This is a genomic window from Streptomyces sp. NPDC127098 (assembly GCF_042722465.1).
GTDB classification, from domain to species: Bacteria; Actinomycetota; Actinomycetes; order Streptomycetales; family Streptomycetaceae; genus Streptomyces; species Streptomyces millisiae.
The window spans coordinates 101801-142909 of the sequence record NZ_JBHXFJ010000010.1 but is presented as its reverse complement, the minus strand read 5'-3'; the positions used below and the strand labels follow the sequence as shown (position 1 = coordinate 142909).

The window sequence follows — 41109 nt, the reverse complement described above, 5'->3', positions numbered from 1 at the left end:
TCGTTTTGGGGGGGTTACCCCGCCGCTTTTGCCGGCTGGGCCGGCGCCGGGGTTATTTCTTAAACCGGTGCCGCGGTTGTGTCTTGCGCGGTTGGGGGGGGCCGTTCGGCGGGGGGCTGGCCGGCCGGCCCCCCCCCCGCGTCTTTACCGTGTGCCCGGAATTCCGTGGCCGCCACGGAATTCCGCGAGAAGGGGAAAAGAATCCGATGACTTCAACCAATGACACGGCGGCCCCCGTGGCTCGGCCGGCGGACGCCGCGCCGACCCGCCGCAAGGGCCTGGTACTCCTGGTCACCTGCGCGGTGTTCTTCCTCGACGCGTTGGACAACTCCACCGTGGGTGTCGCCCTGCCCAGCATTCGCGACGACCTCTCGATGGGAACCGCCTCCTTACAGTGGCTGGTGTCCGGCTACACCCTCGCCTACGGCGGTTTCCTGCTGGTCGGCGGTCGCGCCGCCGACATCCTCGGCCGGCGCCGGGTGCTGCTCGTCGGCCTCACGGTCTTCGTCGGGGCCAGCCTGCTGGGCGGCATGATGACCGAGCCGGGGCCGCTGATCGCCTCCCGGTTCATCAAGGGCGTCGCCGCCGCCTTCACCGCACCGGCCGCGTTCTCCATCATCACCACGCGGTTCGCCGAGGGCCGGGAGCGCAACCGCGCCCTGTCGATCTACGGCGCCACCGGCGGCCTCGGCTGGTGCACGGGCCTGGTGGCCTCCGGGCTGCTCACCGACGTCGACTGGCGCCTGGTCTTCTTCGTGCCCGGCGCGGTGGGCCTGCTCGTGCTGGCGCTGGTGCCGCTCGCCGTCGAACCGGACGAGCCCGCGCCGGCCGGCGCCGGGCGCCGCTCCTACGACCCCGGCGGGGCGCTGGTGGTGACCGCCGCCCTGCTGCTGTTCGTGACGGCCGTGGTGCGGGCCCCCGACACCGGCTGGTCGGCGCCGAGCACCCTGCTCGCCCTCGCCCTCGCGCCGCTGCTGGTCTGCGTGTTCGTGGCCATCGAGCGCCGCCACCACGCCCCGATGCTCGCGCTCGACATCTTCTCCTCCCGCACCCGCAGCGCCTCCTACCTCATCGCCCTCACGCACGCCGCGGCCGCGCTCGGCTGGCAGTTCGCCGTCGTGCTGTACCTCCAGGAGGTGCTCGACTACGGCCCCGCCCGCATCGCGATGGCGATCCTCCCGCTCGGTGTGACCGTCTTCCTCGTCGCCCGGTTCGTCACCAGCCGGCTGGTCGACGCCTACGGCATCCGCTTCGTGTGCGCGCTCGGTCTCGTCGTCCAGGCCGTCTCCGTCGGCCTGTTCGCCGTGCTGGGCGAGGAGGACCGCTACCTCACGCTGGTCCTGCCCTGCCTGCTTGCGCACGGCTTCGCCTGCGGCACCGTGCTGTCGGCCGCCAACATCGGCGGGGTCAGCGCGGTGGCCGACGAGCGGCAGGGCGTCGCGGCGGGCCTCAGCTCCTCCTCGTACGCCGTCGGCGCCGGCCTCGGCACGGCGGTGCTCGCCGGCGTGATCGCCGCCACCACCGGCGACGCGGACGCCACGCCGCTGGCCGCCTTCCGGAACGCCTTCCTGGGCGCCTCCGCGCTGGCCGTCGTGGGCCTGGGGATCGCCCTCCTCGGACTGCCGCGGCGCGACCGGACCTCCTGACCACGGGTCCCGGCGCCCCGCCCGGCAGCACGAGGCCCCGTTCTCCCCACCCGGCCGTGGGGAGAACGGGGCCTTCGTACGAGCCGGGATCAGGCGGCGCCCCGCTCGGCCGCGCCGCCGCCGAGGAGACGCTCGAGCGCCCGCTCCGGCAGCCACGCCCAGCCGGGCCGGTGCCGGGTCTCGTACGCCACCTCGTAGACCGCCTTGTCCAGCAGGTAGGCGTGCAACAGCCGCCGGTCGCCGGCGTCCTGCGGCCCCGCCTCGGCCAGGTAGCCGTCGAGGAACGCCTGCTGGTGCAGGCTCGCCCAGCGCGCGGCGCGCACCCAGCGCCGGTCGTCCGCTGCCCGCCCCTCGTGCGCGCCGGTGAGCGGGTGGTGGGCGGCGTAGTCGAAGGAGCGCAGCATGCCGGCCAGGTCCCGCAACGGGGAGTCCGGGCGGTCCCGTTCGGCCGGCTCGGCCAGCGGCTCGCCCTCGAAGTCCACCAGCAGCCAGCCGGTGGCGGTGTGCAGGGTCTGCCCCAGGTGCAGGTCGCCGTGGACCCGCTGGGCCGTCCGCCGTGGCGAGCCGTCCAGGGCGGCGACCGAGCCCAACTCCGCCCGCAGCCGCGGCGCGTACGCCGTCAGCCGGGGCGCCAGCGCGAGCGCCAGGTCGAGACGGCGCGCCAGCCGCTGGGCGAGGCGCTGGTAGTCGACCCGGCGCAGCGCGACCCGCCCCCCGGTGGCCGCGAGGTCGCGGTGCACCACCGCGACCGCCCGGCCCAGGGTGCGGGCCGCCACCCGCAGGTCGGCCTGCGCCTGCCGCCCGGGCGGCGCCGGCTCGCCGAGGAAGCTCCCGGCGGCGGCCAGCGCCAGCGTCCAACCGTCCACGGCCCGCGGCAGGTACGTCTGCACGGTCGCGTAGGTGGTGCCGGTCGCCGCGTCCTCGACGGCGCCGAGCAGCGGCGGTACGTGCGGGCAGCCGGCGGCCGCGAGCCCCCGGTGCACGGTGAGGTCCCGGTTGGGGCCCGGGACCAGCCGGCGGAAGACCTTCAGCAGGTACCGGTCGCCCACCACCACCGAGCTGTTGCTCTGCTCCACGCCCAGCGGTCGCACCGGCAGCCCGCCGGCCGCCGGGGCGGCCGGCCGCGGCACGGCGGTGTTCGGCGCCGGCTGCGGCACGAGGCGCAGCCCGGGGCTCTCGGCCCCGGCCAGCACGCCCGCGACCAGGCCGCCGACCAGCCGGGGGTCGGCCAGGGCGTCGTACACCACGGTGTCGCCCGCCCTGGCGACGACGGCCGCCGGCTCGGGCACCGCGCCCGCCGGGCCGACGCCGAGCAGCAGCTGGTACCGCTCGTCCCCGGCCCCGGCCCGCACCACGGCCAGCACGAGGGCGGCGGGCCCGGCCGGGCCGACGGCGACCTCCCGGGCGTCGAGCACGGCCAGCCCGTCGGCGCTCTCGCCCGCGAACCACCGCTGCCCGGCCAGCCAGCCGGCCAGCGACGCGGTGACCGCGGGCGCGCCCAGGACCTCGACCGGCGCCGTCACGACGACGCCTTCGGCGTCTCGACGGCGAACCAGCGAACGCCAAGGCCCGGCAGTTCGAGGTCGAACGTCCCGTCCGGCACCGTGTGGTCGGGGCCGCCGGTCAGGTCGCGCAGCCGGGCGCCGGCCGCGTCCGGGAAGGACAGCGTGCACGACCTGGCCTCGGCGGCCAGGTTGACGACGCACAGCACCCGGTCGCGCGGGCCCTCCGGCGGCGCGTGGTCCCGGACGAAGGCCAGCACGGCCTCGTCCGAGGCGGCCAGCGGCTGGTACGTGCCCTCGCCGAACGCCGGGTGGGCGCGGCGCAGGTGCAGCATCCGCCGGGTCCAGTGCAGCAGCGAGTCGGCGTCGGCCAGCTGCGCCGCCACGTTCACCCGCTCCGGGGCGTGCTCGGGCGTGCTGACGACCGGCAGGTACAGCTGGTCGGGATCGGCCGTGGAGAAGCCGGCGTTGCGCTCACCCGACCACTGCATGGGGGTGCGGACCGCGTCCCGGTCGGCGAGCCAGATGTCGTCTCCCATGCCGATCTCGTCGCCGTAGTAGAGGATCGGCGAGCCCGGCAGCGAGAGCAACAGCGCGGTGGCCAGCCGGAGTCGGTCCTGGTCGTTGTCGAGCAGCGGCGCCAGCCGGCGACGGATGCCCACGTTGGCACGCATCCGGGGGTGCGGCGCGTACTCGGCGTACATGTAGGCGCGTTCCTCGTCGGTGACCATCTCCAGGCTCAACTCGTCGTGGTTGCGCAGGAAGATGCCCCACTGGCAGTCGTCGGGGATGTGCGGCGTGCTGGCCAGGATCTCGGTGACCGGCGCCGCCTTCTCCTGCCGCAGCGCCATGAAGAGCCGCGGCATCAGCGGGAAGTGGAACGCCATGTGGCACTCGTCGCCGGTCAGCCCGGTCTCCCCGAAGTACGCCACGGCGTCCTGCGGCCACTGGTTGGCCTCGGCGAGCAGCACCCGGCCCGGGTACTCGTCGTCCACCACCTTGCGCACCGACTTCAGGAAGTCGTGCGTCTCGGGCAGGTTCTCGCAGTCGGTGCCCTCCCGCGCGAACAGGTAGGGGACGGCGTCCAGGCGGAACCCGTCGATGCCGAGGTCGAGCCAGAACCGCAGCGCGTCCGTCATGGCGTCGAGCACCCGGGGGTTCTCGTAGTTGAGGTCCGGCTGGTGGGAGAAGAACCGGTGCCAGTAGTACTGGCCGCGCACCGGGTCGTAGGCCCAGTTGGAGCTCTCGGTGTCGACGAAGATGATCCGCGCGTCGGGGTACCCCGAGTCGTCGTCGGCCCACATGTAGAAGTCGCCGTACGGGCCGTCGGGATCGTGCCGGGACTCCTGGAACCACGGGTGCGCGTCCGAGGTGTGGTTCATGACCATGTCGACGATCACCCGGATGCCGCGCTGGTGTGCCGCGTCCAGCAGTTCGACGAAGTCGTCGATGGTGCCGAACTCCGGCAGCACGGCCCGGTAGTCGCTGATGTCGTAGCCGCCGTCGCGCAGCGGCGAGGCGTAGAAGGGCGGCAGCCACAGGCAGTCCACGCCCAGCCAGCGCAGGTGGTCGAGGCGGGCGGTCAGACCCCGCAGGTCGCCCACGCCGTCGCCGTCGCTGTCCGCGAAGGCGCGGACCAGCACCTCGTAGAAGACGGCCCGCTTGTACCAGCCGGGTTCGACGGGCGCCGGCCTGGCGGGCGCGAAGTCGGCCGCCACCGGTTCGGGAACGGCCCGGGCCGTGGTCGGCTCACGCATGGCGGGCCCGCACCAGGACGAGGGCCACCGACTCGCGGGGGTCCAGCTTGACGCGGGTGGCCCGGTTCCACAGCGCGGCCTCCCCGCCGATCTCGTCGCGCAGCAGCAGCGGCTCGTCGGGGGCCTCCCCGAAGGCCGCCGGCACGTCGCGCACCACGCCCTCCTCGACCCCCGACGGGTTGAGGGTGACCACGCACAGCAGTGACTCGCCGGTCGCCGGGTCGGTCTTCAGGTAGGCGAGCAGCGCGTCGTTGTCGACGTCCAGGAAGCGGATGTTCCGCAGCTGCCGCAGCGCCGGGTGGGCCCGGCGCAGCCGGTTCAGCTCGGTGAGCCACGGCGTCAGCGAGTTGCCCGAGGCGTCCGCGGCCTCGTAGTCGCGGGGCCGCAACTCGTACTTCTCCGAGGCCAGGTACTCCTCGCTGCCCTGGTGCAGCGCCCGGTGCTCGAACAGCTCGTAGCCCGAGTACACGCCCCAGGTCGGCGAGAGCGTGGCGGCCAGCGCGGCGCGCAGCGCGAACGCGGGTGGACCGCCGTGCTGGAGGCTGGCGTGCAGGATGTCCGGGGTGTTGACGAACAGGTTGGGCCGCAGGAAGTCGGCGTCCCCGGCCAGTTCGAGCGCGTAGTCCGTCAACTCGCCCTTGGCGGTGCGCCAGGTGAAGTACGTGTAGGACTGGGTGAACCCCGCCTTGGCCAGCCCCTTGAGCAGCGGCGGGCGGGTGAACGCCTCGGCCAGGAACAGCACGTCGGGGTCGGTCCGCTTGATCTCCCAGATGAGCCACTCCCACAGCCAGAGCGGCTTGGTGTGCGGGTTGTCGACGCGGAAGATCCGCACCCCCCGGTCCACCCAGAACCGGGTCACGCGCAGGATCTCGGCGCGCAGCCCCGCCGGGTCGTTGTCGAAGTTCAGCGGGTAGATGTCCTCGTACCGCTTGGGCGGGTTCTCGGCGTAGGCGATGCCGCCGTCCGGCTGGCGGGTGAACCACTCCGGGTGCTCGCGGGTCCACGGGTGGTCGGGCGAGCACTGGAGCGCCAGGTCGAGCGCCACCTCCATGCCGAGATCCCGGGCCGCGGCCACGAACGCCTCGAAGTCGGCCACGGTGCCGAGCGCCGGGTGGACCGCGTCGTGCCCGCCGGCGGGCGAGCCGATCGCCCAGGGCGAGCCCACGTCGTCGGGGGCCGCGGTGAGCGCGTTGTCGGGGCCCTTGCGGTTCGTGTGGCCGATGGGGTGGACGGGCGGCAGGTACACCACGTCGAAGCCCATCGCCGCGATGCGCGGCAGGTGGGCGGCCGCGGTGGCGAAGGTGCCGTGCACGGGCCGGCCGCGGTCGTCGACGCCGCCCGTGGAGCGCGGGAACATCTCGTACCAGGAGCCGAACAGGGCCCGTTCGCGGTCCACCCAGATCCGGTGCGCCGGGCCCTGGGTCAGCAGTTCCCGCTTCGGGTGCGCGGCGGCCAGCGCGTCGATGTCCCCGGCGGTGGCCGGGGCCAGGCGGTCGGCGAGCGGCAGCGTGGCGTCGCGCAACAGCCGCGCCGCGCGCGCCGGGCGCGGGTCGCCGCTGGCCTCGGCCAGCTCCGTCAGCAGCCGGGCACCGGTCTCCAGGTCGTTGGCGAGCAGCGGCAGCGGCACCCGGGCGGCCACCTTGGCGTCGACGGCGCGCCGCCAGGTCGCCCACGGGTCGCTCCAGGCGCGCACCCGGTAGGTCCACATGCCCTCGTGGGTGGGGACGATCCGCGCCGCCCAGCGGTCGAGCCCAGCGTCGACGAGCGTCAGCGGGACCGTGCCGGCCCCGGCGGTGCCGACGAGCGGTTCGAAGACCACCTCGGCCGCGAGTGTCTCGTGGCCCTCGCGCCAGATGGTGGCGCCTATCGGAATATGCTCCCCGACCACCCCCTTCGCGGGATACCGGCCCCCGTCGACAACCGGAGCCAGGTCGGTTATGACCAGGCGTGGAGTCATTATCTGCCCCTTTCTCAAGGCTTCTTGCTCATGGTGCGAAGAGGCGTGTGAATCGACGCGGCAAACTCCGGGGAAATGTTGTACTCCGTCAACTTGGACGAGTGGTCGGAGCGGTTCCGGCAATCCTTGAGACCCGGGTATTCCACGGGATGTACTTCAACCGTGCTCAGTACGGCGGGGCCCCGATTCCGGAGCTCGCCAGGATCTCAGTCCAGTTGAGGAGCAAACGATGTCCAAGCGGATACTCGTCGTCCTGTCCGAATACGGTTACTGGGGCGAGGAACTCGTCGGCCCGGTCGAGGCGTTCGACAGGCAGGGCTACCAGATCACGTTCATGACGCCGACCGGCAAGCGGGCGCACGCGCTGCCGCCGAGCGTCGACCCCGAGTACATCGACCCGCCGCTCGGCCGCTCGGTCACCACCCGCGACATGGCCCGCCGCGCCGCCGAGCTCGACGAGTCCGACCGGCTCGACAACCCGGTCAGCCTCCAGTCCCTCATCCCCGAGCGCCCCTACTACAGCGCGCTCAACCACCTGCGGGAGCTGGAGGAGTACCACAGCCGCCTCGACCGGGCCACCGGCGACCTGGTGTCCGGCTTCGACGCGCTGGTCATCGTCGGCGGCAGCGGCCCCATCGTGGACCTGGCCAACAACGAGCGGCTGCACGAGCTGGTGCTGGCGTTCGTCAGGGCCGACAAGCCGATCCTCGCCGAGTGCTACGGCGTCGCCGTGCTCGCCTTCGCCCGCGACTGGGAGGACCGCGCCAGCATCCTGTGGGGCAAGCACGTCACGGGCCACCCCAAGGAGTACGACTACAAGGACGGCACCGGCTTCCTCGGCGTCGACTTCAACATGGGCCCGCCGCCGTACCCGCTGGAGTACATCCTGCGCGACGCCACAGGCCCCGAGGGGGCCTTCCACGGCAACGTCGGCAAGGAGACCTCGGTCATCGTCGACTACCCCTTCGTGACCGCCCGTTCCACCCCGGACTCCGTCCCCTCCGGCGAACTGCTGGTCGAGGTGCTGGAGAACGGCCTGCGCCGGCACGGCTGGTAACCCCCGAGCCCGCCCGAGAGGAGATCCCGCATGCGTGCCAGGCCAGGAAAGGCCGCCATCTTCGAGCAGTTCGCGGCCGATGGCATCACCTACATGTTCGGCAACCCGGGAACGGTCGAGCAGGGCTTCCTCGACGAGTCGAGGAACTTCCGGCTGACCTACGTCCCGACGCTCCACGAGAGCGCCGCCGTGGGCATCGCCGACGGCTACGCCCGCGCCACCCGGCGGCCCGCCCTGGTCCAGCTGCACAGCGGCGTCGGCCTCGGCAACGGCATCGGCATGCTCTACCAGGCCAAGCGCGGCGGCTCGCCGCTGGTGGTGGTGGCCGGCGAGGCCGGGGTGCGCTACGACGCGATGGACGCCCAGATGGCCGCCGACCTGGTGGCGATGGCCGAACCCGTCGTCAAGTACGCCACCCGCGTCATCGACCCGGCCTCCACCCTGCGGGTGCTGCGCCGCGCCGTGAAGATGGCGATGACCCCGCCGCGCGGCCCGGTGCTCGTGGTGCTGCCGGCCGACGTGCTCGACGAGTTGACCACCGAGCCCGCCGTGCCGACCAGCATCCCCGACACCCGGGTCGCCCCGAGTGCCGAGGCGCTGCGCGAGGCCGGGCGGCTGCTGTCGACCGCCCGGCGGCCGCTGATCCTGATGGGCGACGGCGTCGCCGCCAGTGACGCCCAGCCCGAGCTGACGGCGGTCGCCGAGCGGCTCGGCGCGCCGGTGTGGGGGGTGAACTCGTCGGAGGTCAACTTCGACACCACCCACCCGCTCTACGGTGGCCAGCTCGGCCACATGTTCGGCAAGGACAGCGCTCGGGTGGTCGGCGACGCCGACGGGGTGCTGATCGTCGGCACCTATGTCTTCCCTGAGGTCTTCCCGCACCTGGACAGCCCCTTCAGCGCCGACGCCAGGATCGTCCACATCGACCTGGACGCCTACGAGATCGCGAAGAACTTCCCGGTCGACCTCGGCGTCGTCGCCGACCCCAAGGTCGCGCTCGCCGGACTGGCCGAGACGCTCGGCCCGCGGACCCGCGCGGCCGGCCGCCCGGTCGCGGCCCAGGCCACGACGACGCCGGCGGCCGACGAGTCGCCGATGGAGCGCTTCGCCCGCGTCCTGGCCGAGCGCGGCCCCGCCGACCTCGTCGTCTTCGACGAGGCGCTGACCGCGGGAGGGCCGCTGGCCAGGCACCTGCCGCCGCGCCGTCCTGGCCACTTCTTCCAGACCCGGGGCGGCTCACTCGGCGTCGGCATCCCGGGCGCCATCGGCGCCAAGCTGGCCCGCCCCGAGCTGCCGGTCATCGGCTTCACCGGGGACGGCGGCAGCATGTACACCTTCCAGGCGCTCTGGACGGCGGCCCGGGAGAACATCGGCGCCAAGTTCGTGATCTGCAACAACGGCCGCTACCGGCTGCTCGACCTCAACATCGAGCAGTACTGGCGGGAGCAGGGCATCGCCCCGCACGCCTACCCGGAGGCGTTCGACCTCACCAGGCCGGAGATCGACTTCACCGCCCTCGCCGCGGCGCTCGGCGTCCCCGGCCGGCGGGTGGCCAAGGCCGACGAGGTGGAGGCCGCCATCGAGGCCATGTGGGCCCACGAGGGCCCCTACCTGATCGACCTGGCCGTCGACTGACCGCCGCGGGCCCCGCCCGCACACCTCACCGGGAACCCGTACCGGGAACCCGTACCGGGAACCCGTACCGAGAACCCGTACCGAGAACCCGTACCGAGAAAGGAACCGTCCGTGACCCTGCCCGCCCCCACCCGCATCGTCACCCCCATCACCGAGCCCGCGAGACGACGCCGGCTGACCGCCGCCCGCGCCGAGGCGCTGGTGCGGCGCTGGCACCGGGCGCTCACCGACCGCCGCCCACTGGGCGAGTTGACGGAACACCTGGCCAACGGGCTGCGCCTCGACCTCCCCTCGGGTGTCGTCCGCGGCGTCGAGGGCTTCCGCCGCTGGTACGAGGCCGGCGACCTGCTGCCGCTCGCCGGCCGCGGCGTCGCGCTGACCGGGGTCGACGTGCGGCTCCTGTCGCCGCTGCACGCCGAGGTGACGGCGACCACCATCACGGGCCCCGGCGCCGTCCCGACCCGGCACGAGTGGTGGGTGGTGCGGCAGCCGGAGGGGCCGCGGATCCGCACCATCAGCGTCCGGCAGCCGGCCGCCGCGCCGGCGACCGCCGCGCGCACGGCGCTGCTGAGCGCCTGACCCACCCGGGGCCGGCCCGACCCCCGCCCAGCCGGGGGCCGGGCCGGCCCCGGGGACCGAGACCACGCCCGTCCCACTTCCTGACCAGGGGATACCAACGATGACCACACAGCCGTCACCCACCCGTGGCCGCCTCGCCGGCAAGCGCGTCGGAATCCTGATGGAGAACGACTTCGTGGAGGAGGAGATCTCGTACTACCGGCGGCGCTTCGCCGAGGAGGGCGCCGAGGTCACCCTGCTGACCCGCCTGTGGGGCCGGCCCTCCCTCACCTTCACCGGCGCCGAACAGCGCGCGCCGCTGACCGTGACCGAGGACCTGGAGGCCCTCGACTACACCCAACTCGCCCGCCTCTCCGCCCTGATCGTGCCCTCGGGCCAGGTCTCCGACCGGCTCCGCTACAGCGAGGACGTCGAACGGCTCGCGCCTGCCGTCGAGTTGATGTGCCGCGCCTTCCGGCTGCCGAACCTGGTGAAGGGTTTCTCCTGCCACGGCCTGGCCCTGGTCTCCGCCACCCCCGAGCTGGTCCGCGGGCGCGAGGTCACCTGCCACAACAACCTGGTGGGCGACATCCGCAACATGGGCGCGATGTACACCAACCAGGACGTGGTGGTCGACGGCGACCTGGTGACCAGCCGCACCGTCGACCAGTGCCACCTGCTGGCCCGCTCCGTCATCGACCTGCTCGACCCGGTGCCGGAACCGGCCGTCGCCGGGGCCGTCTCGTGACCGGCGCCGGCCCCGGCCAGGCCCTCCACTCCTCGCACTCCGACACCACGAGCGGCTACGTGGTGCGCCGGGAGGGCGGCCGGGTCATCCTGCGCACCCTCGACGACCGACTGGTGACCGTCCACCTGACGGCCACCACCTCGGGGGAGCGGCTGCGCAACCTCGGCGAGCCCTACGCCGACGTCACGCCCCGGCTCTACGACGAACTGACCCCGGGCACCCTGGTCTTCGCCTACGGCCCGGTCTACCAGGAGGACGAAGGACCTTACCTCCAGGCCGGACACCTGGTGTTCGCCGGCGGCGCGGCCAGCCGGTGGCCCCACGAGCGGGCCGGCTGGTGGACCGACCAACTACGGGAGCTCGCCGCGTTCTACCGGCGCGCGCAGTTCGGCGAGCGGGACGTCGACTTCGGCGACTACCGCACCGACCTGCGCAACAGCGGCCAGAAGGCGACCCGGCAGGTGCAGGAGACGGACACCATCTCCCGCATGGTCTACGGCATGGCCAGCACCTTCCTGCTGACCGGCGACGAACGCGCGCTGACCGTGGCCGAGCGCGGCTCCCGCTACCTCCACGACCATATGCGCTTCGTCGACCAGGACGCCGACGTCGTGTACTGGTACCACGGCATCGACGTCACCGGCGACCGCGAACACAAGCTGTTCGCCTCCGAGTTCGGCGACGACTACCGGGCCATCCCGGCCTACGAGCAGATCTACGCGCTGGTCGGCCTGGTGCAGACGTACCGGGTGACCGGCGACCCCACGATCCTCGCCGACATCGAGGGCACCGTCCGCCTCTTCGAGCGGTTCTTCCACGACCCGAAGCTCGGCGGCTACTACTCGCACATCGACCCGGTCACCCTGAGCCCGCACGACGAGTCGCTCGGCCCCAACCGGTCCCGGAAGAACTGGAACTCGGTGGGCGACCACGCCCCCGCCTACCTCTTCAACCTGTACCTGGCCACGGGCGCCGAGCGGTACCGCAGGATGCTCGAGCACACCTTCGACATGATCGTGACGCACCTGCCCGACCGCTCCCCGGACGGCAGCCCGTTCGTCAGGGAACGGTTCCACGCCGACTGGACCCCCGACCACGCCTGGGGCTGGCAGCAGAACCGCGCGGTCGTCGGCCACAACCTGAAGATCGCCTGGAACCTGATGCGGATGCAGGGCACCCTGCCGAAGCGCGAGTACCGGGCGTTGGCCGAGTCGTTGGGGAAGACGATGCCGTCCGTCGGCCTCGACCGGCGCCGCGGCGGCTGGTACGACCTGGTCGAGCGTATCCCGGAGCGCGGCCGGCACGCCTTCGTCTGGCACGACCGCAAGTCCTGGTGGCAGCAGGAGCAGGCCATCCTGGCCTACCTCATCCTGGCGGGCCACACCGGGGACGACGACTTCCTGCGCCACGCCAGGGAGTCGGCCGCCTTCTACAACGCGTTCTTCCTCGACCACGACGAGGGCGGCGTGTTCTTCACGGTGCTGGCCCAGGGCATCCCGTACCTGATGGGCAACGAGCGGCTCAAGGGCAGCCACGCCATGAGCATGTACCACAAGGCCGAACTCTGTTACCTCGCCGAGGTCTACACCCGGCTGCTGGTCCACCGCGAACCGCTCGACCTCCACTTCAGGCCGGGTCCCGACGCGCGCTACCCGGACCGGCTGCTGCGTGTCTCGCCCGACGTCTTCCCGCCCGGCGCGGTCGTCCTGGACAGCGTCACCGTCGACGGACGGCCCTACGCCGACTTCGACCCGACCGAACTCACCGTCCGGCTGCCGGACTCCGCCTCGCCGCTGGCGGTGCGGGCCACCGTCCGGCCGGCGGACCGTCGCGACCGATAGGAGATCCCGATGTCGTTCACCGCCTCGCTCGGCTCGGCCGGCAGCTCCACCGTCCTGCACCTCGCGGGCCGGCTCACCGACGCCGACGTGCGCACCCTGCGGACGCTCGTCGACCAGGCCGTGGGCGGCGCGCCCCGGCGGCTGCTGGTCGACGCCAACGACCTGGAGGCGCTCGTCCCGGCGGGCGTGCGCTGCCTGGCGTTCGCCCAGCAACACCTCGCCCCCGGCACCGAGATGGTGATCGCCGGCGCGTCCGAGGACCTGCGCCAGGCCCTGGCCCACGCCGGCCTCACCGACTCCATGACCGTCGTGACGGCCACGGCGGCGGCCTGAGCGCTCCGCGCCGTCATGGCCGTTCGCGCGGTTCCCCGCGCCCCTTCAGGGGCGTTGCCGAATCGCGGCGGACTGCGACCGACCTGCTCAGGCCCGGCCACGGGCCGGGCGCCTGGCCAGCCAGGCGCCCGGCCCGTGCGCCGTCGTGACGCGGCGGGCGCCGACGAAGCCGAACCGGCCGAGCCGCTCGGCCTCCCGCTCCGACGCGGCGATGGCCAGCACGGCCGCGGCGTCCCGGTCGGCGGCCGCGAGGCCCGGCGCGAGCAGCCCTGTGGTCCGCCGCTCGTCCCAGTCGGGACCGAGCACCCCGGCGGTGGTGAGCGTCCAGTGCCGCTCCTCGGGCCGCACGGCCGCCAACGTCGCCCTGGCACGCTCGCCGGCGGCGACCAGGTCGATCGGGTCCCGCAGTTCCCTGGTCAGCACCTCCGTCAGGCGCCGGCTCACCGGCTCCGCGTCCGGCGGCAGCCAGATCGCCGCCGCCGCGACCCGGGTGTCGCCGAGGCCGCCCTCGGCCACCCACAACTGCCCCTCCTCCAGCAGGTGGTGGGCCAGCAGCAGCCGTAGCGCGCGCCGCGCCTGGTCGTCGTCCCCCGGCGGGGGGCCCGGCACGAGCAGCCGCACCACCGCGGGCACGTCCACCAGCCGCCCTGGCCGCACGCCCGCCGTCGCGGCGCTGACCGCCATCGGCATGGTCATCGCCGTCAGACCCGGCTCGTACGCCGGTCGCCGGCGTCCACGTCGGACCCGGTGGCCACGCCGCCCGCGCCGTCCGCCGGCCGCCGGTCGAGCTTCGCGCCCTCGACGTCGACGTCGGGGATCACCCGCTCCAGCGGCTTCGGCAGCCACCAGGCGGCCTTCCCCAGCAGCGCGAGCACCGCCGGCACGACGGCCATCCGCACCACGAAGGCGTCGAACAGCACCGCCACGGCCAGGCCGAAGCCGATCATCTTCACCATCGACTCCGACGAGCCGATGAAGCCCGCGAAGACGCTGATCATGATCACCGCGGCGGCCGCGACCACCCGGGCCCCGTGCCGGAAGCCAGTCACCACGGCCTCGTTGGGCGTCTCGCCGTGCACGTACGCCTCGCGCATCCGGGTCACCAGGAAGACCTCGTAGTCCATGGCGAGTCCGAACACCACGCCCACCATGAAGATCGGCATCAGGCTCATGATCGGGCCGGTCTCCTCGACGCCGAACAGGCCGCCGAGCCAGCCCCACTGGAAGACCGCGACCACCGCGCCGAGCGCCGCGACCACCGACAGCAGGAAGCCGAGCGCCGCCTTCAACGGCACCAGCACCGACCGGAACACGGCCACCAGCAGCACCACCGCGAGGCCGACCACCAGCGCCAGGTACGGCAGCAGCGCGTCGTCCAGCTTCTGCGACACGTCGATGGCCATCGCGGTCTGGCCGGTGACCAGCACCTCGTCGCCGTTGGCCGCGCGGATCGCGTTGACCAGCTCCTCGGTCTCGGCGCTGTTCGGCTTGGACTCCGGGATCACGTTGATCATGGCGGTGTCGCCCGCCTCGTTGAACGTGGCCGGGGTGACGAGCGCGACGTCGTCGAGCCCGCCGACCGTGTCCACCACGCGCTGTGCCTCGGCCTGCGGGTCGGCGCTGCCCCGGGCGTCCACGGTGACGACCAGCGGGCCGTTGAAGCCGGGTCCGAAGCCCTCGGACATCAGGTCGTAGGCCCGGCGCTGGGTGGTGCTCGTCGGCTGCGAGCCGTCGTCCGGCAGGCCGAGCTCCAGGCTGGTGGCCGGCAGCGCGACCGCGCCGAGGCCCAGGACGCCGACCAGCAGCACGGTGACCGGCCGGCGCAGCACGAACCTGGCCCAGCGGGTCCCCAGGTTGTCCTTCCGCTCGGCCGGGTCCGGCTCGGCGCCGCGCGCCTTCCTGGCCAGCACCCGGTCGCCGGCGAAGCCGAGCAGCGCCGGGATCAGGGTGAGCGCGACGAGCACGGCCAGGGCGACGGCGCCGGCGGCGGCCAGGCCCATGGAGGTGAGGATCGGGATGTTGACGACGGCGAGGCCGGCCAGGGCGATGACCACCGTCAGACCGGCGAACACCACCGCGGAGCCCGCCGTGCCGACCGCCCGCCCCACGGCCGTCAACCGGTCCCGGCCCTCGGCGAGTTCGGCGCGGTAGCGGGAGACGATGAACAGCGCGTAGTCGATGCCGACCGCGAGCCCGATCATCATGGCCAGGATCGGGGTCGTGCTGTTCAGCTCCAGGGGCCCGCTCAGCGCGGTGATGAGGGCGACGCTGATGCCGACGCCGACGAGCGCGGTCAGCAGCGGCAGTCCGGCGGCCACCAGCGAGCCGAAGGTGATCACCAGCACCACGGCGGCGACCGCGACGCCGATGACCTCGGTGGCGCCGGTGTGCGGTATCTGGGTCAGCGCGTCGCCGCCGATCTCGACCGTGAGACCCGCGTCGCGGCCGAGCTCAGCCGCGCTCTCCAGGGCGTCGCGGTCGGCGTCGGCCAGCTCGGTCGACTTCACGTCGTAGCCGACCTGGGCGTACGCGATGGAGCCGTCCTCGCTGACGGCCTGGGCCTGGAAGGGGTCGACGACGTTGGTCACGTGGTCGGAGCCGGCGGCCAGCTCGCCGACCACCCGCTCCACGGCCGCCCGGTCGGTGGCGTCGGTGATGTCGCCGTCCTGGGCCTGGAAGACCACGCGGGCCGTGGCGCCGTCGGCGCTGGCCCCCGGGAAGCGCTCGTCGAGCAGGTCGAACGCCCGCTGCGCCTCGGTGCCGGGGATGGTGATGGAGGTGGACGCCGACGACGAGGCGGTGGCCGCGCCGACGCCGGCGACGGCCAGCAGCGCGACCCAGATCAGGGCGATCAACCGCCGCCGCTGGAAGGAGAACTGGCCGAGTCGTTGGAGAAAGGTAGCCATGAGCTGCGTTTCCCTGGGGGTGTCGTTGTTGCTTTAAAGGCTGATAAATGGGCTGGGGAAGGGCGTGGGGGACCGCCCCGGCGGCCGACGGCCGCCCGGTCTCGCCCCGTGCTTTCGGTGGTGGTTAGGCTCTGAGCCCGAGTGCGGGCAGGATCACGGTCCTTGCGTACTCCACGAGGAAGTCGGTGTCCGGCTGCTTGTCCTCGAACAGCGGGCGGCCGATGAGCGCCCCGAGCACCATGTAGAGCAGGTGCTCGGCGTCCGGCCCGTTCGGCGGCAGTTCGCCGCGCTCCCGGGCCTCGTCCAAGAGCTTTCTGGTGGCGGTCAGCTCCGGCAGGAGCAGCATCTCGCGGAAGGCCGTCTGGAGTTCGGGGTTCTGGTGCATGGCCGGCCCGAGCGCCCGCATCAGCGCCGCCTCCTCGCTGAGGCGGCGGCCGGCTACCCGCATCTGCTCGACCAGCGTCTCGGCCAGGGTGTCGGCCCTGACCTCCGTCACGCTGGGTGGCTTGAGCTGCTTGAGCATGCTCACCACCAGCTCGGCCTTGGTGTTCCACCGGCGGTAGAGGGTGGCCTTGCTGGCGCGGGCGACGGTGGCGACCTCGTCCATGGTGAGCACGTCGTAGCCGTGCTCACGCAGCAGCCCCTCCACCACCTGGTAGATCTCCCGCTCCCTGGCCTCCGACAGCCGACTCCGCCGGCCGGTGGGTGCCGCCTCGCTGGTCTCCGTGGGCATCGCTACTCCTGTACGAAACTGTTCCGTACTCATAGTAGGTCGCGGCTTAGCGAAACGAAAACGTACCGCTTGTGGTACCCGTCACATCTTCCGCTGGCGCATGATGGAGGCATGCCCGAGGGAGACACCGTCTGGCAGGCCGCGCACCGGCTCGACGCGGCACTCGCCGGCCACCAGCTGACCCGCACCGACCTGCGCGTCCCCCGACTGGCCACCGTCGACCTCACCGGCCGCGCCGTCCTCGACGTCACCCCGCGCGGCAAGCACCTGCTCACCCGCGTCGAGGGCGGCCTGACCCTCCACTCCCACCTCCGGATGGACGGCGCCTGGCACGTCCACGCCCCCGGCGAGCGCTGGCGCGGCGGCCCCGCCCACCAGATCCGCGCCATCCTCGGCACCGCCGACCACACCGCCGTCGGCTACCGCCTGCCAGTCCTCGACCTCGTCCGCACCGCCGAGGAACCGCGCCTCGTCGGCCACCTCGGGCCCGACCTCCTCGGCCCCGACTGGGACCCGGCCGAGGCCCGCCGCCGCCTCCTCGCCGACCCCACCCGCCCCCTCGGCGCCGCCCTGCTCGACCAGCGCAACCTCGCCGGCATCGGCAACGTCTACCTGGCCGAGCTCTGCCACCTCGCCCGGGCCACCCCCTGGCTCCCCGTCGGCGAGCTGCCCGACCTCGACGCCCTGCTCGCCACGGCTCACCGCCTCCTCACCGCCAACCGCGCCACCCCGAACCGCACCACCACCCGGCGCGGCCGCCCCCGCCTCCACGTCTACGCCCGCGCCGGCCAACCGTGCCTCACCTGCGGCACCCCGGTCCGCGTCACCTCCGACACCTACGGACACCCGGGCCGCGAGCGCCCCACCTACTGGTGCCCCACCTGCCAACCCGGCCCGGGCCCGCGGGAGTCCACGACCCGTTGAGCCCCCGCGGGGCCTTGCCGAGGCCGGCCCTGACCGCTGACACGGACCGCTGCGTCATGGTGAACCGGCTGAGCCAGCGGCCCGCCGTGTCACGTAGTTCCGGGTGCGCGCCGGCCTTGAGGCCGGCGGCTCAGTTTCCCGCGTCGTCGCCACCTTCACTACGGACGGGCGGCGGGGCCGCCGGCGGGGGAGACGCGGTGATGGAGAGACCGGAGAAGTCCCGCCCCTGGACGATCGGTCCGTACAGGGTGCCGCCGCTGATCTCGTTGCGGACTTCTCCGTCCCCGGTCCGTACTCGCAGTGCCTCCTGCCGCCAGGTTTCAAGACGTGTACAGAAGTCCGGGTCGAGAGTGGCCCGCACGGCGAGTGTCGTGCTGAGCGACTGAGCACGTTCGGGATCGGACGGCGACTGTGCCAGCCTGGTCACCTCCGTATCCCCGGAACTCACCGGGGGCGGCTCGTCCGTCCCACCGCTCCCGTCGCGCCGGAACGGCCGTCGTACCAGGGCGATCAGCCCTTCCCATGCCTGCCTGCCGGCCTCCCCTCCGGCACCTGCGGCCAGTGCGGCGAGTAAGGCCGTCGAGATCGGTTCCATCCCTAACTCCCTGATCCAGGACCGTCAGTGGCTGCGCGTCCTCGACAGCATTCCCTTACCGGAGTTGCCGCAAGGTTTTCGCAACGCTTGTGTCCGGTAGCCCGGGCAGCCCCCCACCAAGCGGCCGTCACCGTCTCGCGGCTAGGACGTGCGCGTACGGCCGCCATGCCCGGGCCACGGTGACCCGGAGATCCCATGGGGGGAGATCATGTTGCACACAATAGGCTTACCAGGGCCGGCTCGTGTCAACGACGAGCAGTGGTTGACCATTCGTGACTGCAAGCGAGTACTCGTCGTCGCATCGACGCTCACGTATGCTCAGCGGCTGCTTGACGTCTTTCGGCTGCTGGAGTCGGACTGGCGGATCCAGGTGGTCTTCACCGTCGCGCCGCATCCCTTCGGCGAGGGTGTCGCGCGCTTCCTGCAGGACCTGGGCTGCCCCGTGCTGCCGTGGGAGGAGGCCGTCAGGTCCGAGTTCGATCTCTCGTTGGCATCGGGTTGGGAGGACATAGAGCGGGTTCCCAAGCCCCTGGTGCTGCTCTCACACGGTGCGGGACACATCAAGCTGGCACGTGTCTGGACGCGCACGGCGGCGGCGGAGCGGCCACCTGGCATGTTCAGTCGGGACAACATCGCCCGTGACGGCAGGGTGGTGCCGTCCGTCATCGGTCTCGCGCACCACGGTGAGCGGGAGACACTGGCCCGCAGCTGCCCCGAGGCGCTGCCGATGACGACCGTGGTGGGGGACCCGGCCTACGACCGGCTCCTGGCCTCGCTGCCGCACCGGGAGGCATACCGGGCCGCCTTGGGGGTGGAGGACGGGCAGCAGTTGCTGGTGGTCACCAGTACCTGGGGGCGCTCAGCATCCTTCGGGCGACTCGACAACCTGCTGCACCGCTTGGTCGGTGAGCTGCCCAGACCACAGTTTCGGACGGCCGTCCTCACCCACCCGAACGTCTGGGCCGGCCATGGTTGGTGGCAGGTGAGGGCCTGGCTCGCCAGGTATCGCCGCCGCGGCGTGGCGCTCGTGCCGCCAGAGGCAGACTGGAGACCGCTGCTGGCGGCGGCGGACTGGATCATCGGGGATCACGGCTCCGTGACCTCCTACGCCACGCTCACCTCGGCGCCGATCGTGCTGGCCCGCTACCCCCACAGCAGAGTGCACCGCGCGTCGCCCGCCGCCGCACTCGCGACGACCGCGCCGGCGCTGACGTCGGTCTCCCCACTGGGGGACCAGCTCCGTTACGCGAGGGCCGAGTATCGCCGCGAGGAGTTCGAGGCCGTTGCCATGCGGATCACCTCCAAGCCCGGGGAGTTCAATGCGAACATGCGTCGCCTCATGTACCGGCTGATGGGCATCGGCGAGCCGGCGTTCCGACCGTTGACCGAGCCGGTGCCATTGCCGCCGTCGCTCGACTGCTGGACCGGTGACGCGCCGGGGGTGGCAGAGTGACGGCGCCGCGCGCGACCACACACCACATGGCCGCCGTGGACGAGCACCTGCGGGCCAAGTTCGATCAGCGGGCCGTGCCGTCGCGTTGGAGCGAGTGCGCGGACGCGTTGTATGTGCCGGGCACCCGGTCGGTCGCCGACGCGCTGGCAGTGGTGGACCACGTGCTGAAGCGCTGTCCCGGATGCCTCGTGGTGGTCGCTCGGGTGAGCGACCGGTGCTGCCTGGCGGGCGCACGGGACGGCACCCGGATCAGGATGACCCGGGCCGCCACGTCGATGCCGTCCGTCGGCGCGCGCGAGTGCGCCGCCGTCGCCTCGCTCCTGCACGGCCAACTCGTGCTCAGGGCACCGTGGCGGAGACTGGGCGCCATCGAGCTGCGGCAGGGGAGCCGCCCGCCGCTGCGCCTGCGCGTGGTGGTACTTGTCTGAGAGCCCGGTCGACTCGCCTGGAAAGGAACACACAGGCCGTCGTGGCCGCCGACGCGGTCCCACGGCGGCTCGTGCCTTGCCAGCTGGACGGCACACTATCCGGATCCGGACTCTCCCAGACGCCGATTGAGCCGTCGATGATCAACGGGGCTGACCGACGAGAAGATGGACAGCGCGCGATGGTGGTGCTCGCGCGCTGTCCGTGTGTCACCCGCTAGCTGCGCCAGATCACCCAGCATCTCCAGGGTCCTCGCGCTCCACAGGTCGCTGCCCAGTTCCTCGAACTGCGCCAGAGCCTGGTGCAGTTCGTTGGCTCCGGCGTCGTGCGCGCCAGTATGTGCAAGGGCCAGCCCGAGCAGGGCCCTGGCCCGCGCCCCGTCATACGTGTCCTGCTCCGCTTGGAGCCCGTCATGGGCCCCGGCGAGATGCTCGACCGCCTGGTCATGGTGTCCCTGCTCCAACGCGAGTTCTCCCAGCCGGAGCAGCGAGAGAGCAGCGCCTCGCCGGTAGCCGATGCTCTGCCGCAGGGCGAGTGCGTGGCGGAAGCAGTCTTCGGCTTCCCCGAGCCGGCCGGCGCCGCGGTGGGAGCTGCCGAGGCCGTTCCATGCCTGTGCTTCGTCACGGGGGTTGGCGTCGGCACGAGCGAGTTCGAGAGCCTCCTCGAACCAGCCGGCGGCCTCGTCGTACCGGCCGGCACTGCGCAGGCCGATGCCGCCGGAGGTGAGCATGCGCGCCTCCCCCGCGCGGCTGCCGGCGCGTCGCGCGGCGGCGAGGCCGGCTGCGTGGCACTTGATCCATTCGTCGTACAACCGCAGCCGCTGGAACATCGGCCACATGGCGTCCACGAGCTGCCAGGTGGTGGCGTCCCAGCCGGCGTCGGCCGCGGTGTGGACGGCGGTCAGCAGCGTTTCGCGGTGAGCAGAGACCCAGGCCGATGCGCCGTGCGCGTCATGGAAGGGCGCAGGCTCGTCGGGTGGGAACTCGTATGTTCGGTCCAAGGTTCGGTGGCTGGGGGCGAGCAACTCCTCGGCCGTTGTCGCGACGGCCAGACACCAGTCCACCAGTCGACGGTGGGTTTCAGACCGATCCGCCGCCGTGCCCTCGGCGTGGTCACGTTCAGCAGCGTGTGAGCGCACGAGGTCGTGGAAGCGGAAACGGTCGGCGCCGACCTCCTCCAGCAGATTGGCCTCGACCAGGTCGCCGAGCAGCCTGTCCGCCTCGGCTCCGTCCACCGCGCACACGGCGGCGACGAGTCCGGCGTCGAAGACGTCCACCGACAACGAGCCCAGGCGCCGGTACAGGGAGGCGACGTCGGGTGCGAGCGTGACGTACGACTCGTCGAGCACGTTTTCCATCGTTCTCGTGTCCTCCACACGCAGGGTGTCCCAAGAGCCGCTGCCCGCAGTCAGTGTGGCGACCACGGTGGCCACGCGCTGCCTCGGTCGGGCGGACAGCCGCGCTGACACCAGACAGATGGCGAGAGGAAGCCGGGCGCACAGGGTGACGAGATCGGCGACCGCCGCATGCTCCCGTTTCGCCCGTTCATGGCCGAGGCCACGGGACAGCAACTCCACGGCCGACCGCTGATCAAGCTGGCCGAGTTGGTGGAACTCGGCGCCATCGACAACCAGGCCGCTGAGCCGTTGACGACTCGTGACCACCACGAGACCACCAGCGTCGCTCGGTAGCATCGCCCTCACCTGGGCCGCGGACAATGCATTGTCCAACATCACACAGAACCTGAGGCCCACGGTCATCGAGCGCCACATCGCCGCCCGTTCGGCAAGGCTTGCGGGCAACTCCCGCAGTCCCACCGACCGCAGGAGGCGCCCGAGCACCTCGCGCACATCCGGCTTTTCTCCTTCCCCGAAGCCGCGCAGATCGACGTAGAGCTGGCCGTCGGGAAACTCCCCGGCGTGGTCACGCAACCATCGGGAGACCAACGTCGTCTTGCCGACTCCGGCAGGACCCGTCACCACGATTATCTGGGGTGCTGTCGTTTCCCGCCCCTCGCGAAGGGCGTCCAGAGCGCGAAGATCTTGCTCGCGGCCGATGAAATGCGCAGGTACGGGCAGAAGTTGTCGCGGTACCACGCGGCGGGCCTCGGGCCCCGACGACTGGTGGAGGTGCAGGCCTCCCGAAATATCGCGCGCCTGCACAATCGGGCCCGTGAGCAGTGGATTTCCGTCGATCACGTTCCTGTGCGCAGCTGGATCCGGCTCCATGACACATCCCCCCGGCGCGACTCGCGTTTGTCATGGATCACAAGTCTGACCGAAGTTCTGCTTTTCGAACAAGACCGCAATGTCGCTCAGCTCCTACTGGCGCCTTGACCAGCCCTATGCAACCCTCTTCCTTGACAAGAGCACGTGGGAGCAATACCGGCCTGGAGGGGGAGCTGGTGGAGTTCCGCATCCTTGGCGTCATCGAGTTGTCGAATGGCCAGCACTCCCGTGTTCTGGGGCCCACCAAGGAGGGCACGCTGTTGGCCTCCCTGGCCGTGGCTGTCGGGCGGCCTGTGCCCGTCGACGTGCTGACGAACCGGCTCTGGGACGATCGCCCGCCCGAACGAGCCATGGACAATCTGCGCACCTACGTCTCCCGACTTCGCCGGATCATGGCGGCCGTCGCCGGGCAGCAGGTCGGGAGCACGGTGAAGAGGGCAGGCGCGGGAGCCTACGTCCTCGACGCAGATCCGCAGTCCGTCGACCTCCACCGGCACGCCACCCTCGCGGCCCAGGCGCGCTCGCTCGCCGACAGTGGCGAGGACGGGCAAGCCCTGAACCTGGTCGATCAGGCTGATCAGTTGTGGCTGGGCGAGCCGCTCACGGGGGTCGCCGGCCAATGGGCCGAGGACGTTCGGCTGTCCTTCGCACGCCGGCGTCTCGCTCTCTCCCTCATTCGTGCCGGGGCCGCCCTGCGGCGTGGTCACTTCCCCGACATCGTCGGTGACCTGGAAGCGCTCGCCGTCGAGCACCCGAACGACGAGGCCCTTGCCGAACACCTCATGCTGGCCCTCTACGGGTGCGGACGCCCAATCGAGGCGCTGGACATATACCGCAGGATCAGAGAACACCTCTACGAGTTCGGCTCCGATCCGGGTCCCCGATTACGTCGCCTCCAGCAGGCCATCCTGCGGCAGGCCCCGATCGACGGGCTCCTGCCCGGCGGTGCTATGACCGACGATCGGCGCTTCGCTATGCCGGTCCCCAACAATCTGCCGCGCCGCACACAACTGGTCGGCCGCGAAGCACAGATGGAACGCATCAGGTCGGCCGTGGTGCAGGCTCAGAGTACGGCGGGCCGCGTAATCGGGTTGGAAGCGATCGACGGAATGGGTGGGGTTGGCAAGACCGTCCTGGCCACGGAGGCCGCCCACGAACTCCGGGACCTCTTTCCTGACGGGCAGTTCGTCGTGGAGCTGCGCACCCATTCCGGGGATCAGAAGCCGGTGACGTCTGCCTTGGCACTCGACATGCTGCTGCGCAGTTTCGGCGTTCCGCCCGAGAAGATTCCCCGGGATCTGGACGGGGCCGCGGCCCTGTGGCGCTCGGTCCTCGCTCAACGCCGTGCTCTGGTGATTCTCGATGATGTGGCCGACCCGGCCCAGATTCTTCCTCTGCTGCCCGGTGAATCCTCCTCCCTGGTGATCGCGACGAGTCGCCGACGGCTGAGCCGCCTTCCAGGGCTCCGTCGAGTGCCGCTCGACGTGCTCTCGGAGGAGCACGCGGTGGCGCTCTTCAGGAGTCGGGTCGAGGGCACGGAGCGCACGGCGGTCACCTCTGACGTGGCAACGATCGTGCGGCTCTGCGGCTATCTTCCGCTCGCCATAGAGATCGTCGCGAGCCGGCTGAATTCTCATCCCCTATGGACTGCCGCAGACCTTGCCCGAAGGCTCTCAGATGGGGGAAGACTGGTCGAGATTCGAGACGGCAACCACGACATCACGCAATTGTTCGCATTCTCCTACCGGGAACTGACAGCGCGCCAGCAGTTCGCGTTCCGCCAGCTCGGTGCCTACTCCGGGACGGAGTTCGGACCACATGCCGCAGCGGCGCTCCTCGGCCTGCCCCTCAACGAGGCCGAACACCTCATCGAGGACCTACTCGACCAGAACCTCATCCAGGAGCCCAGACGGCATCGATACCGCATGCACGATCTGGTTCGGGAGTACGCTCGCACCCTGGCCGCCGCTCCGGAGCATGCAGGCGAGAACGCCAAGGCCACAGACCGCCTCCTGGACTTCTATCTTCACGTGGTTGACCAGGCCGACCGCCTCCTCTTCCCCCACCGCCCGCGCATCGAGGTGGGAGTCGTCTACCGACCGACCGATCCACCTTACTGGCCCGACCGTGCCGCTGCGCAGGACTGGTTGCTCGAGGAACGATCGGAACTGCTTGCGATGGTCGAAGCCGCCTGGGTTCTCGGCCGTTGCGACCGTGCAGCACTCCTCACACACGCAGTGGGCGGCGCCTTGGACGCGTGGCGTGACACCTCCGCCGCTGAGCGGCTTCACCACGCAGGGGTCTCCCACTGGCGATCCACAGGTCACCTGGACGCTGAGGCTCGTAGCCTCATCGACCTGAGTCAGGCGCATTACCGTGCCGCGCACTACCAGCAGGCCATCACGGCCGCCGAGCAAGCTCTCGCCCTGGCCCGCCGTCTCGGTGACGACGGGGTCATCGCCGAGGCACTGCACCAGCTGGCCCTTCCCCACCGGAACCAGGGGCAGCCCAGGAAGGCACTGGCTCTGCAACACGAGGCGCTTGATATCCGCTCGCGTGAAGGTGACCTACTCCAGCAAGCACGGTCTCACAACAACCTCGCCATCACACTTCTCCATCTGGGAGAATACGAGGCGGCCGGCGCATCGTTCCATGCTGCCCTTGCAGAATTCCAGGGCAGCGGGGATGAGAGCGGTGCAGCGCATGTCCGCAACAATCTTGGGGATCTCTACAGAGACACCGGGGATCAACGTCGGGCGCGAGAATCCTACGAAAGCGCCCTGGCGTTCGCGACTGTTCACGGCACTCCCGTGGACAGTGCGACCATGCAGATGAATGTTGCTGACTCCCGGAGGATTTTCGGCGAGTTGGAGGAGGCTCTCCTCCTCTATCGGCAGGTACTTCCCGTATTCCGTAGCATCGGTGAAAAGCGCTGGGAGTCGACGGCTCTGACCGGCATCGGCGCGACACTGCGGGATATGGGTCAGTACGATGGGGCTCTCGCGCACCATAACAGGGCTCTGGAGCTTGCCCGGGAAATAGGCTCTGCAACGGAGGAGGCCCAGGCGCTCATCGAGCTCGGACTCACCGAGCAGCGGCTCGGCCATCTTGCGGTGGCGACTATCCATGTGCAGTCGGGTCTCCTCATCGCACGACGGATCGGCGCAGCGCGAGAGACGGAGAATGCTCAACGGATTCTGGAACTGATCGGCGTGATAGGTTCTCCAGCGGGCGGATCGCCGGACGAGGGAAATTGACCAGAAAGGCGATGATCGCGACGTGCGGGACGTAATGCCTGAAATGGGAGATATTCTCGATGGGTTTGCGTACCTGCCTCTGTGCGATAGGATGATCATGGCGCCCAAGCGGCCGTAGCGGCCCATTAGGGCGTGAAACTCTCGCACATGGAAAAGGAACAACCGTTGGTGGGATTCAAGGCTCGGTGCGCCATCGCGACATCCGTGTTCTTCGCCGCTTTCTTCAGTTTCTCTGGTGTCGCCAGTGCGGCGGCATCGGGGGCTGAGTCGGCGTTTCATGTCTCGCACATGGCGCCCAAAGTTGCCACCTGGGCGTGCATAGACAGCTAATTTCCGCACCCTGGTGACGACTCACCGGCTCATCTGGTGAGTCGTCACGCATCCCGCAGGGCGACGTCGTCCATAGCCGGGTCCAAACCATCCGCAATCCCCTGCACCATGACCGACACCGCGGTCATGGTGCACGTCTGCGAGAATCCCACCGTCCTCGCCGCCGCCGACCCCACCACTCCTTACCGATGTCCCCGTCGAGGAGGAGACCGTCCTCGACCTCCTCCTCGACGACCTCGGCCGAGGCGCCCGGCCCGGCCACCCGCCGATCACCCGCCTCCGCCGGCGGCTGATCCGCGTCCCCGTGCCGGCCAGCGGGGGCGAGGGGCTCCGCCCCACCCGGCACTGTTCCGTTCCGCCGTCTCATCCCGAGCTCCGGCCGGGCGCGGCATAAGCACGTGGCATGGGAAATTAACCCAAAATGGCCAACCTGGGGACCGGGCATTGTAGCGCGTGAAGGCCCCTTCGTAAGCTGAATCGCGGTACACGCGTATGCGGGCGTGTGCCTCGGACACGTGCACGGAGGCAGTCATGGCGCGTCCCTGGGAGGCCGACCCGTCCGCGTTATTCGCGCGGCGGCTCGGCAGGTCGGCCAAGGAACTCGGCAACACCGACGGCAAGACCGGCTGCCCGGACATCTGGCAGCTGGACAACGGCGACATCGCCGTGATCGGGCGCGACCTCACCGCCGACTACCGCTCCCGCCTCCCCGAGGGCGTGGGGTTGGCGCCGGACGAACGCCTCGTCATCCTCCCCGGCAACATGCTGAGCGCGGCGAAAGCGGACATCCCCGATGATTGACCTCCATCCCCCTCGCCTCGACCGAGCCCAGGGGGTGCGGCTCGACCAGCCCGCCTACTCTGCGGACTTCTGGCAGCGCTACACCCGACTCGACCGGCGCGACTCCTGGAAGCTGGAGCGCGGCCAGCACTTCGTCGAACAGGACAGCCCCAGCAGAGCGGCCCTGGGCCGAGGCGACTGGGCCGAGGCGCTGCGCCTCCTCGAAGGCCGGCGGGCCGGCCTCCGCGAGGAAGCGGAGCAGGACCGGCGGCTCGGCACCGTCTTCCACCGGGTGCGGGTGGTCGAGAAGCCGTTCACGCCGTACATCCAGTGGGAGTTGCACTCCCTCCTGCTGAACGCCGAGGACGGCGGCGAGGACATCAGGATCGTCGAGGCGGGCGAGCTCCACGCCCTGGAAGTCGACCGTCCGCTGCCCGAGTTGGTCGTGCTCGGCGGGGAGACGCTCTACGAGGTCGTCTACACCGACGACGGCGTGCTCGACGGCTGCGTCCGCTTCACCGACCCCCAACTCGTCGACGACTGGCAGGACCTCACCCGCGCCCTCTTCGAACGCGGCGAGGACCTGTCCTCCTACTTCGCGCGAGAAGTGGCCCCGCTTCCCCCGCCCCGGCTGACCACCGACGAGGAGTAACGATCGACGAGCGCGACGCCGCCGGCCACCCCAGACCCCGCCAACTGCCGGGCGACATCCGAGGCTTCGTCAACCGGACCGAGGAACTGGAACGGCTCGACGCCGTTCTGCCCGGCACCGAGGGCGCCCCCCTCGTCGTATCGCTCTGCGTCATCGCGGGCACGGCGGGCGCCGGCAAGACGTCGCTGGCCCTGCGCTGGGCGCACCAGGTGCAACACCGCTTTCCCGACGGCCAGTTGTACATCAACCTACGTGGCTACGACCCGGACGACCCGGTCACCGTCCACGAGGCCCTGCACCGCTTCCTCACCGCCCTCGGCGTCCCGGCCGAAGCCATCCCCTCCCAGCCGGACGCGGCGGCCGCGCTCTACCGCTCCCTCCTCGCCGACCGGCGCATGCTGATCGTGCTGGACAACGCCGCCACCGCCGCCCAGGTCCGCCCCCTGCTCCCCGGCAGCGCCGGCTGCCTGACCGTCGTCACCAGCCGCAGCCGCCTGTCCGGTCTTGCCATAAAGGACGGTGCGCACCGCCTCACCCTCGGCACCCTCCCGGAGCCCGAGGCCGTCGCCCTGCTCCGCGCCGTCACCGCCGGATACCGGCCCGAGGACGACGCCACCAAACTGGCCGACCTCGCCAGGCTCTGCGCCCGCCTCCCGCTGGCCCTGCGCATCGCCGCCGAGCGAGCCGTCACCCACCCCCACCTGAGCCTGGACGACCTGATCGCCGAGCTGCGCGACGAGTCCGCCCTCTGGGACGCCCTCAGCGTGGTCGACGAGGACGAGGCGGCGGCCGTGCGCACGGTCTTCGCCTGGTCCTACCGCGCCCTGCGGCCCGAGGCCGCGCGGCTCTTCCGCCTGCTCGGCCTCCACCCGGGACCCGAGTTCAGCCTGCACGCCGCGGCCGCACTCGCCGGCGCCCCGGCCAGCCGCGCGCGGCAACTCCTCGACATCCTGGTCGGCGCCCACCTGCTCGACCAACCGGCCCCCGACCGGTACGAGTTCCACGACCTGCTCCGCGCCTACGCCGCCGACCAGGCCCGCCGCGAGGAGCCGGCGGCCGAGCGCACGGCCGCGCTGCGCCGGGTCCTCGACTGGTACCTGCACACCGCCGACGCCGCCCAGAGCCGGCTCGACCCCGCCGAGAACCACCAACCCCTCGACCGGCCCGCCGAGTCGGTCACCCCCCTCGCCTTCCCCGACTACGACACCGCCGCCCTCTGGGCGGAGCGCGAGCACGGCAACCTCGTGGCCTGCGTAAAGGCCGCCGCGAGCGCCGGGCTCGACCGCCACGCCTGGCTCCTGCCCGCCGTCCTGTGGAACGCCAAGGCGCCCTCGTCACCCACCGCCGACCTGCTCACGGCCTGCCGCGTCGGCCTCGCGGCCGCCAGGCGCGAGGGTGAGCGGGCCGGCGAGGCGACCCTGCTCGAGGACCTGGGCATGTGCCACGCCCGGTTCAACCAACTCGCCGAAAGCGAGCACTGCCACCGCTCCGCCCTCGCCATCCGGCGTGCCCTCGGCGACCGGTCGGGCGAGGGCAACTCCCTCAACCTCCTCGGCCTCGTGCAGCTGAGCCGCCGCCATCTGTCGGCCGCCCGCGACCACTTCCGGCAGGCGGCCGCCATCTTCCGGAGCATCGGGGCCGGCGCCTACGAAGCCATCGCGCTGGCCAACCTCGCCCTGACGCACTACCGGGCAGGCCGGCTCGCCGAGGCCGAGGAGGCAGGACACCCGGCCCTGGCCTTCGAGCGCGCCGCCGGCAACCGGCTCAACGAGGGCAACATCCTGTGGACCCGCAGCGACATCCACCGCGAGAGCGGCCGGACCGAGGAGGCGCTGCGCCTGGCCCAGGAGGCCGTCGACATCGCCCTCACCCTGCGGAACCAGTTCGCGGAGGCCGCCTGGCTCCTCGCCCTCGGCGACGCCCAACTGGCCCTCGGCCAGCAGGGCGACGCCCTGGCCTCCTACCAGCGCTCGGCCTCCCTCAACCGCCGGCTGCGCAACCGCAGCCGCGAGGCCCTGGCCTGGCTCGGCGCCGGCCGGACCTACCAGGCACTCGGCCGACACGACGAGGCCGCCGACTTCCACCGCCAAGCCGCCGCTACCTTCGGTGAGTTGGCCGACCCCTGGCACCAGGCCCTGGCCCTCGAAGCCCTCGCCGAAGCCCTCGACACCGAACACCCCGACCAGGCCGCCGCGCACCGGGCCGAGGCGCTACGCCTCACCACCGCCTACGACGACCCCCGCGCCACCGGGTTCCGCGAGCGCGTCGAGCGACGGCTGCCCGGGCGGTAGCCGAGCGAGTCCGATATCTTACGTTCCGCCACACAGGCGTTGGGTACGGACGGGGGACAGGCTCGTGGGCTGGCACGAAGAGTGGGCGGAGGCCCAGGCACTCGCGCGCGCCGAGATCGCCGCGCAGCGGACGTCAGGCGAGGGCCCGGCCGCCGCACCGGATCTGAGCGTTCCCGTCGACCAACTGCTCGCCTCCGCCGTCGCCTCCGAGAGCGCGCACGAGGACCTGCGGCCCGTCCTGGACCGCGCCATCGCCGACATCGCCGCCGCCACCGAATCCCTACGGCAGTGGACACTCGGGGAGCAGCTGGGTCAGAGCGGAGCCGGCTGGGGAGCAGCCCTCAGCGACATGGCCGACCGCCTGCCCGAACACGCCACCGGACTGCGCGCCATCACCTCCGCGATGGTCGGCCTCGACCAGGAGCTTCGCGCCACCTTCCGCGGCTGGGGCACCGTCTGATGCCGGCGATGTACCGCGAACTGCTGACGCAGGACTTCTACCCGCTCGGCACAGCGGTCTCCGCCTGGCGCCGGCTGGCCGAAGCCTGCCAGGAGGCGCACGACGGCTCACTCGCCCGCGTCTCCCGGCCGCTGATCGACGCGGGATGGGCCGGCCAGTCGGCCGACACGGGCCTGCACGCCATGGCCGTCACCCAGTCGATCCTCACCACCGCCGGCCGGAACGCCCTGCTGCTCGCCGCCGTCCTGGACGAGGCACGCGCCAGGATGCGGGCGGCGCAACAACGCCTCAGGAACGTCGTCGCCGACGCTGAAGACGCCGGCCACCGCGTCAGCGAGGACGGCACCGTCCTCGCCCGCCCACACGACCCGAGCCCCGAGGATCTGGCAGAGCCCGACCGACGCCTCCGCGAGTCCATCGAGGTGGCCGGCTACCAGGCGCGGATCGAAGAAGCCGTCCAGGAAGCCCGGGACGCCAGCAGCCAGGCGGGGCGCGCGCTACGCGAACTCGACCCGTTCACCCTCGACAAGCAGTACGGCGCCCAGACCGCCGACCAGGCGGCGGCACGGCTCGCCGAGACCCACGGCATCGGAATCCCGGCCGACGACATCCCGACCGACCGGCCCCCGGCGGAGGCGGCACGTTGGTGGTCCGGCCTCACCGACCTCGAACGCGACCTACTGCTGGCCTCCTACCCCACGCAACTCGGCGCCCTCGACGGCCTCCCCGCCGAAACCCGCGACCAGGCCAACCGCGCCGCGCTGGACGCCCAGCTCAACGACTACCGGGCGAGGGAGGACGAGCTCGGCTATCACGACCGTTTCATCTACGACGGCTTGGCCCGACTCCAGGAGACACTGGACAGCCGCGCGAACGCGCCGGCCGAGCAACGGCTCTACCTGCTCGGCTTCGGCACCCAGGACGACGGCCGCGCCATCGTGGCCCAGGGCAACCCCGACACGGCCGCGCACACGGCGGTGCTGGTGCCGGGGACGACGACGGATATGGGAAGCATGGCGGGGCAGATCAATCGGATCGGTGTGATGCAGGACGAGGCGCTGAACCAACAACGTGGTGACGTCTCCGTGATTTCCTGGCTCGGTTACGACGCCCCGGAAATCTCCGACAGCGTGCTGACCCGGGAACGTGCCAACGAAGCAGCGCCGAATCTCCGTGACTTCACCGCTGGCCTCAGGGCCGCCCACGACGGCTCGGATAACCATCTCACCGTGGTGGGGCACAGCTACGGCTCCACCGTCGTCGGCGCCGCCGATGCTGGAGGTGACGGTCTGGGAGCCGACGACGTCATCGTCCTGGGCAGCCCCGGCATGACCGTGTCGCACGTCGAGGAACTGCACATCCCCCCGGACAGACTCTGGGTCGGCGCCGCTTCTGACGACCGTGTCGCTCACAACCTTTCCGGCCTCACCCTCGGCCGCTCCCCCCAGCACTTCTGGTTCGGCGACGTGCGGGAGATGCCCGTCGACACCTCCGGGCACAGCGCCTACTGGACCCAGGACAGCGCCTCGTTGGAGAACATGGGGCGCATCATCACCGGAGAAGCACCCAGGGACGGAGCGACTGGACAGTGAAGACCGCTACGGCGAGGCATGGCGTCAGACGACACGCCACAGCTCTGGCCGCCTTGACGATGTTGCTCTTGGGGGGATGCATGTCTGCCAGCGGCTCCAGCGACGATGGAATCAACGATCCGCTGCCCCGGATGTCTCGGGAAGAGGCTGAGGAGTGGACCGCGCACTGGGCGGAGTCGATGGCGAGAAGCGGGGAGGCCGAGCTCGATCTCGAAACAGTGCGCTCCAACTTTCTGGACTGCGTGGGTGACAACGACGAGGTGGCGGACGACGGCCGGTTCACGCACAGCTATTCCGTCCAGGCCAGGATCGAGCCGGAGCGCGATGCAGAAGCCATTCGGGCCATTCGGGACGCACTGGAGCAGAACGGGCTCCGGATTCAGGGCTACCGCTCCGATCCTTCGGTGAGCCCGGCCAACCTGGTCGATGCCTGGCATCCAGAAGATCACCAGTCGGTGACCGCGGAGGACCATGAGGAGGGACGCCTGCTGTTCATCATCCGGACTCCCTGCCTGCTACCCCCCGGCGTCGAACAACAACAGTTCGGCTAACTCCGCCACCGAAGCCTTCCATGCCCCTCAGGACGCGCTATCGGCAGGTCCGTGATGCCCAGGTCCCTCCGCATGGTCTGCCGTGCCTCGTACAGGCCCTCCGACCCCTGTCTCAGCAGCGACGCCGCGTCGTCGAGTTGTTCCGGCGTGGCCTCCGGGGTGAGCAGGCGGTCGAGGCGGAGGAGCAGGAAGTAGGTGTCGCCGCCCGCCTTGAGGACGGCGTCGGAGGCGACCATCTGGGCGTCCGCGTAAGCCAGGCGCAGGGTGTCACGGGCCGTCGTGAGGTCCGGCGTCTCGGGGGAGGGGCGGGTCCCCTCGGTCAGCCAGCGGTGGTGGCGGCTGAGCGCCAGGTGGAACTGGCGCAGCGCCTGGTTGAGCGTGGCGTAGGAGGAGCGCCGTAGTTCGCGCAGTTCGCGGCGTTCGAGGGCCTGGCGTTCAGCCTCCCGTTCGCCGGCCTGGCGGTCGAGTTCGAGCGCCTTGGAGCGGAGCGCGCCCCGGTGGGCGAGCAGGCCGGACAGCAGGGTGCCCAGGACTCCGACGACGGCGACGACGAGCGAACTGACCGTGGGATCCATGGCGTCGACCATAGCCACGGCGGCAGGCGCCCCCCGGGCGGTACCGTCGGTGGGTGAGCTTCGACCCCGCCGATCCGGCGTTTCTCGACGACCCCTACCCGGCCTTCGCCGAGCTTCGGCGGCGCGGGCCCGTGCACTGGCACGACGGGCTCGGGTTGCCGGTGGCCGTGTCGCACGAGGCCTGCGCCGCCGTGCTGCGCAGCAGGGACGCCGGGCGGATCTGGCGGGACAAGGAGCCGGCGGCCGCGTTTCCGGCGTTCAACCTGTTGCACCGCAACTCGCTGCTCGAGAGCGAGCCGCCGCGGCACACCCGGCTGCGTCGGCTGGTGTCGGCGGCGTTCAACCGGGGGCACACCGCGCGGCTTCAGCCGCGGGTCCTGGCGGTGGCCGGCCGGATGGTGGACGGGCTGGCCGCGGCCATCGCGGCCGACGGTTCGGCGGACCTGTTGACGCACCTAGCCGGGCCGCTGCCGGTCGAGGTGATCGCCGAACTGCTTGGCGTGCCGGCCGAGGACCGGCCGCGGCTCCAGCCGTGGTCCAACGCGATCGTCAAGATGTACGAGTACGGCCTGCCCCCGGAGGGCGCGGCCGCCGCCGAGGCCGCGGCGGCCGAGTTCGTGGCGTATCTGCGGGAGTTGGCCGCGTCCCGGGCCAGGGAACCGGGAGACGACCTGATCAGCGACCTGGTCGCGGTGCGGGACGGCGGTGACCGGCTCTCCGACGACGAACTCGTCGGCACCGCCGTGCTGTTGCTGATGGCCGGCCACGAGGCCACCGTCAACGTCATCGGCAACGGCGTGCTGGCGCTGCTGCGCCACCGCGACCAGTGGGACCGCCTGGTCGCCTCACCGGCGGAGCTGCTGCCCACCACCGTCGAGGAGCTGATTCGCTACGACCCGCCGTTGCAGCTGTTCGAGCGGACGTCCGTGGTGTCCACGACCGTGGCCGGGTACGAGCTCGAACCGGGGCAGAAGATCGCCGCGCTGCTCGGCGCCGCCGCCCGCGACCCCGACGTCTTCGCCGACCCCGACCGGCTCGACATCGGGCGCTCGCCCAACCCGCACCTCGGCTTCGGCGCCGGCATCCACTACTGCGTCGGCGCGCCGCTGGCCAGGGCCGAGATCTCGGCGGCGCTGGAGGCCTTGGTCACCAGGCTGCCGGGACTTCGGCTCGCCGAAGAGCCGGTCCGCCGCCCGGAGTTCGTGATCCGGGGGCTGCACACGTTGTACGTGACGACGGAACGGACATAGCGCTGGTCGTACCACCTGATCCGGTTGCCCGGCTCGCCCCCGTCCTCGCCGGGCTCGAACTGGTCGCCGCCGGCGGCACGTTCGCCCCCGACGGCACCGCGCCCGGCGGCCGGGCCCGGCGCTTCCTCGGCCGGAGCCCGGCGCACTGGATGGCGACCGGTGGTTAGCCGAGTGCCGCCAGCGCCAGCACCGACGCCGGTACGGCGGTCAGCGCCAGCACCGTGCCGGTCGCCACGAACGTCCGTACCGGCACCCGCACGCCGCCCGCGTGGCAGCGCTCGAACCACAGCAGGGTGGCCAGCGACGCCCACGGGGTGATCACCGGGCCGACGTTGGTGCCGGTCAGCAGCGCCAGCAGCTGGTCCTCGTTGCCGACCGGCACCGCCGACTCGCCGGCGAGGTAGACGGGCAGGTTGTTCAACACGTTGGAGAGGCCGGCGCCGACGCCCGCCGCGCGCAGCATGCCGAGCAGCCCGTCGTCGGTGCCCACCGCCGAGGCGAGCAGCTCGTGCAGGCCGTGCGCGTCGACCGTCTCCACGACGAGGAACATGCCGGGCACGAGGAACAACAGCCGCCAGGGGACGAGGGAGAGGCGGAGTGTCGAGGGCCGGCGCGCCGCGAACGCGGCCACCGCGACGGCCGCCGCCGCGCCGGAGGCGATCCACAGCGGCGCGTCGGCCAGCAGGATGGCGAGGAGGAAGCCGGCGCAGGCGAGACCGCAGATCCGGAACAGCACCCGGTCGGCCGGCCGGTGCGCGGCGGGCGCCTCGTACGCCTCGGCGCCGCGCCGGCCGCGGCGCCAGAAGAACGCCCACAGGCAGGCGGCCGTCACCGCGATCGCCGCCGCCTGCGGGGCCCACATCCGGCCGGCGAGTTCGAGCGGGGAGAGCGCGACGCGGTCGGCGGCCAGCAGGTTCGTCAGGTTGGAGACCGGCAGCAGCAGGCTCGCGGTGTTGGCCAGCCACACCGTCGTCATGGCGAGCGGCACCGCCGCGATCCCGACGCGCGCGGCGAGCGCCAGCATGACGGGCGTCAACAGCACGGCCGTGGTGTCGAGGTTGAGCGCGATCGTGGTGAGGGACGCGAACGCGACGCAGAGCAGGAAGAGTCGGCGGTAGCTGCCGCCGCCGGCCCGCGCCACGCGTGCCGCGACGACATCGAACACCTCGGCCCGGCTGACGAGTTCGGCCAGCACGATGACCGTGCCGAGGAACGCGAGCAGCGGCGCGACGCGTGCCAGCGCGTCTCCGGCCGCCTGCGCGGGCAGCACGCCCGTGGCCAGGAACAGCAGGCCGAGCGTGAGGAGGGCCGCGGCCAGCCAGTCGAGCGGATGGAGCGGGAGGGGGAGACGGGGGCGCACGAGGAGAAGAATCGCATCCCTCGACCGCATCCGACTTGGTCTAGACCTTGACGGCGCCCGCCCGGCGCGGCAGTGTGCGGAGGCAACGACCTGAGAGCGCTCTCATCTCATGCCCTTCATGTCGTGTGCGTGGAGGGCCGGAAGGAGTCCCCCCATGCTCTCCCGCCGCAACGTCCTCAGGGGCGCCGCGCTCGGCGCGGCCCTCGGCGCGTCGACCCTCGCCCTCCGGCCCGGGCTCGCGCACGCCGCCGCCCCGCTGCCGTTGACCGTGGTGAACCGCACCGGCCAGTTCGCCAACACCTCGATCTGGGTCTACATCGTCGGCAACGACGGCACCCGACAGGTGCGCGTCGCCCCCGACGGCCGGCTGCTGCCGGTCTCGCTGTCCGACAACGGGCCCGACGGCTACACCGACTACGCCATACCGCTGGCCGCCTCCGGCGACACCACCCTCCAACTCCCGTATCTCTCGGGCCGGATCTATGTCGCGCTCGGCGAGAAGCTGAGGTTCCGCGCGGTGCCGGACGGCAACGGCAACCCGGCCCTCGCCTATCCGGCCGGCTGGGTGCCGTCCGACCCCAACTACCAGGTGCTGCACGACTGCGCCGAGTTCACCTACCGGCCGGACGGCATGTACTGCAACACGACGATGGTCGACATGTTCAGCGTGCCGCTGGCCATCCGGCTCACCGGCTCCCGGGACCAGACGGCCGGCACGCTCCGCGACGGCGCCCGCGCGGCCGTGTTCTCCGAGCTCCGCGGCCACCCCGCCTTCGGGCCGCTCGTCCTCGGCGACCGCCGCGTCCTCGCGCCCGGGCACGGCCTGGACGCCGGCCTCTTCCCGCGCGACTACTTCGCGCCCTACGTGGACCGGGTGTGGTCCGAGTACGCCTCCCGCGACCTGCGGGTCACCACCAACGCCGGCACCTTCACGGGCCGGGTGAGCGGCGACCGGCTGGTCTTCAACGGCCCGGGCCAGGTGTCCTTCGCCCGCCCCGCCACCCGGGACGTGCTGTTCTGCGACGGCGCCCTGCACGCCCCCAACGACCCGATCGTCGGCCCGGTCGCCGCGATCCTCGCCGCCGCGCTCAACCGCACCACCGCCATCAGCCACCCGAGCCAACCCACCACCGCCCCCGCCGACTTCTACCGCGGCGACCCGGCCCACCACTACGCGCGGGTCCTGCACGCGGCGGCCGTGGACGGCCGGGCCTACGCCTTTGCCTTCGACGACGTCGCCGGCTTCGCGCCGTACATCGAGGACAACGCGCCCAGCCGGATGACCCTGACGCTCACCCCGTTCTGACGGGCTCCGACGGGACCCGCCGCGGCCGGCCCGGGAGCCGGCGCCGGCCGCGCGGGGGATTGACGACCGGGCCCGTTCTGTCATCGTCGACGTGACTGGGAGCGCTCCCGAGGGGCGCCCCGAAGGTTCCGGCGGGGCGCCCGCCGCCGCGTCGAAGGATGGTCACATGGGGACACAACGCCCGCTCGCCCGCCGCACGCTGATCGCGGCCACGGCCGCGGGCCTGGTCGCCGCCACCCCGGCCACCTCGCTGGGCTCCCAGGCCCGGGGCCAGGCGCGGTACCACACCGTTGGCCGGATCAGGCGGACGGCCGGCGGGTTCGCGGAGTACAGCTGGCCCGGCGTCTCCTTCGAGGGCCGGTTCCGCGGCACCGGCGTCGGCCTCGTCCTGGACGACGCCGACAACGACTACGACGTCCAGATCGACGGCGTGACGGCCACCACCCTGGTGACCCCCGGCCGCACCACGGCCTGGATCCACGACCTGCCCGACGCCGAGCACACCGTGCGGCTCGTCAAGCGCACCGAAAGCCCCTGGGCCGTGGGCAGGTTCGGCGGGTTCGTCGCCGCCCCGCGCGGCGCGATCCTCGCCCCGCCCCGGGCGCGCAGCCGGCAGATCGAGTTCATCGGCGACTCCAACACCGCCGGCTACGGCAACGTCTCCGACACCCGCGACTGCTCGGCCAACGGCGGGGTCAACCGGAACACCAACACCGACCTCGCCTTCGGCGCCCTCACCGCCAGGAGCCTCAACGCCGACGTCCAGATCAACGCCTACTCGGGGCTCGGCATGGTCCGCAACTACGACGGCCACAGCCCGGACACGAACTACCGCACCTACTACGACCGCGCCCTGCTGAACGTGGCCGGCGACGTCTGGCGCCGGCCTGGCACCTGGCGGCCGCAGCTCGTCGTGATCGGCCTCGGCCTCAACGACTTCTCCACCCCGCTCCGTCCCGGCGAGCGGTGGGCCACGGAGGACGACCTCGTCGCCGACTACGAGCGCGCCTACCAGCGCTTCCTCGACGGCCTGCGCGCCCGGTACGGCCGCGAGACGTTCATCGTGGTCAGCGCGGCGGCCCTCCACAACACCACGGCGTTCGCCCGGGCCGCCCAGCACGTCGTCGAGGTCCGCGAGCGCCGCGGCGACCACCGGGTCGGCTACTGGTACTACGACGACCCGGCGCTTGACCACCTCGGCTGCGACTGGCATCCCTCGGCCCACGACCACCGGATCATCGCAGGACTGCTCGGCGCCCACCTGGCGACGTTGCCGCTGCGTTGGTGACGGGCGCCCGCGCGCCGGCCGTCGACGGCCGGCCACCCCGCGCGAGTCCGCGGCGTCAGCTGCCGCGCACCGGCCCGTCGCCGTACAGCGCCGCGACGTCGACCAGCAACACGTCCGGGCGGCGCCCGGCGGCGGTGATCAGGTCCTGGTGGAAGCCGTGCAGGGAGAACAGCGCGAGGGCCGCGTCGTCGGACCGGTGGCCCTGCTCTGCCAGGAGAGCGCGGATGTGTTCGAGACGCTCCAGGTCCTTGAGCCCTCGGGGCTGGACCGTGGCCTTCGCCTCACCGATCAGGGCGATGGTCGTCCTGGGGCTCTGCGGGCGCTCGCCGGGGGCCAGGGCGAGGAGGTCGACCTCGTGCTTGGTTCTGGCGGTCGGGTCGGAGATCTCCGCCGTGCCCACGGCCCCGAGGGCGAGGCCCGTCTCGTCGTCCGCGAATGCGCGGGCCCACTCTCGCGCGGTGTCCTCGAAGTGAGGGCCGAGGATCTTGGAGTGGTAGGTCGGTCGGGACGACCGCCACACCTGGGAGCCTCGCCGTCGTTCCACCAGGTCCACCATGGGCAGGGTGATCAGCTGGTTGAAGCGGATCACCGGGTCCGCCACGCTGATGACGGGATGGCGTGTCCTGAGCAGGTCCTGATCCCTGCGGACGTAGCCGGTGGATTCGAGCAGTTCGAGCGGGGCGACCATGGCGGAGCGGGAGCGCTCCAGGGCCGCGCCGACCTTGGCCGGCGTCGAGGCGCCCCGCGCCACGGCGGTCAGCACGTCGTAGTAGAGCGTGCGATGGGTGATCCGCGGGTCCTCGCGAAGCAGGAACTCCGCCTCCACCCGGGAGTACAGGGCCCGCCCGGGATCCAGCACCGTGCGCTCCACCCATGGGCCGAACTCGACGTCGCTCTGCGGTGTCGGCGCGGGAGCCAGGGGCCGGTAGCCGGGGGCGCCGCCCAGCACGGCGTCGACCTGTAGGGCTACTGCCGGGTCCTCGATTCCCCAGTGCGTGCGGGCGGTGCGGTAGTCGAAGGCCGGTAGGCGCAGATCCAGAACGGCTCGGCCGCGCAGCGGCTTGGTGCCGGACAGCAGCTCGGACATCACGCTCATCGCCGAGCCGCACAGCACGATCCGGCCGCCGGGCGCCTTGGCGGACTGCGACTGGTCGTAAAGCAGTTGGAGGAAGCCGGGGATCTCGGGAGAGTGCTGCAGCAGATAGGGCAGTTCGTCGATGACGACAAGCGGCGCTCCGGGGGCCCGATTCACGACGTCCAGGGCAGCCGTCAGCACGTCGCGCCAGTCGTCCAGGCGCATCGCCCCTGGCCGCACCCCCGCGTGCGCCGCGATCGCCTCGGTGAACCGGTGCAGGGCGGGCACCCGGCCCTCCTCCTGCACGGCGGTCAGATACAGCCCGCCGACCGCCTCGGTGAGCGCCTCCAGCAGGAACGACTTCCCGTTCCGCCGGCGACCCGACAGGATGGCCAGCCGCAGCTCGGGGGCAGGATCGGCGAGGAAGTCGTTGAGCAGAGCCCACTCGTGCTCGCGGTCCAGCAGTTGTCCAGGCTTCTGGCGTTGAGGCATACCCTGCGTCCTTTCGTTCAGGTACACCTTAACGCCAAGGGAGGGGTGTGCTCGCCTTGCTGTCCGCCGTCGTCAGGCCTTCCCCGCACTCCGCCGACCCTCGCGACGCCGGCCGCGGGGGGCCGGGCGCTCCGCCGCGTAGGGTGCCCGCATGACGCTGACACCTGGGGTGGGGATACCGGAGGAGTTCGCGCGCGGCACCGTCGAGCGCGAGGGCGAGCGTGGAGCGGCATGGCTGGCCGAACTGCCCCGGGTCGTGGATGAGTTGCTGGAGCGCTGGGGGTGCGTGCCGGATGGCGCGGTACGGCACGGCGGGGTCGGCGTCATCGTCCCGGTGCGGCGGCCCGGCGGGGAGGCCGCGGTGCTCAAGGTGTCGTTCCCGCACCCCGGGAACGACCACGAGCCGGACGCCTTCGAGGCGTGGGGCGGGCGCGGGGCCGTGCTGCTGCACGAGCGGGACGACGACCGGTACGCGATGCTGCTGGAGCGGGTCGGGACGGCGCCGCTGGCCGAGCTCGTCGACGGCGACGAGGTGGTGGCGATCGCCGGGCGGCTCAGCCGCCGGCTCGCGGTCCCCGCGCCGCCCGCGCTGCCCCGGTTGGCGGCGCGTGCCGAGCGGTGGGCCGAGGAACTGCGCGCCGGCTCGGCCGAGTTCGGGCACCCGCTGCCGGGCCGGGTGGTCGACGCGGCGGTGGCGACCGTCACCGAACTGGGCGGCGACCGGTCCGACACTCTCATCCACGGCGACCTGCACGCCGGGAACATCCTGCCCGCCGAGCGTGAGCCCTGGCTGGTCGTCGACCCCAAGGGGTGGGCCGGCGACCCCGCCTACGACGCCGGCACGCTGCTGAAGTCCCGCGCCGTGACGTTCCTCGGCTCGGACGACCTGCCGAAGGCCGTCCAGCGGGTGATCGACGTGTTCGCCGACGCCGCCGAGCTCGACCGGGAACGCGTGCTGCGCTGGGCCCAGTTCCACGCCGTGCAGACCACGTTCTGGGGGCGGAGGAACGGCTTCCGGATCGCCCGTGGCGGCCCGGCCCTCGACCAGCTCACCGCGTTCGCCGACCACCTGGCGGTGCTGCTCACCGAATTCGCCGGACGGTCCGCCTGACGTTCAGCGCACCGGCGCGCGCCCCGCGGCGAGTTCGGCGAAGACGTGGTCCGGGTCGTGCTGCCTCCAGTAACGGAACATGAGGGAGACGCCGTTCTCCTCGCCCGTGGCCAACGAGCCGACCGGCATCGCCGGGTCGACGAGGAAGCGGGGCTCGGCCCACTGCTGCGCCACCACCGCGAGCGGGCGACGGCCGTCGGTCACCAGGATCCAGGTGGCCCGCCCGCCCGCGATGGTCGCGAGGAAGTGGCGCTCCAGCAGCCGCGCGACAACATCGGCCAGGGCGGTCTCCGGGGGCAGCTCGGTCGTCTCGGCGTGCGGCAGGATGTCGTCGCCCATCGCGACACTGTCGCGGTCGACCGTGACCCTCATCGGTGTGCCCGGGCTCGCCAGGCTTCGGCCTGGTCGGTGCGGCCGGTCGCGTCGAGTAGTTCGGCCAGC

Annotated in this window: 33 protein-coding genes; 21 read left to right on the top strand and 12 right to left on the bottom strand. The window is 71.9% G+C overall.

Going from position 1 to position 41109, the window contains the following annotated elements; genetic code table 11:
- Positions 1-206 precede the first annotated feature (206 nt).
- Complete coding sequence (locus ACFWI8_RS09855) at positions 207-1646, top strand: MFS transporter (RefSeq protein ID WP_387087892.1); 1440 nt, start codon at positions 207-209, stop codon at positions 1644-1646.
- An 89-nt stretch (positions 1647-1735) separates the two neighbouring features.
- Here the strand turns inward: ACFWI8_RS09855 and ACFWI8_RS09850 are convergent, their stop codons facing one another.
- Genes ACFWI8_RS09850 through ACFWI8_RS09840 form a run of 3 tightly spaced genes read right to left on the bottom strand, consistent with a single transcriptional unit; the run spans position 1736 to position 6862 of the window.
- On the bottom strand, positions 1736-3169 hold the full coding sequence (locus tag ACFWI8_RS09850) for a hypothetical protein (protein ID WP_387087889.1): 1434 nt from the start codon (positions 3167-3169) through the stop codon (positions 1736-1738).
- Positions 3166-4905 (bottom strand): maltose alpha-D-glucosyltransferase, encoded by a 1740-nt coding sequence (treS, locus tag ACFWI8_RS09845; RefSeq protein WP_387087886.1) that lies wholly within the window; start codon positions 4903-4905, stop codon positions 3166-3168. The genes ACFWI8_RS09850 and treS overlap by 4 nt, the downstream gene beginning before the upstream one ends.
- Positions 4898-6862, bottom strand: a complete 1965-nt coding sequence (locus tag ACFWI8_RS09840; protein WP_387087884.1) for a maltotransferase domain-containing protein — start codon at positions 6860-6862, stop codon at positions 4898-4900. Before ACFWI8_RS09840 ends, treS begins: the two co-directional genes overlap by 8 nt.
- Before the next feature lie 229 nt (positions 6863-7091).
- Here ACFWI8_RS09840 and ACFWI8_RS09835 point away from each other — a divergent pair, with 229 nt between their 5' ends.
- From ACFWI8_RS09835 to ACFWI8_RS09810, 6 genes are all read left to right on the top strand, one after another.
- Positions 7092-7919: a type 1 glutamine amidotransferase domain-containing protein gene (locus tag ACFWI8_RS09835; RefSeq protein ID WP_387087881.1), complete on the top strand. Its 828-nt coding sequence runs from the start codon at positions 7092-7094 to the stop codon at positions 7917-7919.
- Positions 7920-7949: 30 nt separating this feature from the next.
- The gene (locus ACFWI8_RS09830; RefSeq protein WP_387087878.1) at positions 7950-9554 is read left to right on the top strand and encodes a thiamine pyrophosphate-binding protein; all 1605 of its coding nucleotides are present in this window, start codon (positions 7950-7952) and stop codon (positions 9552-9554) included.
- A 111-nt stretch (positions 9555-9665) separates the two neighbouring features.
- Positions 9666-10133 (top strand): hypothetical protein, encoded by a 468-nt coding sequence (locus ACFWI8_RS09825; RefSeq protein ID WP_387087876.1) that lies wholly within the window; start codon positions 9666-9668, stop codon positions 10131-10133.
- A gap of 100 nt (positions 10134-10233) precedes the next feature.
- The gene (locus ACFWI8_RS09820; RefSeq protein WP_311597073.1) at positions 10234-10860 is read left to right on the top strand and encodes a DJ-1/PfpI family protein; all 627 of its coding nucleotides are present in this window, start codon (positions 10234-10236) and stop codon (positions 10858-10860) included.
- A complete protein-coding gene (locus ACFWI8_RS09815) occupies positions 10857-12701 on the top strand; it encodes an AGE family epimerase/isomerase (protein ID WP_387087872.1) in 1845 nt (614 codons plus the stop codon). Before ACFWI8_RS09820 ends, ACFWI8_RS09815 begins: the two co-directional genes overlap by 4 nt.
- A gap of 9 nt (positions 12702-12710) precedes the next feature.
- Complete coding sequence (locus tag ACFWI8_RS09810; RefSeq protein WP_387087870.1) at positions 12711-13034, top strand: STAS domain-containing protein; 324 nt, start codon at positions 12711-12713, stop codon at positions 13032-13034.
- Positions 13035-13121: 87 nt separating this feature from the next.
- Here the strand turns inward: ACFWI8_RS09810 and ACFWI8_RS09805 are convergent, their stop codons facing one another.
- The 3 genes from ACFWI8_RS09805 to ACFWI8_RS09795 form a co-directional block, all read right to left on the bottom strand.
- Entirely contained in the window at positions 13122-13730 is a 609-nt protein-coding gene (locus ACFWI8_RS09805; protein ID WP_387087867.1) for a hypothetical protein, read from the bottom strand.
- Between the two features lie 5 nt (positions 13731-13735).
- Entirely contained in the window at positions 13736-15940 is a 2205-nt protein-coding gene (locus ACFWI8_RS09800) for an MMPL family transporter (protein ID WP_387087864.1), read from the bottom strand.
- A gap of 124 nt (positions 15941-16064) precedes the next feature.
- The gene (locus ACFWI8_RS09795; RefSeq protein WP_387087861.1) at positions 16065-16673 is read right to left on the bottom strand and encodes a TetR/AcrR family transcriptional regulator; all 609 of its coding nucleotides are present in this window, start codon (positions 16671-16673) and stop codon (positions 16065-16067) included.
- Positions 16674-16784: 111 nt separating this feature from the next.
- Between ACFWI8_RS09795 and ACFWI8_RS09790 the strand changes: the two genes are divergently transcribed.
- Positions 16785-17597, top strand: coding sequence for a DNA-formamidopyrimidine glycosylase family protein (locus tag ACFWI8_RS09790; RefSeq protein ID WP_387087858.1), 813 nt, complete (start codon positions 16785-16787; stop codon positions 17595-17597).
- Positions 17598-17727: 130 nt separating this feature from the next.
- On the opposite strand, the gene ACFWI8_RS09785 is transcribed toward ACFWI8_RS09790, so the two are convergent.
- Entirely contained in the window at positions 17728-18024 is a 297-nt protein-coding gene (locus ACFWI8_RS09785; RefSeq protein WP_387087855.1) for a hypothetical protein, read from the bottom strand.
- Between the two features lie 376 nt (positions 18025-18400).
- Between ACFWI8_RS09785 and ACFWI8_RS09780 the strand changes: the two genes are divergently transcribed.
- The gene (locus tag ACFWI8_RS09780) at positions 18401-19645 is read left to right on the top strand and encodes a hypothetical protein (protein ID WP_387087852.1); all 1245 of its coding nucleotides are present in this window, start codon (positions 18401-18403) and stop codon (positions 19643-19645) included.
- A gap of 26 nt (positions 19646-19671) precedes the next feature.
- Positions 19672-20073: a hypothetical protein gene (locus tag ACFWI8_RS09775; protein ID WP_387087849.1), complete on the top strand. Its 402-nt coding sequence runs from the start codon at positions 19672-19674 to the stop codon at positions 20071-20073.
- Positions 20074-20168: 95 nt separating this feature from the next.
- Here the strand turns inward: ACFWI8_RS09775 and ACFWI8_RS09770 are convergent, their stop codons facing one another.
- Positions 20169-22298 (bottom strand): tetratricopeptide repeat protein, encoded by a 2130-nt coding sequence (locus ACFWI8_RS09770; protein WP_387087846.1) that lies wholly within the window; start codon positions 22296-22298, stop codon positions 20169-20171.
- Positions 22299-22474: 176 nt separating this feature from the next.
- On the opposite strand from ACFWI8_RS09770, the gene ACFWI8_RS09765 reads away from it, so the two are divergent.
- The 7 genes from ACFWI8_RS09765 to ACFWI8_RS09735 all read left to right on the top strand — a co-directional run bounded on the left by ACFWI8_RS09765 (position 22475) and on the right by ACFWI8_RS09735 (position 32211).
- Positions 22475-25555, top strand: a complete 3081-nt coding sequence (locus ACFWI8_RS09765) for a tetratricopeptide repeat protein (protein WP_387087843.1) — start codon at positions 22475-22477, stop codon at positions 25553-25555.
- A gap of 861 nt (positions 25556-26416) precedes the next feature.
- A complete protein-coding gene (locus tag ACFWI8_RS09760) occupies positions 26417-26686 on the top strand; it encodes a hypothetical protein (RefSeq protein WP_132932703.1) in 270 nt (89 codons plus the stop codon).
- Positions 26679-27317, top strand: coding sequence for a DUF6879 family protein (locus ACFWI8_RS09755; protein WP_387087840.1), 639 nt, complete (start codon positions 26679-26681; stop codon positions 27315-27317). Before ACFWI8_RS09760 ends, ACFWI8_RS09755 begins: the two co-directional genes overlap by 8 nt.
- A gap of 2 nt (positions 27318-27319) precedes the next feature.
- Positions 27320-29608, top strand: coding sequence for an ATP-binding protein (locus ACFWI8_RS09750; RefSeq protein WP_387087911.1), 2289 nt, complete (start codon positions 27320-27322; stop codon positions 29606-29608).
- Between the two features lie 64 nt (positions 29609-29672).
- Positions 29673-30068, top strand: coding sequence for a hypothetical protein (locus ACFWI8_RS09745; protein ID WP_387087837.1), 396 nt, complete (start codon positions 29673-29675; stop codon positions 30066-30068).
- A gap of 8 nt (positions 30069-30076) precedes the next feature.
- Positions 30077-31660: an alpha/beta hydrolase gene (locus ACFWI8_RS09740; protein WP_387087834.1), complete on the top strand. Its 1584-nt coding sequence runs from the start codon at positions 30077-30079 to the stop codon at positions 31658-31660.
- Between the two features lie 80 nt (positions 31661-31740).
- Entirely contained in the window at positions 31741-32211 is a 471-nt protein-coding gene (locus tag ACFWI8_RS09735; protein ID WP_387087831.1) for a hypothetical protein, read from the top strand.
- Here the strand turns inward: ACFWI8_RS09735 and ACFWI8_RS09730 are convergent.
- A complete protein-coding gene (locus tag ACFWI8_RS09730; RefSeq protein ID WP_387087828.1) occupies positions 32208-32786 on the bottom strand; it encodes a hypothetical protein in 579 nt (192 codons plus the stop codon). The two genes, ACFWI8_RS09735 and ACFWI8_RS09730, sit on opposite strands and share 4 nt — an antisense overlap.
- A gap of 53 nt (positions 32787-32839) precedes the next feature.
- Here ACFWI8_RS09730 and ACFWI8_RS09725 point away from each other — a divergent pair, with 53 nt between their 5' ends.
- A complete protein-coding gene (locus ACFWI8_RS09725; RefSeq protein ID WP_387087825.1) occupies positions 32840-34036 on the top strand; it encodes a cytochrome P450 in 1197 nt (398 codons plus the stop codon).
- A 163-nt stretch (positions 34037-34199) separates the two neighbouring features.
- Here ACFWI8_RS09725 and ACFWI8_RS09720 read toward each other — a convergent pair whose 3' ends face one another.
- On the bottom strand, positions 34200-35396 hold the full coding sequence (locus tag ACFWI8_RS09720) for an SLC13 family permease (protein WP_387087822.1): 1197 nt from the start codon (positions 35394-35396) through the stop codon (positions 34200-34202).
- A 154-nt stretch (positions 35397-35550) separates the two neighbouring features.
- Between ACFWI8_RS09720 and ACFWI8_RS09715 the strand changes: the two genes are divergently transcribed.
- On the top strand, positions 35551-36702 hold the full coding sequence (locus ACFWI8_RS09715; protein WP_387087819.1) for a beta-1,3-glucanase family protein: 1152 nt from the start codon (positions 35551-35553) through the stop codon (positions 36700-36702).
- A 166-nt stretch (positions 36703-36868) separates the two neighbouring features.
- Positions 36869-37990 carry an SGNH/GDSL hydrolase family protein gene (locus ACFWI8_RS09710; RefSeq protein ID WP_387087816.1) on the top strand — a complete coding sequence of 374 codons (1122 nt, stop codon included), beginning with the start codon at positions 36869-36871 and terminating at the stop codon, positions 37988-37990.
- A 55-nt stretch (positions 37991-38045) separates the two neighbouring features.
- On the opposite strand, the gene ACFWI8_RS09705 is transcribed toward ACFWI8_RS09710, so the two are convergent.
- A complete protein-coding gene (locus ACFWI8_RS09705; protein ID WP_387087813.1) occupies positions 38046-39557 on the bottom strand; it encodes an ATP-binding protein in 1512 nt (503 codons plus the stop codon).
- Positions 39558-39708: 151 nt separating this feature from the next.
- On the opposite strand from ACFWI8_RS09705, the gene ACFWI8_RS09700 reads away from it, so the two are divergent.
- The gene (locus ACFWI8_RS09700) at positions 39709-40668 is read left to right on the top strand and encodes an aminoglycoside phosphotransferase family protein (RefSeq protein WP_387087810.1); all 960 of its coding nucleotides are present in this window, start codon (positions 39709-39711) and stop codon (positions 40666-40668) included.
- Between the two features lie 3 nt (positions 40669-40671).
- Here ACFWI8_RS09700 and ACFWI8_RS09695 read toward each other — a convergent pair whose 3' ends face one another.
- Entirely contained in the window at positions 40672-41007 is a 336-nt protein-coding gene (locus tag ACFWI8_RS09695; protein ID WP_387087807.1) for a hypothetical protein, read from the bottom strand.
- Positions 41008-41109 lie beyond the last annotated feature (102 nt).

What these genes read in the sequence shown, in the direction of transcription:
- ACFWI8_RS09855 (WP_387087892.1), top strand. Translation starts at nt 207, where the DNA reads ATGACTTCAACCAATGACACGGCGGCCCCCGTGGCTCGGCCGGCGGAC.
- ACFWI8_RS09770 (WP_387087846.1), bottom strand. Translation starts at nt 22,298, where the DNA reads ATGGAGCCGGATCCAGCTGCGCACAGGAACGTGATCGACGGAAATCCA.
- ACFWI8_RS09710 (WP_387087816.1), top strand. Translation starts at nt 36,869, where the DNA reads ATGGGGACACAACGCCCGCTCGCCCGCCGCACGCTGATCGCGGCCACG.
- ACFWI8_RS09810 (WP_387087870.1), top strand. Translation starts at nt 12,711, where the DNA reads ATGTCGTTCACCGCCTCGCTCGGCTCGGCCGGCAGCTCCACCGTCCTG.
- ACFWI8_RS09830 (WP_387087878.1), top strand. Translation starts at nt 7,950, where the DNA reads ATGCGTGCCAGGCCAGGAAAGGCCGCCATCTTCGAGCAGTTCGCGGCC.
- ACFWI8_RS09805 (WP_387087867.1), bottom strand. Translation starts at nt 13,730, where the DNA reads ATGACCATGCCGATGGCGGTCAGCGCCGCGACGGCGGGCGTGCGGCCA.
- ACFWI8_RS09715 (WP_387087819.1), top strand. Translation starts at nt 35,551, where the DNA reads ATGCTCTCCCGCCGCAACGTCCTCAGGGGCGCCGCGCTCGGCGCGGCC.
- ACFWI8_RS09795 (WP_387087861.1), bottom strand. Translation starts at nt 16,673, where the DNA reads ATGCCCACGGAGACCAGCGAGGCGGCACCCACCGGCCGGCGGAGTCGG.
- ACFWI8_RS09780 (WP_387087852.1), top strand. Translation starts at nt 18,401, where the DNA reads ATGTTGCACACAATAGGCTTACCAGGGCCGGCTCGTGTCAACGACGAG.
- ACFWI8_RS09840 (WP_387087884.1), bottom strand. Translation starts at nt 6,862, where the DNA reads ATGACTCCACGCCTGGTCATAACCGACCTGGCTCCGGTTGTCGACGGG.
- ACFWI8_RS09730 (WP_387087828.1), bottom strand. Translation starts at nt 32,786, where the DNA reads ATGGATCCCACGGTCAGTTCGCTCGTCGTCGCCGTCGTCGGAGTCCTG.
- ACFWI8_RS09695 (WP_387087807.1), bottom strand. Translation starts at nt 41,007, where the DNA reads ATGGGCGACGACATCCTGCCGCACGCCGAGACGACCGAGCTGCCCCCG.
- ACFWI8_RS09700 (WP_387087810.1), top strand. Translation starts at nt 39,709, where the DNA reads ATGACGCTGACACCTGGGGTGGGGATACCGGAGGAGTTCGCGCGCGGC.
- ACFWI8_RS09835 (WP_387087881.1), top strand. Translation starts at nt 7,092, where the DNA reads ATGTCCAAGCGGATACTCGTCGTCCTGTCCGAATACGGTTACTGGGGC.
- ACFWI8_RS09740 (WP_387087834.1), top strand. Translation starts at nt 30,077, where the DNA reads ATGTACCGCGAACTGCTGACGCAGGACTTCTACCCGCTCGGCACAGCG.
- ACFWI8_RS09735 (WP_387087831.1), top strand. Translation starts at nt 31,741, where the DNA reads ATGTCTGCCAGCGGCTCCAGCGACGATGGAATCAACGATCCGCTGCCC.
- ACFWI8_RS09775 (WP_387087849.1), top strand. Translation starts at nt 19,672, where the DNA reads ATGGCCGCCGTGGACGAGCACCTGCGGGCCAAGTTCGATCAGCGGGCC.
- ACFWI8_RS09820 (WP_311597073.1), top strand. Translation starts at nt 10,234, where the DNA reads ATGACCACACAGCCGTCACCCACCCGTGGCCGCCTCGCCGGCAAGCGC.
- ACFWI8_RS09755 (WP_387087840.1), top strand. Translation starts at nt 26,679, where the DNA reads ATGATTGACCTCCATCCCCCTCGCCTCGACCGAGCCCAGGGGGTGCGG.
- ACFWI8_RS09790 (WP_387087858.1), top strand. Translation starts at nt 16,785, where the DNA reads ATGCCCGAGGGAGACACCGTCTGGCAGGCCGCGCACCGGCTCGACGCG.
- ACFWI8_RS09800 (WP_387087864.1), bottom strand. Translation starts at nt 15,940, where the DNA reads ATGGCTACCTTTCTCCAACGACTCGGCCAGTTCTCCTTCCAGCGGCGG.
- ACFWI8_RS09760 (WP_132932703.1), top strand. Translation starts at nt 26,417, where the DNA reads ATGGCGCGTCCCTGGGAGGCCGACCCGTCCGCGTTATTCGCGCGGCGG.
- ACFWI8_RS09705 (WP_387087813.1), bottom strand. Translation starts at nt 39,557, where the DNA reads ATGCCTCAACGCCAGAAGCCTGGACAACTGCTGGACCGCGAGCACGAG.
- treS (WP_387087886.1), bottom strand. Translation starts at nt 4,905, where the DNA reads ATGCGTGAGCCGACCACGGCCCGGGCCGTTCCCGAACCGGTGGCGGCC.